This window comes from Streptomyces sp. NPDC050433, from assembly GCF_044458565.1.
Taxonomy (GTDB): Bacteria; Actinomycetota; Actinomycetes; order Streptomycetales; family Streptomycetaceae; genus Streptomyces.
The window spans coordinates 113785-168602 of sequence record NZ_JBITIB010000018.1; the positions used below are offsets into that span (position 1 = coordinate 113785).

The 54818-nt window shown below is 69.1% G+C and carries 57 protein-coding genes and 3 pseudogenes (1 of these 60 running past the window's edge); 29 read left to right on the top strand and 31 right to left on the bottom strand.

The features are described 5' to 3' along the window. Positions 1-165 precede the first annotated feature (165 nt). The 3 genes and pseudogenes from ACIBLA_RS22620 to ACIBLA_RS22630 form a co-directional block, all read left to right on the top strand. The gene (locus tag ACIBLA_RS22620) at positions 166-540 is read left to right on the top strand and encodes an STAS domain-containing protein (RefSeq protein WP_363242775.1); all 375 of its coding nucleotides are present in this window, start codon (positions 166-168) and stop codon (positions 538-540) included. A gap of 66 nt (positions 541-606) precedes the next feature. Continuing rightward, positions 607-1119 (top strand): EF-hand domain-containing protein, encoded by a 513-nt coding sequence (locus tag ACIBLA_RS22625; RefSeq protein ID WP_363242776.1) that lies wholly within the window; start codon positions 607-609, stop codon positions 1117-1119. A gap of 430 nt (positions 1120-1549) precedes the next feature. Then, positions 1550-1999: pseudogene (locus ACIBLA_RS22630) on the top strand (ATP-binding protein); the annotation flags it as partial. Positions 2000-2022: 23 nt separating this feature from the next. On the opposite strand, the gene ACIBLA_RS22635 reads toward ACIBLA_RS22630, so the two are convergent. Next, the gene (locus ACIBLA_RS22635; protein WP_399199606.1) at positions 2023-3183 is read right to left on the bottom strand and encodes a GlxA family transcriptional regulator; all 1161 of its coding nucleotides are present in this window, start codon (positions 3181-3183) and stop codon (positions 2023-2025) included. Between the two features lie 77 nt (positions 3184-3260). Here ACIBLA_RS22635 and ACIBLA_RS22640 point away from each other — a divergent pair, with 77 nt between their 5' ends. Beyond that, a complete protein-coding gene (locus tag ACIBLA_RS22640; protein WP_363242778.1) occupies positions 3261-4577 on the top strand; it encodes an MFS transporter in 1317 nt (438 codons plus the stop codon). 73 nt (positions 4578-4650) lie between these two features. Then, a complete protein-coding gene (locus ACIBLA_RS22645; protein WP_399199607.1) occupies positions 4651-5997 on the top strand; it encodes an MFS transporter in 1347 nt (448 codons plus the stop codon). A 7-nt stretch (positions 5998-6004) separates the two neighbouring features. On the opposite strand, the gene ACIBLA_RS22650 is transcribed toward ACIBLA_RS22645, so the two are convergent. Next, positions 6005-7165, bottom strand: coding sequence for a flavin-containing monooxygenase (locus ACIBLA_RS22650; RefSeq protein WP_399199608.1), 1161 nt, complete (start codon positions 7163-7165; stop codon positions 6005-6007). Between the two features lie 300 nt (positions 7166-7465). On the opposite strand from ACIBLA_RS22650, the gene tnpA (ACIBLA_RS22655) reads away from it, so the two are divergent. The 3 genes from tnpA (ACIBLA_RS22655) (at position 7466) to ACIBLA_RS22665 (ending at position 10171) form a co-directional block, all read left to right on the top strand. Next, entirely contained in the window at positions 7466-7894 is a 429-nt protein-coding gene (gene tnpA / locus ACIBLA_RS22655) for an IS200/IS605 family transposase (protein ID WP_363242781.1), read from the top strand. After that, positions 7891-9099: an RNA-guided endonuclease InsQ/TnpB family protein gene (locus ACIBLA_RS22660; RefSeq protein WP_399199610.1), complete on the top strand. Its 1209-nt coding sequence runs from the start codon at positions 7891-7893 to the stop codon at positions 9097-9099. The genes tnpA (ACIBLA_RS22655) and ACIBLA_RS22660 overlap by 4 nt, the downstream gene beginning before the upstream one ends. A 67-nt stretch (positions 9100-9166) precedes the next feature. Beyond that, positions 9167-10171: an ATP-binding cassette domain-containing protein gene (locus tag ACIBLA_RS22665; protein ID WP_399199611.1), complete on the top strand. Its 1005-nt coding sequence runs from the start codon at positions 9167-9169 to the stop codon at positions 10169-10171. 106 nt (positions 10172-10277) lie between these two features. Here ACIBLA_RS22665 and ACIBLA_RS22670 read toward each other — a convergent pair whose 3' ends face one another. Further along, on the bottom strand, positions 10278-10685 hold the full coding sequence (locus ACIBLA_RS22670; RefSeq protein ID WP_363242784.1) for a RidA family protein: 408 nt from the start codon (positions 10683-10685) through the stop codon (positions 10278-10280). A 98-nt stretch (positions 10686-10783) separates the two neighbouring features. On the opposite strand from ACIBLA_RS22670, the gene ACIBLA_RS22675 reads away from it, so the two are divergent. Beyond that, positions 10784-11164 (top strand): helix-turn-helix domain-containing protein, encoded by a 381-nt coding sequence (locus tag ACIBLA_RS22675; protein ID WP_363242785.1) that lies wholly within the window; start codon positions 10784-10786, stop codon positions 11162-11164. Between the two features lie 21 nt (positions 11165-11185). Here the strand turns inward: ACIBLA_RS22675 and ACIBLA_RS22680 are convergent, their stop codons facing one another. After that, positions 11186-11872 (bottom strand): pyridoxal 5'-phosphate synthase, encoded by a 687-nt coding sequence (locus ACIBLA_RS22680; RefSeq protein ID WP_363242787.1) that lies wholly within the window; start codon positions 11870-11872, stop codon positions 11186-11188. Between the two features lie 35 nt (positions 11873-11907). Here ACIBLA_RS22680 and ACIBLA_RS22685 point away from each other — a divergent pair, with 35 nt between their 5' ends. Both ACIBLA_RS22685 and ACIBLA_RS22690 read left to right on the top strand, forming a co-directional pair. Further along, positions 11908-12060 (top strand): hypothetical protein, encoded by a 153-nt coding sequence (locus ACIBLA_RS22685; RefSeq protein ID WP_363242788.1) that lies wholly within the window; start codon positions 11908-11910, stop codon positions 12058-12060. An 80-nt stretch (positions 12061-12140) separates the two neighbouring features. Beyond that, a complete protein-coding gene (locus ACIBLA_RS22690; protein ID WP_399199613.1) occupies positions 12141-12719 on the top strand; it encodes a TetR/AcrR family transcriptional regulator in 579 nt (192 codons plus the stop codon). Positions 12720-12823: 104 nt separating this feature from the next. Here ACIBLA_RS22690 and ACIBLA_RS22695 read toward each other — a convergent pair whose 3' ends face one another. Next, positions 12824-13471 carry a TetR family transcriptional regulator gene (locus ACIBLA_RS22695; protein WP_363242790.1) on the bottom strand — a complete coding sequence of 216 codons (648 nt, stop codon included), beginning with the start codon at positions 13469-13471 and terminating at the stop codon, positions 12824-12826. A 319-nt stretch (positions 13472-13790) separates the two neighbouring features. Here ACIBLA_RS22695 and ACIBLA_RS22700 point away from each other — a divergent pair, with 319 nt between their 5' ends. After that, the gene (locus ACIBLA_RS22700; protein WP_399199614.1) at positions 13791-14576 is read left to right on the top strand and encodes a VOC family protein; all 786 of its coding nucleotides are present in this window, start codon (positions 13791-13793) and stop codon (positions 14574-14576) included. Positions 14577-14819: 243 nt separating this feature from the next. Further along, positions 14820-17264 carry a PQQ-binding-like beta-propeller repeat protein gene (locus ACIBLA_RS22705; RefSeq protein ID WP_399199615.1) on the top strand — a complete coding sequence of 815 codons (2445 nt, stop codon included), beginning with the start codon at positions 14820-14822 and terminating at the stop codon, positions 17262-17264. Positions 17265-17297: 33 nt separating this feature from the next. Here the strand turns inward: ACIBLA_RS22705 and ACIBLA_RS22710 are convergent, their stop codons facing one another. Further along, the gene (locus ACIBLA_RS22710; protein ID WP_399199616.1) at positions 17298-18014 is read right to left on the bottom strand and encodes a hypothetical protein; all 717 of its coding nucleotides are present in this window, start codon (positions 18012-18014) and stop codon (positions 17298-17300) included. 183 nt (positions 18015-18197) lie between these two features. Here ACIBLA_RS22710 and ACIBLA_RS22715 point away from each other — a divergent pair, with 183 nt between their 5' ends. Further along, entirely contained in the window at positions 18198-18728 is a 531-nt protein-coding gene (locus ACIBLA_RS22715) for a hypothetical protein (protein ID WP_399199617.1), read from the top strand. 181 nt (positions 18729-18909) lie between these two features. Here the strand turns inward: ACIBLA_RS22715 and ACIBLA_RS22720 are convergent, their stop codons facing one another. The 4 genes from ACIBLA_RS22720 to ACIBLA_RS22735 all read right to left on the bottom strand — a co-directional run bounded on the left by ACIBLA_RS22720 (position 18910) and on the right by ACIBLA_RS22735 (position 24936). Continuing rightward, the gene (locus ACIBLA_RS22720) at positions 18910-19083 is read right to left on the bottom strand and encodes a sigma-like protein (protein WP_399199618.1); all 174 of its coding nucleotides are present in this window, start codon (positions 19081-19083) and stop codon (positions 18910-18912) included. A gap of 255 nt (positions 19084-19338) precedes the next feature. After that, entirely contained in the window at positions 19339-22386 is a 3048-nt protein-coding gene (locus ACIBLA_RS22725) for a BTAD domain-containing putative transcriptional regulator (RefSeq protein WP_363242796.1), read from the bottom strand. Between the two features lie 252 nt (positions 22387-22638). After that, complete coding sequence (locus tag ACIBLA_RS22730; protein WP_399199619.1) at positions 22639-24183, bottom strand: CehA/McbA family metallohydrolase; 1545 nt, start codon at positions 24181-24183, stop codon at positions 22639-22641. A gap of 144 nt (positions 24184-24327) precedes the next feature. Beyond that, complete coding sequence (locus ACIBLA_RS22735) at positions 24328-24936, bottom strand: GPP34 family phosphoprotein (RefSeq protein WP_399199620.1); 609 nt, start codon at positions 24934-24936, stop codon at positions 24328-24330. A 154-nt stretch (positions 24937-25090) separates the two neighbouring features. On the opposite strand from ACIBLA_RS22735, the gene ACIBLA_RS22740 reads away from it, so the two are divergent. Continuing rightward, positions 25091-25918, top strand: a complete 828-nt coding sequence (locus tag ACIBLA_RS22740) for an LLM class F420-dependent oxidoreductase (RefSeq protein ID WP_399199621.1) — start codon at positions 25091-25093, stop codon at positions 25916-25918. A gap of 133 nt (positions 25919-26051) precedes the next feature. Here ACIBLA_RS22740 and ACIBLA_RS22745 read toward each other — a convergent pair whose 3' ends face one another. Continuing rightward, positions 26052-26585: a hypothetical protein gene (locus ACIBLA_RS22745; RefSeq protein ID WP_399199622.1), complete on the bottom strand. Its 534-nt coding sequence runs from the start codon at positions 26583-26585 to the stop codon at positions 26052-26054. Beyond that, on the bottom strand, positions 26582-27115 hold the full coding sequence (locus ACIBLA_RS22750; RefSeq protein ID WP_399199623.1) for a hypothetical protein: 534 nt from the start codon (positions 27113-27115) through the stop codon (positions 26582-26584). The genes ACIBLA_RS22745 and ACIBLA_RS22750 overlap by 4 nt, the downstream gene beginning before the upstream one ends. Here ACIBLA_RS22750 and ACIBLA_RS22755 point away from each other — a divergent pair. After that, complete coding sequence (locus ACIBLA_RS22755; RefSeq protein WP_399199624.1) at positions 27114-27623, top strand: N-acetyltransferase; 510 nt, start codon at positions 27114-27116, stop codon at positions 27621-27623. The two genes, ACIBLA_RS22750 and ACIBLA_RS22755, sit on opposite strands and share 2 nt — an antisense overlap. 54 nt (positions 27624-27677) lie before the next feature. On the opposite strand, the pseudogene ACIBLA_RS22760 reads toward ACIBLA_RS22755, so the two are convergent. Beyond that, positions 27678-27752 (bottom strand): annotated as a pseudogene (locus ACIBLA_RS22760) (Mini-circle protein); the annotation flags it as partial. Positions 27753-27804: 52 nt separating this feature from the next. Here ACIBLA_RS22760 and ACIBLA_RS22765 point away from each other — a divergent pair. Then, complete coding sequence (locus ACIBLA_RS22765; protein ID WP_399199665.1) at positions 27805-28374, top strand: hypothetical protein; 570 nt, start codon at positions 27805-27807, stop codon at positions 28372-28374. Positions 28375-28421: 47 nt separating this feature from the next. Here the strand turns inward: ACIBLA_RS22765 and ACIBLA_RS22770 are convergent. From ACIBLA_RS22770 to ACIBLA_RS22785, 4 genes and pseudogenes are all read right to left on the bottom strand, one after another. After that, positions 28422-28532 (bottom strand): annotated as a pseudogene (locus ACIBLA_RS22770) (hypothetical protein); the annotation flags it as partial. Between the two features lie 213 nt (positions 28533-28745). Next, the gene (locus ACIBLA_RS22775) at positions 28746-29273 is read right to left on the bottom strand and encodes a hypothetical protein (protein ID WP_399199625.1); all 528 of its coding nucleotides are present in this window, start codon (positions 29271-29273) and stop codon (positions 28746-28748) included. Between the two features lie 438 nt (positions 29274-29711). Next, positions 29712-30821 (bottom strand): DUF3696 domain-containing protein, encoded by a 1110-nt coding sequence (locus ACIBLA_RS22780; protein WP_399199626.1) that lies wholly within the window; start codon positions 30819-30821, stop codon positions 29712-29714. Further along, the gene (locus ACIBLA_RS22785; RefSeq protein ID WP_399199627.1) at positions 30818-31981 is read right to left on the bottom strand and encodes a DUF262 domain-containing protein; all 1164 of its coding nucleotides are present in this window, start codon (positions 31979-31981) and stop codon (positions 30818-30820) included. Before ACIBLA_RS22785 ends, ACIBLA_RS22780 begins: the two co-directional genes overlap by 4 nt. Positions 31982-32090: 109 nt before the next feature. Between ACIBLA_RS22785 and ACIBLA_RS22790 the strand changes: the two genes are divergently transcribed. Continuing rightward, a complete protein-coding gene (locus tag ACIBLA_RS22790; RefSeq protein WP_399199628.1) occupies positions 32091-32459 on the top strand; it encodes a hypothetical protein in 369 nt (122 codons plus the stop codon). Positions 32460-32708: 249 nt separating this feature from the next. On the opposite strand, the gene ACIBLA_RS22795 is transcribed toward ACIBLA_RS22790, so the two are convergent. Beyond that, the gene (locus ACIBLA_RS22795) at positions 32709-33479 is read right to left on the bottom strand and encodes a hypothetical protein (RefSeq protein ID WP_399199661.1); all 771 of its coding nucleotides are present in this window, start codon (positions 33477-33479) and stop codon (positions 32709-32711) included. Next, positions 33463-34692, bottom strand: a complete 1230-nt coding sequence (locus tag ACIBLA_RS22800) for a hypothetical protein (RefSeq protein WP_399199629.1) — start codon at positions 34690-34692, stop codon at positions 33463-33465. Before ACIBLA_RS22800 ends, ACIBLA_RS22795 begins: the two co-directional genes overlap by 17 nt. Positions 34693-34841: 149 nt before the next feature. On the opposite strand from ACIBLA_RS22800, the gene ACIBLA_RS22805 reads away from it, so the two are divergent. Beyond that, on the top strand, positions 34842-35183 hold the full coding sequence (locus ACIBLA_RS22805) for a contact-dependent growth inhibition system immunity protein (RefSeq protein WP_399199630.1): 342 nt from the start codon (positions 34842-34844) through the stop codon (positions 35181-35183). A gap of 22 nt (positions 35184-35205) precedes the next feature. On the opposite strand, the gene ACIBLA_RS22810 is transcribed toward ACIBLA_RS22805, so the two are convergent. Both ACIBLA_RS22810 and ACIBLA_RS22815 read right to left on the bottom strand, forming a co-directional pair. Next, positions 35206-35724: a DinB family protein gene (locus ACIBLA_RS22810; RefSeq protein ID WP_399199631.1), complete on the bottom strand. Its 519-nt coding sequence runs from the start codon at positions 35722-35724 to the stop codon at positions 35206-35208. A gap of 262 nt (positions 35725-35986) precedes the next feature. Continuing rightward, complete coding sequence (locus tag ACIBLA_RS22815; RefSeq protein WP_399199632.1) at positions 35987-36745, bottom strand: WD40 repeat domain-containing protein; 759 nt, start codon at positions 36743-36745, stop codon at positions 35987-35989. Between ACIBLA_RS22815 and ACIBLA_RS22820 the strand changes: the two genes are divergently transcribed. After that, positions 36737-36967, top strand: a complete 231-nt coding sequence (locus ACIBLA_RS22820) for a hypothetical protein (protein ID WP_399199635.1) — start codon at positions 36737-36739, stop codon at positions 36965-36967. The genes ACIBLA_RS22815 and ACIBLA_RS22820 overlap by 9 nt on opposite strands. A 4-nt stretch (positions 36968-36971) precedes the next feature. On the opposite strand, the gene ACIBLA_RS22825 is transcribed toward ACIBLA_RS22820, so the two are convergent. Beyond that, positions 36972-37607 (bottom strand): NADPH-dependent F420 reductase, encoded by a 636-nt coding sequence (locus ACIBLA_RS22825; RefSeq protein WP_399199636.1) that lies wholly within the window; start codon positions 37605-37607, stop codon positions 36972-36974. A gap of 32 nt (positions 37608-37639) precedes the next feature. Further along, positions 37640-38374, bottom strand: a complete 735-nt coding sequence (locus ACIBLA_RS22830; protein WP_030354521.1) for an SDR family NAD(P)-dependent oxidoreductase — start codon at positions 38372-38374, stop codon at positions 37640-37642. 145 nt (positions 38375-38519) lie between these two features. Here ACIBLA_RS22830 and ACIBLA_RS22835 point away from each other — a divergent pair, with 145 nt between their 5' ends. Continuing rightward, positions 38520-39131, top strand: a complete 612-nt coding sequence (locus tag ACIBLA_RS22835) for a TetR/AcrR family transcriptional regulator (protein ID WP_399199637.1) — start codon at positions 38520-38522, stop codon at positions 39129-39131. Beyond that, positions 39128-39319: a hypothetical protein gene (locus ACIBLA_RS22840; RefSeq protein WP_399199639.1), complete on the top strand. Its 192-nt coding sequence runs from the start codon at positions 39128-39130 to the stop codon at positions 39317-39319. The genes ACIBLA_RS22835 and ACIBLA_RS22840 overlap by 4 nt, the downstream gene beginning before the upstream one ends. 292 nt (positions 39320-39611) lie before the next feature. On the opposite strand, the gene ACIBLA_RS22845 is transcribed toward ACIBLA_RS22840, so the two are convergent. Next, complete coding sequence (locus ACIBLA_RS22845; protein WP_399199641.1) at positions 39612-40523, bottom strand: LysR family transcriptional regulator; 912 nt, start codon at positions 40521-40523, stop codon at positions 39612-39614. A gap of 180 nt (positions 40524-40703) precedes the next feature. On the opposite strand from ACIBLA_RS22845, the gene ACIBLA_RS22850 reads away from it, so the two are divergent. From ACIBLA_RS22850 to ACIBLA_RS22870, 5 genes are all read left to right on the top strand, one after another. After that, the gene (locus ACIBLA_RS22850) at positions 40704-41333 is read left to right on the top strand and encodes an NADPH-dependent F420 reductase (RefSeq protein ID WP_399199642.1); all 630 of its coding nucleotides are present in this window, start codon (positions 40704-40706) and stop codon (positions 41331-41333) included. Positions 41334-41425: 92 nt separating this feature from the next. Beyond that, a complete protein-coding gene (locus ACIBLA_RS22855) occupies positions 41426-42361 on the top strand; it encodes an SDR family oxidoreductase (RefSeq protein WP_399199643.1) in 936 nt (311 codons plus the stop codon). Between the two features lie 78 nt (positions 42362-42439). Beyond that, on the top strand, positions 42440-43099 hold the full coding sequence (locus tag ACIBLA_RS22860) for an NADPH-dependent F420 reductase (protein WP_399199662.1): 660 nt from the start codon (positions 42440-42442) through the stop codon (positions 43097-43099). 629 nt (positions 43100-43728) lie between these two features. Beyond that, positions 43729-44184 carry an IS200/IS605 family transposase gene (tnpA, locus tag ACIBLA_RS22865; RefSeq protein WP_399199644.1) on the top strand — a complete coding sequence of 152 codons (456 nt, stop codon included), beginning with the start codon at positions 43729-43731 and terminating at the stop codon, positions 44182-44184. After that, on the top strand, positions 44181-45389 hold the full coding sequence (locus ACIBLA_RS22870; protein WP_399199645.1) for an RNA-guided endonuclease InsQ/TnpB family protein: 1209 nt from the start codon (positions 44181-44183) through the stop codon (positions 45387-45389). The genes tnpA (ACIBLA_RS22865) and ACIBLA_RS22870 overlap by 4 nt, the downstream gene beginning before the upstream one ends. 78 nt (positions 45390-45467) lie before the next feature. Here the strand turns inward: ACIBLA_RS22870 and ACIBLA_RS22875 are convergent, their stop codons facing one another. Genes ACIBLA_RS22875 through ACIBLA_RS22890 form a run of 4 tightly spaced genes read right to left on the bottom strand, consistent with a single transcriptional unit; the run spans position 45468 to position 47183 of the window. Next, complete coding sequence (locus ACIBLA_RS22875; RefSeq protein WP_399199646.1) at positions 45468-45986, bottom strand: hypothetical protein; 519 nt, start codon at positions 45984-45986, stop codon at positions 45468-45470. Beyond that, on the bottom strand, positions 45983-46084 hold the full coding sequence (locus ACIBLA_RS22880) for a pentapeptide repeat-containing protein (protein WP_399199663.1): 102 nt from the start codon (positions 46082-46084) through the stop codon (positions 45983-45985). Before ACIBLA_RS22880 ends, ACIBLA_RS22875 begins: the two co-directional genes overlap by 4 nt. A 54-nt stretch (positions 46085-46138) precedes the next feature. Continuing rightward, positions 46139-46372, bottom strand: coding sequence for a DUF397 domain-containing protein (locus tag ACIBLA_RS22885; RefSeq protein WP_399199648.1), 234 nt, complete (start codon positions 46370-46372; stop codon positions 46139-46141). Then, positions 46353-47183 (bottom strand): Scr1 family TA system antitoxin-like transcriptional regulator, encoded by an 831-nt coding sequence (locus tag ACIBLA_RS22890; RefSeq protein WP_399199649.1) that lies wholly within the window; start codon positions 47181-47183, stop codon positions 46353-46355. The genes ACIBLA_RS22885 and ACIBLA_RS22890 overlap by 20 nt, the downstream gene beginning before the upstream one ends. A gap of 117 nt (positions 47184-47300) precedes the next feature. Here ACIBLA_RS22890 and ACIBLA_RS22895 point away from each other — a divergent pair, with 117 nt between their 5' ends. Both ACIBLA_RS22895 and ACIBLA_RS22900 read left to right on the top strand, forming a co-directional pair. Beyond that, on the top strand, positions 47301-47525 hold the full coding sequence (locus tag ACIBLA_RS22895; protein ID WP_399199650.1) for a hypothetical protein: 225 nt from the start codon (positions 47301-47303) through the stop codon (positions 47523-47525). Positions 47526-47801: 276 nt separating this feature from the next. Beyond that, on the top strand, positions 47802-48713 hold the full coding sequence (locus ACIBLA_RS22900; protein WP_399199652.1) for a hypothetical protein: 912 nt from the start codon (positions 47802-47804) through the stop codon (positions 48711-48713). A 93-nt stretch (positions 48714-48806) separates the two neighbouring features. Here ACIBLA_RS22900 and ACIBLA_RS22905 read toward each other — a convergent pair whose 3' ends face one another. The 3 genes from ACIBLA_RS22905 to ACIBLA_RS22915 all read right to left on the bottom strand — a co-directional run. After that, complete coding sequence (locus tag ACIBLA_RS22905; protein ID WP_399199653.1) at positions 48807-49151, bottom strand: VOC family protein; 345 nt, start codon at positions 49149-49151, stop codon at positions 48807-48809. Positions 49152-49711: 560 nt separating this feature from the next. Then, positions 49712-50137 carry an SMI1/KNR4 family protein gene (locus tag ACIBLA_RS22910; protein WP_399199654.1) on the bottom strand — a complete coding sequence of 142 codons (426 nt, stop codon included), beginning with the start codon at positions 50135-50137 and terminating at the stop codon, positions 49712-49714. A gap of 28 nt (positions 50138-50165) precedes the next feature. Next, positions 50166-54818 carry the 3' portion of a DUF6531 domain-containing protein gene (locus ACIBLA_RS22915; RefSeq protein WP_399199655.1) on the bottom strand. 549 nt of this gene lie beyond the right edge of the window, so the window shows 4653 of its 5202 coding nt (coding positions 550-5202); its start codon lies off the right edge, out of view; the stop codon is at positions 50166-50168.

The window sequence follows — 54818 nt, forward strand, 5'->3', positions numbered from 1 at the left end:
CCTGAGACCGTCCGACCTGATAAGGAATTTCCCCGGTTCCCGGCCGTTGTGTTTCACGAAGGGCCAGAAGGGCAGCCGCGAAAAAAGGAGGACGATCCCCGGTGAAGGTCCGGAACCCGGAAATCCGCTGGAGGTCGCCGACTCGGTTCGAGGGAAGGTCCAGGTGTGACGCTCAAGGTCGAGAAGGACGAGCACGGTCTGTGGACCGTCCTGCGCATCACCGGGGAGCTGGATCTCGTGACATCCCCCGTGGTGCGCCAGCATGTCCATGACGCGGTCGCCGCCGGCCGCCGCGAACTGGTGCTGGACCTGTCCGAGGTGTTCTTCTGCGATTCCAGCGGCGTCGGCGTCCTGATCGCCTCGCGCAAGCTGATGCGCTCCTGCCAGGGCCGACTGCATCTCATCCTGCCGGCCCACGGCGCGGAGGAGGGCTCACACGTCAATCGCGTCCTCGGGGCTCTCGGCGTGCGGCGCCTCTTCGAGGTCTACTCGGACGTCTCCGACGCCGTCGACGAGGAGGCGCAGCCCCTGTCGGCGTAGGGGCTGTCCGCCGGACAGACCTGAAGCCCACACACGGCGGGCCTCCGGCGTCGTACGCTCCCAGACATGGACAGCGCAGAGTACGAGGGCAAGATCGCCTCCCGGTTCGCAGCCTTCGACCAGGACGGCAACGGCTACATCGACCGCGAGGACTTCAGCGCAGCGGCAGCGGCACTGCTCGCGGAGTTCGGCGTCACCGCACGATCCGAGAAGGGACAGGCCCTCTACAACGGGGCCGAGGCCTTCTGGCAGGGCATGGCGGGCATCGCGGACGTCGACGGTGACCAGCGGGTCACCCGGCAGGAATTCATCACCGGCGCGGCGAAGAGGCTGCGCGACAACCCGAAGCGTTTCGCCGAGATCGCCCGGCCCTTTCTGCACGCGGTGATCGCCATCGCGGACGAGGACGGCGGCGGCGTGACGCCGGCGGCGGCCGAGCGGGTGCTGCTCGTGCTGGGCACGGAGCCGGCCGTGGCGGCACAGGCCGCCGGGGGGCTGGACGGGGACGGCGACGGCCGGATCACCGAGGAGGAGATCCTGACGGCGTTCGCCGCGTACTACGTGACGCCGGAGCCGTAGAACGCAGGCGTACCGGAGAGCATCACTGTGCGTGACAAGACGGCTGCCGCGCATGTCGATACCGGGTTGTGTCCTTAGTGCGACCCGTCACGGGCCGGAGTCGGCGGCGGGCTCCGGTACGCTCGCTCGGGTGCGAGTGGTGGTGAGGCGCGACGGATCCGGTGTGGCCAGTACGGCGACGCCGGACCAGGGAATGCCTGCCGACAGCACCGTTCGAAGGCGCCTTACGCGTCGTTGTTCGACTCCCCGCAGAGCGCGTCGCACAGTATGCCTCACGCGTACTCCTTCGCGATGGAATATGCCCGAAGCGCTTGTTGCGGTGACTGTACGTCAACCATGCTGTCCCACAAGGGAATCACGTTCTGTGACCTTGTCGTGGACCTTGTCGAGGCGCGAGGCGATGTGCCCGCCGGTTCGGATGGTGTGAGCGGTGCAGGTTCTTCAGATGCAGTTGGAGGTCGGGGCCGATCCGGCGGAGGTCGGGCGGGCCCGTCGATGGGCCCGGTCGCGACTCGTCGGCTCCGGGATGAACGACGACGAGCCGCTGGCGGAGACACTGATCCTGCTGATCTCGGAACTGGTCACCAACGCCGTGGTGCACACCGGCTGTCCGGCCGTGCTGCGGATGCTGTTCGGCTCGGGGGCCGCCGAGGCCGGGACGGTACGGGTCGAGGTCGCCGACACCAGCGCACGGCCGCCCTGTCCGCGCCACGCGCAGGGCGAGGACACCAACGGGCGGGGACTGGAGCTGGTCGACGGGCTCGCCGACCGGTGGGGCTGGCAGCCGGAGGGCTCGGGCAAGCGGATCTGGTGCGAGGTGGACCGGAGCGAGCCGGGCGAGGACGCGCAGTACGTGCCGCCGACACCGACACCGGCGCCCGTGCGGCACGGCGGGATGGGGCGCTACGCGGTGGACCTGTCGGTGACGGGCCGGTCCGTGGAGCTGGACCGCGAGCGTGACCGCGACCGCGACGCTGATCGCGACCTGGACCGCCCCGACGGGGCCGCCGGGACCGACGGGTCGCCGAAGGCCGTCGGACGGTCCTGAACGCGGTCGCCGACGCCATCGCCGTCCACCGCGCGGAACGTCCGCCGGTAGACCGTCGGCGAGACACCGAGCGCCGCCTGGAGATGCTGGCGCATGGACTGCGCCGTACCGAACCCCGCGTCCCGCGCGATCTGGCCGACGGAGAGATCCGACGCCTCCAGCAGATACCGCGCCCGCTCGACCCGCTGCTGGACCAGCCACTGTCCGGGGCTGATCCCGGCCTCCTCGCGGAAGCGGCGCGTGAACGTCCGGACGGACATCGACTCCTGTTCCGCCATGTCCCGCAGCTGGATCGGCTCGTGCAGCCGGGCGAGTGCCCAGGCCCTGGCCGTGGTGGTGGTCGCCAACTGGACGTCGGGAACGGGGCGTTGGATGTACTGCGCCTGGCCGCCGTCCCGGTGCGGCGGGACGACCGTACGCCGCGCGACGTCGTTGGCGACCGCCGTCCCGTGGTCGCGGCGCACGATGTGCAGACAGAGATCGATCCCGGCGGCGACCCCGGCCGAGGTCAGGACATCGCCGTCGTCGATGAAGAGCACGTCCGCGTCGACCTTGATCCGCGGGAAGGTCCGCTGGAAGTGCGCGGCCGACGACCAGTGGGTGGAGGCGGGCCGGCCGTCGAGGAAGCCGGCGGCGGCGAGCACGTAACCGCCGGTGCAGATGGAGACCAGACGGACGCCGGGGCGCAGATGGGCGAGGGCGGCGGCGAGTTCGGCGGTGAGCCTGCCCTCCTCGTAGACCGGGCCGAGTTCGTACGAGGCAGGGATCAGCACCGTGTCGGCGGTGGCCAGCGCCTCAGGACCGTTCTCCACGAGGATGTCGAAGTCCGCCTGCGTACGGACCGGGCCCGGCGGGCGGATCGAGCAGGTGATCACGTCGTACAGCCGGGCGCCCTCGGGGCTCTTGGCGCGGCCGAAGATCCGCTGGGGGATGCCCAGTTCGAACGGGAGGACCCCGTCGAGCGCCAGCACCGCGACCCGGTGGCGCGGCCGTCGTCCGGCGCCGCTCACTGACATCCTCCCGCCTTCCCGCGCGTGTCCGTCATACGAATTCCCCTGGTGGTCCAGACCAGTCCCTGGTATCTGTCGACTCTGTGACTGCCAAGCGTCCGAACGACCCCGCTATTCCCGCCACCGGCGACGCGGACGGGACCCAGCTGTGGAACCGTAACTTCCGTCTCTTCTTCCTCGCCAGGACCGTGGCGCGCTTCGGTGACGGCATGGTGCCCGTCGCGCTCGCCGCCGGACTGCTCGACGCGGGCCACGGCGCGTCCTCCGTCAGCTTCGCGCTCGGCGCGTGGATGGTCTGCTTCGCCGGGTTCGTACTCTTCGGCGGTGTGCTCGCGGACCGCTTCACCCCGCGCCGGATGATGGTCCTCGCCGATGTCATGCGCCTGATCGGCACGGCGGGCCTCGTGGCCGTCTTCGCCGGGGAAGCGCCGGCGCTCTGGCTCGTGTACGCGCTGAGCGCCCTCAACGGGCTCGGCGCCGCGCTCTTCCAGCCCGGCGTGGCCAGCATGCTGCCGGTGCTCTCACCCGACGTCCAGCGCGGCAACGCGGTGCTGCGCGTCGCCGAGTCCCTGGCGACGATGGCGGGTCCCGCGGCGGCGGGAGCGCTGGCCGGGTTCGGCGGGCCCGGCACGATCTTCGCGGTCAACGCGGCGACGTTCGGCGTCAGCGGGATCTGTCTCTTCCTGGTCCGGACGCCGACCATGCGGCCGGTGCGCGGCGACTCGATGCTCACCGAACTGGTCGGCGGCTGGCGCGAGTTCCGGGCGCGGTCCTGGCTGTGGGGCGTGATCGCGGTCTGGCTGGTGTACGGCGTCACGGTGCTCGGGCCGCTGGTGCCGCTGGAGGCGGTGGTGGTCACCGAGCGGTACAGCTCCGCCATGTTCGGCCTGATGATGACCGTGCACGGGGCGGGCAACGTCGCGGGCGGGCTGCTGGCGATGCGGCTGCGCCCGGCGAGACCCCTGTTCGCGGGGACGGTCGCGCTGTTCGGAGTCGTGGCGAACCTGCTGGTGCTGGCGTACGACGTCCCGCTGCCGCTGCTCGCCGCCGGGTTCTTCGCGGGCGGTGTGGGCCTCGCGTTCTGGATCGTGATGTGGTCCACGACGGTCCAGACGATGATCCCGCCGGAGGCGCTGAACCGGCTCCACGCGTACGACGTGGCGGGGTCCCTGATCATGCTCGCCGTCGGCCGCGCGCTGGCGGGCCCGGTGGCGGAGGCGGTCGGGATGCGCGAGGTGCTGGTGGGCGGGGCGGTGGTGAACGTGCTGGTGTGCGGGGTGCTGTTCGCGGCGCGGCCGATCCGCGAGCTGCGTCGGGTGGTCCGTCAGCAGTCACCGCAGGGCGAACCGGTCGGCGAAGTGTCCGACAAGGACGAACCGGCCGAGGGGCAGACCCGGTGACCGGCCGGCGCGCTGGCCCGATCCTAGTGGTCGCTGTCCCTCGGGCCACTCGTGCGGCGGGCGCCGGGCACGGATGCTTCTTGACGTGACACAGACAGCCGAGACTCCCGCCGATTCTCCCGCCGGTACGCCCGCAGAAGCCGTCACCCCGACTCCCCGCAGCCGCCGCCCCCGCTTCCACCGGGCCTGGTTCGTCGCCGCCGTCACCTTCGTGACCATCGTCGGCGCCGCCGCCTTCGCCTCGCTGCCCGGACTGCTCATCGAGCCGCTGCACTCGGAGTTCGGCTGGTCGCGCGGCGAGATCGGGTTCGCCGTATCGGTCAATCTCGCGCTGTACGGGCTCACCGCGCCGTTCGCCGCCGCGCTCATGGACCGGTTCGGGATACGCCGCGTCGTCGCCGTCGCGCTGACCGTGATAGCCACCGGCTCCGCGCTCACCGTCGTGATGACCGCCGCCTGGCAGATGGTCCTCTACTGGGGCGTCCTCGTCGGCCTCGGCACCGGCTCGATGGCCCTGGCCTTCGCCGCCACCGTCACCGACCGCTGGTTCGTCGCCCGGCGCGGGCTCGTCACCGGCATCCTCACCGCCGCCGGCGCCTCGGGGCAACTGGTGTTCCTGCCGCTGCTCTCCTGGCTCGTGGCGAACCACGGCTGGCGCCCCGCCTCCATCACCGTCGCGATGTCCGCGCTCGTCGTCGTCCCGTTCGTCTGGCTGCTGCTGCGCGACCACCCGGCGGACGTGGGGCTTCCGGCGTACGGCTCCGAGGAGTTCAAGCCCAAGCCGCCACCCGTCACCGGCGCGGCACGGCGGGCCGTCACCGTCCTGTTCAAGGCCGCCCGCACCGGGCCCTTCTGGCTGCTCGCCGGAACGTTTGCGATCTGTGGCGCCTCCACGAACGGCCTGGTCAAGACCCACTTCATCCCCGCCGCGCACGACCACGGCATGCAGATCACGACCGCCGCTTCGCTCCTCGCCGTGATCGGTGTCTTCGACATCGTCGGCACGATCGCCTCCGGCTGGCTCACCGACCGCTACGACGCGCGCCGGCTGCTCGCCGTCTACTACGCGCTGCGCGGCGTCTCGCTGCTCTTCCTGCCGATGCTGCTCGCCCCGGACGTCCGGCCGCCGATGCTGTTCTTCATCATCTTCTACGGCCTGGACTGGGTCGCGACCGTCCCGCCGACGATCGCCCTGTGCCGCGCGTACTACGGCGCGGACAGCGCCATCGTCTTCGGCTGGGTGCTCGCCTCGCACCAGATCGGCGCCGGGGTCGTCGCGTTCGCGGGCGGCATGGTGCGGGACGTCACCGGCTCGTACAGCATGGTCTGGTACGCCTCCGGCGCGCTGTGCGCGGCGGCGGCGCTGATGGCCCTGATGATCAGGAGCCGCGCCGGAGCGGGAAAGGTCAACGCGGCTTGAGCGCGCGCTACTTGACCGCTTGAGGCCTGACCGCCTTCGCTATCCGCTCCGCGTCCATGGCCAGCTCGCGCAGCATCCCGCTGATCGGATTCGTGAACCCCGTGAAGTACAGCCCCGGCGCCCGCTCCGACGTCCGCCCGCCGCGCACCACCGGACACCCCCGCTCGTCCAGCACACCCAGATGCCCCACCAGGCCCTCCAGACCCCGGCGGTAGCCGGTCGCGGCGATCACCGCGTCGGGCGAGATCCGTGAACCGTCCGCCAGTACCACCTTGTCGTCGTCGAACGACTCGACCGCCGCGACCGGTTCGACCTCACCCTTGCCCACCGCCGCGAGCAGCCCCACGTCCTGCACCGGGATCGCCCCCTCGCGCACCCGCGAGTACAGCCCGGTGTCGGGGCGCGGCAGCCCCCGGTCCGCGAGATCGGGCACCGCGATCCTGCACATGATCTCGCCCGCCCGGTCGACCAGCCGCTCCGGCAGCCGCCGGACCAGGATGCCGGTGCGCTGCGCCGACCAGCCGAGGGTCGAGCGGCGCACGATGTGCGGGACGGTACGGATCGCGAGACGTACCCGCGCCGCGCCGCCCTCCACCAGGTCGACCGCGATCTCCGCGCCCGTGTTGCCGGCGCCGACGACCAGGACGTCCTTGCCCTGGTACGGGCGGGAGTTCCGGTACGCGCCCGCGTGCAGCAACTCCCCGGCGTACGCCTCCGCCCCCGGCCAGTCCGGCAGCCGTGGCGTGTTGCTGTACCCGGTCGCGACGACGACGGCGCTCCCCGTCAGCTCCCGGCCCCCGGTCGCGCGCAGCACCCAGCTCTCGCCGTCCGCCGAACGCTCGATGCCCGTGACCTCGACGCGGGTGACGACCTCCAGGCCGTGGAACTCCGCGTACTTCTCCAGATAGCGGACCATGTTCTTGACCGAGACCCAGCGCCCGAAGGACCGAGGCATCGGGAGACCCGGCAGCGCGGACAGCCTGCGGGTGGTGTGCAGATGGAGCCGGTCGTAGTGGCCGCGCCAGGAAGCCCCGACGGCCTGGGACCTCTCCAGTACGACGGCTCGTACGCCCCGCGCGCCGAGTGCGGCGGCGACGGCGAGACCGCCGGGTCCGCCGCCGATGACGTACACGGGGCGGCCGTTGGTGAGGTCGATGGCGCTGGACATGACAGCTGAGCGTAATCGAGCGGCCACTTGTTGGGTCTCGGTCAAGATGGGAATCGATTGCGAATCGGTTACGTCGGGGTAAGTTCTGCGTGCGGCGGCTGAAACCGCTGTGAAAGCGGCGTGAATCCGACGGCCCGCACGCTGCTCCCATCAAGGCCTAGCCGGGGGACGCCCCGCTTTAGCGGGGTGGGGAGTGGCTTCTCTGGGTTGCTCTGACCTCAACTGGGTGCACGGGTCTGCACTGTTCGCCTGTGTCGCCTCTCTGGCGCATTAGACCTGCGGAGCGTGTATATTTGTCGGATGCCCGTGACCAGGAAGGTTCGCCGATTCTCCGGCGGCGTGTACGACCTCGGGCTCCACGTGGTGTGGTGCCCGAAGTACCGCCGTCCGGTCCTCGGCGGCCGGGTTGCGGAACGCCTGGACGAGCTGATCCGGCAGAAGTCTGACGAACGCGGCTGGGAGATCATCGCCCTTGAGGTGATGCCCGACCACGTCCACCTCTTCGTCAAACACGACCCGAAGTCGTCAGCCTCGTACGTGGCGAACCAGTTCAAGGGCTTCACCTCCCGCGTGCTGCGCGAGGAGTTCCCCCACCTGAAGTCGCGGATGCCCACGCTGTGGTCGTCGTCGTACTTCGCCGCATCGGTCGGTGCCGTATCGGCGGCGACGGTCGAGAAGTACATCAATACCCAGTGGGAACGTCCGTGGAAGAAGGAGGGTGGCTCGTGATCCGTGCGCACAAGTTCCTCCTCCGCCCCACCAAGGGCCAGGCGGTGGCGCTCACCGACATGCTGCGCGACCACTGCTCCCTCTCCAACGGCGCACTACAGGAGCGTCGCGACGCCTACCGGCATGCGTCGAAGACCAGCATCAAGTACGGGCAGCAGTCCGCACAGCTCAAGGACATCCGGGCCTTCGACCCCGAGCGGCAGGGACGGTGGTCGTTCTCCTCTCAGCAGGCCACCCTGCGGCGGCTGGACAAGGCGTTCCAGGCATTCTTCAAGCGGGTCAAGGCTGGTCGGACGCCGGGCTACCCGCGCTTCAGGGGCGTCGGGCACTTCGACACCGTCACCTTCCCGAAGGACGGCGATGGCTGCCGCTGGGACTCCACCCCGCATGACCGTCAGACCCGCGTCCGCCTTCAAGGCGTCGGGCATGTCCGCGTGCATCAGCACCGGCCCGTACGGGGTCGCGTCAAGACGATCTCGGTGAAACGCGAAGGGAGCCGCTGGTACGTCGTCCTCTCCTGCGAGAAGGTCCCCGCCGAGCCACTGCCGTCCACCGGGGCAATCGTCGGTATCGACATGGGCGTAGCCCACTTTCTGACCACCTCGGACGGCGAACACGTCACCAACCCGCGCTTCCTCCGGGCGATGGCCGACGAACTCGCCGAAGCACAGCGACACCTCGCGACGTTCCCCGAGCGGACCCGGCAGCGCACCAAGCGTCACCGTGCCGCCGTCCGGAAGGTCGCCAATCTGTACGGCAGGATCCGGCGGCAGCGCGCCGACTTCCACCACAAGACTGCCCGCACCCTCATCACCGCCCACGACGTGATCGCACACGAGCGGCTGAACACGGCGGGCATGACCAAAAGCCCCACCCCCAAGGCGGACCCCGAGCAGCCCGGCAGCTTTCTGCCGAACGGCACTGCCGCGAAGGCCGGACTCAACCGCAGCATCCTCGACGCGGGTTGGGCGCAGTTCCTCGGAATCCTGGCGAACAAGGCTGAGAGTGCCGGTCGCCTCGTGGTCCCGGTGGACGCGCGCAACACCTCCCGCACGTGTCCCGAATGCGGGCATGTCAGCGCGGAGAACCGCGCCACCCAATCGAAGTTCGAATGCGTCAGATGCGGGTTCGCTGCGAACGCGGACCACGTCGGCGCGACGAACGTCCTCAACAGGGCCGGGCTGGCCCTCTGCGACGTGGCCTAGCCACCGACACAGGAAGCCCGCACGTTTACGCGTGGGTGGAGTCACGACTACGAAACCCACACCGGCCTTGACGCCGCTCGCGATCAGCGCGAACGGGCCGCGCGAGTCGTACGGTGACAAGCTCGTCCTCGACGGCCTCGGCCTCGAAGTCGCCGAGGGCATGGTCTTCGCGCTGCTCGGCCCCAACGGCGCCGGCAAGACGACCGCCGTCCAGATCCTCTCCACGCTCATCCGGGCCGACGCCGGAGAGATGCGCGTCGCCGGGCACGACCTGGCGCGCGAGCCCGACTCCGCACGCCACGCGATCGGCGTCACCGGCCAATTCTCCGCCGTGGACGGGCTGTTGAGCGGCCGGGAGAATCTGCACCTGATGGCCGACCTGCGCCATCTGGGCCGTGCGGCGGGCCGGCGGCGTACGACGGAGCTGCTGGAGCAGTTCGATCTCACCGACGCCGCCGAGAAGATGGCGTCGACCTGCTCCGGCGGGATGCGGCGCCGGCTCGACCTGGCCATGACCCTCGTCGGCGACCCGCGCGTCATCTTCCTGGACGAACCGACCACCGGGCTCGACCCGCGCAGCCGCCGCACCATGTGGGAGATCATCCGCCGCCTTGTCGCGGACCACGGAGTGACCATCTTCCTCACCACCCAGTACCTCGAAGAGGCCGACCAACTCGCCGACCGCATCGCGGTGCTGGACCACGGCAGGCTCGTCGCCGAGGGCACGGCGGAGGAGCTGAAGCGGCTGATTCCCGGCGGCCATGTGCGGTTGGGGTTCGCCGACGCCGACACGTTCGAGGTGGCGGTACGGGCGCTGTCGCGGACGCTCGACGACATGCCGCGCGACGACGACGCGCTCACGCTCCAAGTCCCGAGCGACGGGCGGGTGCGGTCGCTGCGCGCGCTGCTCGACCTGCTGGACGCGGAGTCGATCGAGGCCGGGGAGCCTTCGGTCCTCACCCCCGACCTGGACAACGTGTTCCTCGCCCTGACCGGGCAGCCCCGCACCGCTGTTGACCCCCCTGCCGACCACCCTGTCGACCCTCTGACCGAGAAGGCCGTGGCCCGATGAGTTCTCTCTCTCCTACACCCTGAGCGATTCCGCGACAGGAGGCGGAGCTCGGTGGTCACCCGTTCAGGTTACCGAGCGGGGGCCGTGGTGGGCCGGTGGCGCACGTTCAGTCGATGACCGCGGTGGCCTCGACCTCGACCAGATGCTCGGGTACGTCCAGTGCCGCGACGCCGATCAGTGTGCCCGGCGATACGGGGGTGATCCCCAGCTTCGCGGACGCGCGGGCGACACCGTCCAGGAACTGCGGCATCTTGTCGGGGGTCCAGTCCACGACGTAGACCGTCAGCTTCGCCACGTCCTCGAAGGTGGCGCCGACCCCGGCCAGCGCGGTGCCGACGTTGAGGTAGCACCGCTCGACCTGGGCGGCGAGGTCGCCTTCGCCGACGGTGGCCCCGTCGGGGCCCCAGGCGACCTGCCCCGCGATGAAGACCAGCTTCGAGCCGGTCGCGACGGACACCTGGTGGTAGATGTCGGTCTCGGGCAGTCCGGTCGGGTTCACCAGGTTGACGGCCATGCGTGCGCTCCTTCTTCGGTCTCTTGCGGTTACTCAGGAACCATAGGAGAGTGTGCGCTGACATGGAAGAACGCACTTTTCAGTGACTGGGGAACCTGATGGTGACCAAGCAGCTCAGCGGCACACCCGAGAACGCGGACCTCGCGCGCGCCGACTCCCTGGCGCGGGAGATCTTCTCCGACGTCGCCAACAAGTGGGCGCTGTTGATCATCGAAGCGCTGGGGGAGCGCACCCTGCGCTTCGGCGAGGTACGGAACGAGGTCGAGGGCATCAGCCACAAGATGCTCACCCAGAACCTGCGCATGCTGGAACGCAACGGCCTCGCCGAGCGCACCGTGCACCCGACCGTGCCGCCGAGGGTCGAGTACACCCTCACCGAACCGGGCCTGGCCCTGCGGGAGACGGTCCACCGGATGTGCGACTGGACCCACCAGTACATCGACCACATCGAGACGTCGCGCGACCGCTTCGGCGTCTAGGTCCTGTCCGCCGGACAGGGCCTAAGGCCAGAGGAGTTCCCGCGACCAGCTCCCGTGGGGCACTGCCAGGTCCGTGCGGCGGTAGCGCAGCCGGATGTGGCGGCGCTCGGTGTCGCCCTGGAAGAACTCGACCTCGTCGGCGTCGAGCACGTACCGCGTCCACGTCGGCACCTGCGCGTCCGGCTCGGCCTGTGCCCGCTCCCACGCGGCCCGCGAAGCGCGCGCCAACTCCTCGGCGGAGCCGAGCACTTCGCTCTGATGCCCGGTAAGCGCGGCGGCGAGCGCACCGGTGGACCGTACGGCCAGATCGGCCCGGCTCTCCTCGCCCCCTGCGGCACTCACCGCCCCCCGCACCCGGATCTGCCGCCCCTGCACGGGCCAGTAGAACCCGAGCGCGGCCCACGGTCGGGCGGCCAGTTGGCGCCCCTTCGCGCTGGTGGCGTGCGAGGCGAAGTGCCAGCCGCGCTCGTCGGCGTCGTGCAGCAGGAGTGTGCGTACGTCGGGGCGCCCGTCGCCGTCGACGGTCGCGAGCGTCATGGCATGCGGCTCGACCTGTCCGGCGGCGACGGCCTCCCGGAACCACCGCTGGAACAACGCCAGCGGTTCGTCGGGCGCATCGTCGGCCTCGAAACGGGCCGGCCCGTTCTCCCAGGTCCGCAGATCATGAAGTACGCCCCGGAACGCCTGCTGCTGCTCGTCGCTGCTCATGGACCCATTCAACCGGGCGGCCCGACCGGTACGGCGTGCTCGCCCGCACCACCAGGGGCGCGTACGGCGAGACCGTGATCGTCGGCCGTCTCCCCGTCGCCGGGACCCCGGACAGCCCGGACGTGTCCCTGGTGGCTGTCGCCACCTGGCACCGGCCGACGCGTTCGCCCCGGCGGACTCCGAGGTGATGGCTCAGGCCCGCGACGTGCCACTTAGGGTGTAGTACTACATCTGAAGTGGTGCCAACTGGAAAGGTGCGACCACCCCCATGCGACAGAACCTGGCCCGCCGCTCCGCGCTCGTCGACGCCGCGATCGAAGTGCTCGCCCATGACGGCGCCAGGGGGCTGACCTTCCGGGCCGTCGATGTCGAGGCGGATGTACCCAAGGGCACCGCGTCCAACTACTTCACGAGCCGTGACGAGCTGCTCAACCAGGTGGGGCACCGGATCTACGAGCGGCTGATTCCGGACGAGGCCACCGTCGCGGACATGGTCGGCGGGCCCAACACCCGCGAGCGGACAGCGGAGTTGGTACGGCAGGTGGTGGAGCGGGTCGCCGCGTTCCGGACGGGTTTTCTCGCGTTGCTGGAGCTGCGGCTGGAGGCCACCCGGCGGCCCGAGTTGCGCGCCGTGCTGACCGCGCGTGTCAGTGAGGACGTCGAGCAGAACGTCACGCACCATCTGGCGTCCGGGCTGCCCGGTGACGCCGACGCGATCAAGATGATCTATCTGGCCGCCAACTGGCTGGTGGTGGAACGGCTCACGCTGCCCGGTGTCTTCTCGGAGGAGGAGGCCGCGCGGCTGATCGGCGACCTCGTGGAACGCGTACTGCCGTCCGGCCCGTGAGACGCCCGTGAGGCGTCAGTGATACGGGAGCGCCGGCGGCGGATCAGTTCGCTGATCCGCCGCCGGCGTGACAGGACGGAGAGAGGGCCCGGCTGCTGCGCGGGCTACTTAGCCGGCTTCTTGCCCGTGATGCCCAGGTGGACCAACAGGGTCAGATTCGGCTTCAGTTCGGCCTGCTTCACGCCCCAGGTCTGGAAGCCCTTCTGATGCCCGGCCACCGCCGCGAGCATGACGACCAGTGAGCCGGCCATCGCGGCGGGGTTGACGTCCTTGCCGACCCGGCCTTTGGACTGGAGCTCCTTCACGGAATCCGTAAGGGAGTTGGTGACCGAACTCAGGATCTTCATGCGGATCTTGTAGAACCGCTTGTCGCCCTCGGCGGCACCAAGATCGATCACCCTGAGGATCGCGTCGTTCTTGCGCCAGAAGTCGAGGAATCCCTCTACGAGTTCTTCCGCAGTCTGGCGCCCCGCTTTACCCGCCCAGGAGCGCCCGGAGACCAGTTCCGTCAATCCGGCTCCCTCCTTGGCCATTTCCTCGGCGATCTCAAGGACAGCGCCCTCGACGTCCGGGAAGTACTGATAGAAGGTCGCGGGTGAAGTGCCTGCCTTCCGGGCAACGTCGATGACTTTGACGTCCCGATATGGCGAGGTGCTGAGCATCTCGCTGAGGCAGTCGAGCAGCTTCTGCCGCGTCGCCTGGCCGCGCCGACCGGCCACGCGGCCGTCGACGGTACGTACTTGTCCTGTCATGCCGTCAGCTTACCGAGGGGTGATCGGAGCGCGATTCGGCCGACTGCAAATGGGGAACCGCCCGCTCATCTCGGGGGTCGAGAAGAGGGGCGGAAGAGGAGGGCGGAAGAGGCTGCCCCGGAGCCTGTGACCGGGAATAGTGTTATCAACAGCCTGTGGACAACTCTGGTGGATAACTCAACGCGCACAAGCCCTCACCGGGAGATAATTAGTCAATTGTTCGATTTGCCCCGCCCTGCGCCACGTCGAATGCGCCATTAGCGTGGCCGGAAGGCGCACCCGCTCGGGCGGTACGCACGCGAAGGAAGGATCCGGGCTCATGGCCGCATTCGCGGAAGGTACGCCGTGCTGGGTGGATGTGTCGCTTCCCGACGTCCAGGCGGGCAAGCGTTTCTACGGCGAGCTGTTCGGCTGGACATTCGGCGCGGACGGCGGCGCGCCATACGGGCACTACACGAATGCTTTCAGTGACGGAAAGCGCGTCGCCGCCCTCGCCGCGAAGCAGGACGGGCGTATGCCGACCACCTGGGGCGTCTATTTCGCGACATCGGACGCCACCGCGCTCAGTGTGCGAATCAAGGAGGCCGGGGGCGGAATGGTGATGGATCCGACAGCCGTGGGGCCGTACGGCACGATGGCGCAGGGTGTCGATCCCGGCGGCGCGGTCTTCGGCCTCTGGCAGCCGAGGGCGTACTCCGGCTTCGAAAAGCAGAGTGAGCCCGGATCTTTCTGCTGGACAGAGGTCTATACGAGGGACAAGGAGAGCGTCGACCTCTTCTACGAGTCGGTATTCGGCTTCGTCGGCAAGGACCTGCCGGGCGAACCGGTCGATTTCCGCGCCTGGTCCCCGGCGGGTTCCGAGCCGGGGAGTGACAGCGCGATCGCCGGGCGAAGTGTGATCACCGACGCATTTCCCGCGGAGATGCCGGGGCATTTCCTCGTTTACTTCTCCGTGGCGGACTGCGACGAGACGGTCGCCGATGCCGTACGGCTGGGCGGCCGGGTCCGGGAGTCCGCCGCCGACACCCCGTACGGCCGGATCGCCAGCCTCGTGGACAACCAGGGCGCGGTCTTCGCGGTCCTGGCGGAGCCGGAGGCGGCCTGAGGCGGATGAGGAGGGTGTGGGGGATGAGGGGGCAGGGGCTGAAGCAACCCCTGTTGGGCCGTACGCGTCAGGACTCTTACGGGCGTGATACTCACTCCGTAGGAGGCCGTTCGCACACTTTCTGTCCGAAACAGGGTGAGACACCCCGATCCGCCCCCGGGTTCGCAACCATCGCGCCCGACAGGAAGAATCAGGGGACAGGGGGCCGTACCTTTGTGGCCCGTACGGGGAGGTGGCAGGCAAGTGGAGCAGCTGACGCAGCACGATCCCAGACGTATCGGGCCCTTCGAGGTGCTCGGACGCCTCGGGGCGGGCGGTATGGGGCTCGTCTATCTCGCGCGCTCGGCCTCGGGCCGGCGCGTGGCGATCAAGACGGTGCGGACCGAGCTCGCCGAGGACCAGCTGTTCCGTGTCCGTTTCACACGCGAGGTGGAGGCCGCCCGCGCGGTCAGCGGCTTCTACACGGCCGCCGTCGTGGACGCCGACCCACGGGCCGCCGTGCCCTGGCTCGCCACGGCCTATGTTCCCGCGCCCTCCCTCGAAGAGATGGTCAACCGGTGCGGCCCGCTGCCCGTGCAGGGCGTGCGCTGGCTCGCCGCGGGAATCGCCGAGGCCCTCCAGTCCATCCACGGCGAGGGCCTGGTCCACCGCGACCTCAAGCCGTCGAACGTGCTGGTCGTGGAGGACGGGCCGCGCGTCATCGACTTCGGTATCGCGTCCGGCGTCTCCAACACCCGGCTCACCATGACCAACGTGGCCGTCGGCACCCCGGCATACATGTCGCCCGAGCAGGCGCGCGACTCCCGCAGTGTCACGGGCGCGAGCGATGTCTTCTCGCTCGGCTCCACCCTCGTCTTCGCCGCCACCGGGCACGCACCCTTCCACGGGGCCAACCCGGTCGAGACCGTCTTCATGCTGCTGCGCGAGGGGCCGAATCTGGAAGGGCTGCCGGACGAGCTGCGCCCGCTCATCGAATCGTGCATGCAGATGGACGCCTCCCAGCGCCCCTCGCCCGCCGATCTCCAGTCCCAACTCGCCCCGCATCTCTTCGCCTCGGGCAGTGACGACAGCGGTACGGCTTCGGCCTGGCTGCCCGCGTCCGCCACCGAGATGATCGAGGAGCGTCGCGGCGGCGGACGGGTCAACGCGGCTGCCGCCGCCGCTGCCGCGCGTCCCCCGCTGCCGCCGCCGCCCTCCCACGAACCGCCGCCGCCCCCGCATTCGCCCGACTGGGACGCCGCGTGGCAGCGCGACGGCGAAGGCCAGGGAGGGCAGGGCCGCGGACACGGCGCCCCCGTGCCCGTCGGGGCGGGACCGGCCGCCGGTGGCCCCGGGGGCCCCGTCAGGCTCTCCGGCTCCCCCGTGCCGATCGGCCCCGGCCCCCGCGTCCCCGACGGCCGTGGCGCTGCCGCTGTCGACGCCGGACCGGCCACCGGCTGGATCCGGCCCCCCGCCGGGCCGAACGGCGGGGAGCTGCCCACCAGCGCTGTCGCGCCCCCCGCCGTACCGCCGGTGCCCGCACCCGCGCCCGCCCCCGACGGCGGCGCCGCACCGGGCCGCTGGCGGCCCTGGCGCTTCCGGATGTCGAACGACGTCTGGGGCACCCCCGTCGTCGACGGCGATCTGCTCTACGTCACGTCGTTCGAGGTGCACGCGCTTGACGTGGGCAGCGGGCGCCGGCAGTTCAAGACCCGCGACGTCGCGTGGGCGATGGCCGTCGCCGGGGGCCGTATCCACGCCTCCGACGGCCCCACCCTCTACGCGCTCGACGGCTCGGACGGCACGGAGCGCTGGCGGCTCCAGACCGACGCCTGGGTGTATTCGCTCAAGACGGACCGGGGCACCGTCGTCACCGGTACGCGCGGCGGCGGCGTCCAGGCGTGGGAGGCGTCCAACGGCGAGAAGCTGTGGGAAGTCAGCGGCGCCCAGACCGACTTCGAGACACCGGAGGCGGGGCCCGCGATCTTCGACGGCACGGTGTACGTATGGCAGAACGCCCGCCTCCGGGCGCTCGACGCGCGCACCGGCGGCGAGCGCTGGTCGTATCCCATCGGCGACGGCGCGTCCTGCGGCGGTGTGCCGATCCGCCTGGTGCCCGCGTCGGACGGTTATGTGTACGTCGCCGCGGGCACTCGCGTGCTGTCGATCGACATCGCGAGCGGGCATGTGCGCTGGCACTTCGAGGCGCCCGCCGTCTTCCTCTCGCCCCCCGCCTTCGCGCCCGGCCCGGCCGTGACCGGCGGCGGTGTGTATCTGGCCGACTATCTCGGCACGGTGTACGCGCTGGACGCCACCACCGGCAAGGACCGCTGGCGCATCGCCACCGAGGCCCGCCAGTCCCTCGAACCGGTCCTGGTCACCGCCGGGAACGTGCACGTGGGCAGCGGCAGCGCGCTCTACACGCTGGACGCGGTGGCCGGTACGCCCAAGTGGCGCTTCGCCGCCGGCGGCGAGGTCGTCGGCGCGCCCGTCGTGGCCGACGGCAGGCTGCACTTCGGTTCGGCGGACCATGTCCTCTACACACTGGACGCCGGCGGTGGACAGCTCCGCTGGAAGCTGGCGACGGGCGGGGAGATCACGGGCTCACCGGTGGCGCGCGGGGGAGTGGTGTACGCGTGCAGCAAGGACCGCTGCGTCTACGCGCTGGACGCGATCAAGGGCACGGCCACGGGCCGCGGTGCCCGCTGACTCGGGTACGAGGGGGATCAACGTGCGAGGGGATCAGCTCCGGTCCGGACGGCGGCTGATGTCGTCCGGCGGTGGCGGCGTCCGTGGCTGCTCCCTGGTGTCCCCCCAGCTGTCCCAGGCGTGCTCCGCCGTACTTCCCGCGGACGGTGGCCTGGCCGGCCGCTCATCGTCGTAGGGGTCGTACGGCTCGTACGGCTCGTACGGGTAAACGGTCTGCCCGGTCTGCCCGACCGGCCCCGTCTCCCCGTACCACTCGCCCCCGTACGGCTCCAGGTCCCGGTCCCGGTCCCGGTCGCCCCCGACGTACCGATGATGGCCGCCGCCCCCTCTGCGCCACGTCCGGCGCCCGCTCATCACCGCCGCCGCGATCAGCAGCAGCACCCCGCCACCGAAGGCGGCGAGCACGCCGAGGCCCAGCCCCGTGCCGTCACTGTTCAGCGTGAGGCCGTCGGCGCGCTGCCCCTGGCGCACCATCCACAGGATGGTGAATCCGAGCACGATCAGCCCGGACAGCGCCACCAGCAGCCGCGAGCGCAGGACCAGCCCGATCAGGGTGACCAGAGCGGCGAAGGCGAGCGGCAGCAGGAGTGAGACCCACAGGTCGGAGCTGGCGCCGGTGATCCCGTTGAACAGGTCCTCGACGCGGTAGTCCCGGCCGTGCCGGCCGTCGTACCAGGCCTGGAACGGGCTCGCGACCGCCCCGGCGGCCCCGATGACGGCGAGGACCGACCCGATGACGTTGCGGACCATCGACGGCCTCCTTGGACGAGTGCGCGGAGCGCAGCTTCCAGAATCCGACGCTACGCCCGGGAACCACGGGCCGCCAGATTTGGTCCCTGCACCGAGCACCGCGCACGCCCTGCTAGGGTGACATGCGCCCGACAAAAGGTCATCAACAGTGCCCAACCGCACCATTTTTCAACGGGGGTTGAAGTGAAAATTCGCCATGTCCGTGCCATAGCCGTCTTCGGTATCGCCGTCTTCGCGCTGACCGGCGCCCGCGGCTCCAGCGGCGGCGGCTGCTCCAGCTCCAGCAGCAGTTCCAGCAGCAGCGGCGGCAGCAACTCGGACAGTGACTACGACGACGACTACGACGACGACTACGACAGCGACTACGGCAGCTCGTCCGGCTCCTCCACCAGCACCGGGGGCTCCGTGACGGGCGGCAGCTCGGCCGACGCCGGCCGCGATCTGACCATCGACACCTGCAAGTACGACACCACCCGCGGCTTCGTCGCAGAGGTCACCGCCACCAACAGCGACTCGGTGGCCAACTCGTACTCGTTCACGGTCGACTTCACCGACTCGGCGGGTGCGACCGTCGGCAACACCGTCGGCAGCATCCCCGACGTTCCGGCGGGCGGCACCCAGACCGCCGAGTTCACCGCGGTGGACGTGTCCGGCGACAACGGCGCGTCCGGCGGCGAGTGCAAGATCGACAACGTCGTCCGCCTGGCCGCCTGACCCCAGTCAGCGGAAAAGACAGAAGAACGGCGGTCGGCGGGGCCCCCTGAACGGTCCCGACTTCCGTCGTTCTTCTGCCTCGCTCCCCCTGGCCCCCTGGCCCCCCTTGGCTCCCCGCGGCCGCGGCAGCTCCCCTCCGCGCCGCCGCGACCGCCGCCCGCTCCTGCCCGGTTCCCCCGTGTTACTTGGGCGGCGCGGGCGCGTGGTGATCGCCCAGCGGCTTGACGGTGGTGTCCTCCGACGGCGCCGGCGCGTGGTGGTCGCCCTGCGTCGTCGCCCCGCTCTTCGGCGGCGCGGGCGCGTGGTGGTCGCCCTGAGTGGTGATGTCGTCCGTGTTCTTCTCGGTGTCGCTCATCTCGTCCCCCTTGGGATTTCCCTGTGCCTCTTACGGAAGCGGCCTTCTGCCCGGATACTCCCCCGAGGTCGCCGGGCAGAAGGCCTGGAAGACCGCCCGCCTCCATGGGAGATGGTGGTCCCAAGTGACCCGTCTGCCCCCCGAGGCGACGGATCCAATGTGCACTGGAGCATGCCGAAAGAGCATAAACATTCGATGAACGCCCAGGCCGGGCGCCCGTGGGACATCGGGAACATCGGGCGTCTCTCGGACCACTCACGCCGCGCTGAGCGGGGCGTCCAGCAGTTCCCGTACCTCCTCGGCCTCCGCCGCTCCCGACTCCTCGTGCAGTGACAGCGCCTCGCGCCAGCACACCCGCGCGCGGTCCGCCTGCCCCAGAGTCTCCAGCGCCTTGCCCAGTGTGATCAAGACGTTGGCCCGTGTCCGGTCGCCGCCGATGCAGCCGATCGCGAGCGCCTGTTCGGCGTGCTGTGCCGCCGACGCGGCACGGCGGGCCGCGAGATGGGCCTGGGCGATACGGAAGTGGGTGGTGCCTTCCCAGAGCCGCTGCCGGTTCGCCTCGAACCCCTCAAGCGCCTCGACGAGTTGCTCCAGGGCCTCCTTGTGCCGCCCGGCGTTGGTGAGCGCGATGCCGAGCGCGAAGCGGGCGTTGGAGAGCCGCAGGGTGTGTCCGATGCTGTCGTAGACCTGGACGCCCTGTTCGGCCAGTGCGATGGCCCGTGACGTACGGCCCAGGGAGTGCTGGATGCGCGAGAGGTTGCACAGGGCGCTCGCCTCGCCGGGGCGGTTGCCGTCGGCGCGGGAACCCTCCATGGCCTTGAGCAGATGCGCCTCGGCGTCCTTGAACCGGCCCTGGCCCAGAGCGATGATGCCGCGGTCGTTGTCCGACCAGTAGACCGGCGCCGGGTCCCCCACGGACTGGGCCAGCGCCGCCGCCTGCCGGGCCTCCTCGTCCGCCTCCTCGTAACGGCCCGCCACCAGATGGACGTTGGTCATCGAGGTCCGCGCACGCCCCTCCGTACGGGCGTCGCCCGCCTCGCGCGCCGCCACGAGCGCCGAACGGGCCGCCGCCTCGTACGACTTGGAGTTGGCACCCGACTCCGCCAGGTCCTGCGCGGCCCACAGCAGGTCCACGGCGACCCGCAGCCGGGTCGTCCCACCCGCCGCCTGCCGGGCGCACGCCAGCAGGCAGTCGGCCTCCGCGTACAGCCAGTCCTGCGCCTCCTGCCGGTCGGTGAAGACCAGGCCCCCGTACTCCGTCGGCTCCAGATGGTTTTCGAGCCGGTCGCCCGGCCGCTCGATCGTGTACACCCGCGCCGCCGTCGCCAGATAGAAGTCCAGCAGCCGGTGGAGCGCCAAGTCCTTGCCGGTGGGCGGCTGTTCGTCGCGGTCGGCGCAGGCACGTGCGTAGAGCCGGACCAGATCGTGGTAGCGGTAGCGGCCGGGTGCCGCCGACTCGACCAGGGAGGTGTCCACCAGGGACTCCAGCAGAACCTCGGTCTTGTGCGGCGGCAGATCCAGTACGGCGGCGGCTGCCGCCAGCGAGATGTCCGGGCCGTCGGCCAGCCCGAGCAGCCGGAACGCGCGGGCCTGGGCGGGCTCCAACTGGCCGTAGCCCAGTTCGAAGGTCGCCTTCACCGCCAGGTCGCCCGCCTGGAGTTCGTCGAGCCGCCGGCGCTCGTCGGCGAGCTTCGCCGCCAGCACGGAGACCGTCCACGTGCGGCGCGAGGCCAGCCGGGAGGCGGCGATACGGATGGCGAGCGGCAGGAAGCCGCAGGCCGCGACCACGTCCAGCGCCGCATCCCGCTCGGAGCTGACGCGCTCCTCACCGACGATGCGGGTGAAGAGCTGAAGCGCCTCCTCCGGCGACATCACGTCCAGGTCGACCAGATGGGCGCCCTCCAGGTCGACCATCCGGACCCGGCTGGTGACGAGCGCGGCGCAGCCCTCCGTACCGGGCAGCAGCGGGCGTACCTGCGCGGCGTCGCGCGCGTTGTCGAGCAGGATCAGGACCTGGCGGCCGTCGAGCGCCGAGCGGTACAGCGCGGAGCGCTCGTCCAGCGAGTCCGGGATCGCCGAGTCGGGCGTGCCGAGGGCCCGCAGGAACGAGCCGAGCACCGCCTCCGGTTCGGTGAACCGCGCGTCGGCGCCCTGGAGGTCCACGTACAACTGGCCGTCGGGGAAGCTCGGTCGGGCCGCGTGCGCGACATGCACCGCGAGCGTCGTCTTGCCCACGCCGCCGATACCGGCGAGCGCGGAGACCGCCATCACCGATCCCTCGGCGCTCGCCAGGCGCCTGCCGAGCTCCCGTACGAACAGGTCCCGGCCGGTGAAGTCCGGTACCGTCGCCGGGAGTTGGGCGGGCCGGGTGAAGGTGGCGACCGGCACGGTCTCCTCCACCGGGCGGGCCAGTTCGGCGTCCGCCCGGAGGATGCGCTGCTGGAGTCTGGCGAGTTCGGGGCGCGGGTCCACGCCCAGCTCGTCGGCGAGGAGGCGGCGCGTGTCCGCGTACACGGCCAGCGCCTCGGCCTGCCGGCCGCTGCGGTAGAGGGCCAGCATCAGCAGTTCGCGCAGGCGCTCGCGCAGCGGGTGCGCGGCGGTCAGGGCGGTGAGTTCGGAGACGGCCTCCGCGTGCCGGCCCAGCTCCAGGTCGATGTCCAGCCGGGCCTCGACGAGTTGGAGGCGCCACTCGTCGAGCCGGGCGCGCTCGGTGTCGGCGTACGGACCGGGCACGGACGCCAGGGGCTCGCCGTCCCAGAGCCCCAGCGCCTTGTTGATCAGCAGCCGGGCCTGCTGGCGGTTGCCGGACGCCCGCTCCTTCTCGGCGGCGGTGGACAACTTCCGCGCCATGCTGAGGTCCAGGGCGTCGGCCCTGGTGCGCAGGGCGTAGCCGCCGGACTCGCTGACCAGGACGCCGGGGGAGAGGACCTTGCGCAGCCGGGAGGCGTACGTCCGTACGGCGGCGAGCGCCTGGGAGGGCGCGGCCTCGCCCCAGATGGCGTCGATCAGTTCGCCGGCGGTGGCGGTACGCCCTTCCCGCAGGAGCAGGGCGGCGAGGAGCGCACGCTGCTGGGGCGAACCGGGCGGCAGCAACTCACCGCCGCGCCAGGCACGTACGGGCCCGAGCACGCCGAAACGCAGCTCGCCGAGGGAGGTTGGGGCGGCCGGGGCAGCTCTCGCTGCCGGGTTCGAGGCGGCCTTGTGCCCGGCCTCGGCCTGCGCCTTGTGTGCCACGTTCTGCCCGCTGATCGGTGTGGCCGGAGACCGCTGCTCCGGTACGCGTGGCCCGCTGTCACGGTCCATAGCTCCCCCTGCCCCCGAACTGCCGGTATCGCCCCCGACAGTCTGCCTTGTCCGGAGTGGCGGCGTCAGCCTTGGGCGGGGGTCTGCACAAGCCCTCGACACGGTAAAGGACGCAGCCCCTCCGGGTAAATCCTGAACATCTGAACAAGGGGGTGACGGGGGCCGACGTCACCCGGCGGAGCCCCGGCCGCTCCTCGCCTCGGAGGAGGAGCAGCCGGGTGGGACATGCCCGCGGGCGTGGAGCGGTGTGCGTCAGTCCCGCCCCAGGAACACCGGGTTGGTGATCGCGACGAAGCTGCCGGGGAGGGGCGGGGTCGTCGCGGGGCGGCGGACCTCGGCGCGTACGTACGTCGCGTACTCGGCCGTCGTACGCCACTCCACCGTCCCCGTGCCCGACTCCGGCAGCGTGACGGTGTGCAGCGTCCCCTGGTCGGTGACGATGCGCGCCGAGCTGCCCGCCGGGGCGCCGGTGACCTCCAGGCGTACCGTCACCGGGTCGTCGTCGGCGACCCGCAGCCGCTCGCCGATGCCCGCGTGCAGGCCGCGACCGCCCGAGGCGCCGAAGGTGACGGACACCGCCGCCGACTCCGCGATGTAGCTGCGGCCCGCGCGGATGCCGGCCAGGATCGCCTCGCGGGAGAGTTCGTCGGCGAGGACGACCGTCTGCGGGGTGCCGATCGGCTCGGGGTCGCGGTGCGCGTCGCTGCTGCCCATCGCCGGGGTCCACGGCTGCCCCGAACGGGCCGATGACACAAGGGTGTTGTCCCAGGAGGCGAGGGCCACCTCGTCCTCCGGGGTGAAGGGACCGTTCCACACCTCGACCGCGTCGGCGTCGTTGAAGCCGAACTTCCAGTTGCAGCCGATGCAGGTGGCGTGCGGATGCGCGGGCACGACCAGACCGCCCGCGCGCCGGATCTCGCGCGCGTAGTGTCCGAAGCGGTTGTCGCGGGCCCGGTAGCGCCAGTCGACGAAGGTGCCCGGGTCCGTGCCGATGGCCACGACATGGCCGTTACGGGTGGTGATCTCCTCGCCTGTGAGGATGAGCAGGTCGTCGCCCCACAGCCCCGCCCAAGCGGCGTGCGCGGACGAGGTGTTGTGCTCGCTGGTGTTGATGAAGTCCAGCCCGGCGGCCCGCGCGCCCGCCGCGATCTCGGCGGGGGTGCGCCTGCCGTCCGAGTGCACGGAGTGCAGATGGCAGTCGCCCCGGTACCACGCGCGCCCGCGCCCCTTGGCCCGCTCCGGCGGGTGGACCGGGCGGGGGGTGCTGCCGGGGGCGCCGTACGTGAGGGTGATCGTGACCTCGTACGGCAGGCCTTCGGGCGCGACGGTGTACGGGCCGAGCGCGATGTGCCACGTCCCGGACCGCACCGGGCCCGGCAGATAGCCGGGGGTCGCCTCGTCGGCGCGGATGAAGAACTCCGTACGCGCACCGCCCGACCAGCCGCGGAAACCGTCCCCGCCGAGGTCGGTGCCGCGCTCGTCGAAGATGCCGATGTCGAGTGCGTTGCCCTGCGTGCCTGCGGGGACGGTCGGGCGCTGGTAGCTGTACGAGACGCGGATCTCGCGTACGCCGCGCGGGACGTCGACCGGGAGGTACACGAAGTCGGGGGAGCCGGTGGGGAGGGTGCCGCGTACGGTCTTGGTCTCGGTACGGCCGGCGCTGCCGCTGTTGTCGCTGCTGCCGTTGCCGGGTGCCGCGTTCGCGAAGCTCACGCTGCCCAACGTAAGGGCCGCGGCGGCCCCGGTGACGAGCAGACCGCGTCTGCCCATCGCGTGTTCCGTGTGGTCGTTGCACATGCCGACGGCTCCCCAGGGTGTCGAGCGGGACAGGAGTGGTGCGTGGAACCCTGGTATTGAGCCGTGAACAGCCGCTCAAGGGAAGGGGTTGGGAAGGTGGTTGGCACATTGCCAATAACTACGGCGCGTGCCGCGGCCCGGCCGTCACAGGCCTCGCCACACGTTGTCGAAGGCCGCGTCCTCGATGGATCGCCGCTGCCGCTCGGCCTCCAAGTCCCTCAACGCGTTCTGGACGGCGTCCAGTACGGTCGCCACCGCGTCGTCGCCCACATCAGGCGGACCCTCGGACTGCTGGTCGCGGATCCCGACGGCCGTACCGAGCACGGCGAGGACCGGCTCGTCCGATGCCCAGCGTTCGAGCGCCGAGCGGCGGGCAGGGGTGTCGGCCGGCACGATCCGGGAGGCCCCGAAGGGCAACCAACGTGAGCGGCGCTGCCGGGTGATCTGCCCTTCCGACGCGAGGGCTGTGAGATAGACGGCCGCCAGACCGCGGCCTCTGCGCCACAGCCATTCCTCGACCGTCTCGTACGGTTCTTGCCGGGGGAGCGACGACAACGCCTCGTCCAACAACCGGTCATCGAGCGCCGGGTTCTCCCCCGGCACGATGCGATCGTCCTCCAGCCTCGCGGCCCGCGCGTCAAGGAGGTCGATCAGCTCGGCGCCGGCGAGCGCGAGTGACAGATCGCCCTGGCCCGGGGGGCGGCTGGCCGCCACCTCCAGGGTCGTGATCACCAGGTCCCGTGGCTGAGTCATCACCGGCTCCATGTGGGCGCTGCCTCACTCCAGCCTACGGACCGAAAGCGACGGCTGCACCCCGCGCCGGAGATCCGGCATCGGCGCGGACGGTACGGGCACAATTCTGACTGCCGCCCGCCCGCCCTTCCGCCCGAGCCGAAAAGAGACCCCCATGCGGATCGCGACCACCATGTTCCTCACCGACGAGACGATCACACCCGTGCGGCTCGCAAGGGAACTGGAGGAACGTGGCTTCGCCGGGCTCTATCTGCCCGAGCACACCCACATCCCGGTCGAGCGGGCCACCCCGTACCCGGCGGGCGGCGACCTGCCGCGTGAGTACGGCCGTACGCTCGACCCCTTCGTGGCCCTCGCCCAGGCGGCGGCGGTCACCGACCGCCTCGGCCTCGCCACCGGCATCACGCTCATCGCCCAGCACGACCCGATCGACCTCGCCAAGCAGATCGCGACGCTCGACCATCTGTCGGGCGGCCGGTTCACGCTCGGACTCGGCTTCGGCTGGAACAAGGAGGAGGCGGCCGACCACGGCGTCGAGTGGACGTCCCGGCGCGCTCTCGGCTGGGACCGGCTGGCCCTGATGCGCGCGCTGTGGGCGCCCGAACCGACTCCGTACGAGGGCGAGTTCGCCTCGGTACGCCCGAGCGAGGCCCACCCGAAGCCGCCGAACGGCACCCCGCGCACCCTGGTCGGCGGCGCGGCGGGCCCCAAACTCTTCGCCCGCATCGCCGAACAGACGGACGGCTGGCTGCCGATCGGCGGCAGCGGCCTCACGGATTCCATCCCGGCCCTCCGCAAGGCCTGGGCATCGGCGGGCCGTTCCCCTGAAGCCCTCCACATCGTCCCGTACGCGGTCCGCCCCTCCGCCGGCAAGCTGACGTACTTCGCGGACCTGGGACTGGAGGAGGCGGTACTGCAACTGCCGCCGGGGGACGAGTCGGAGGTGCTGCGGGCACTGGACGAGTTCGCGCGGTACGTCTGACGGGACAGGCGTACGCGCTGCTGCCCCACGGAACTCGCGGGGTGTTCAAACTGGACCTGGGCTACAGCGAGTATTGACGCGCTGCTGGTCACCAAGGGAACTCACGGCGGGCAGGACGAGCGGCCGGCGTAGATCAAAAGTCGGATGTGAACAGGGGAAGGTCAAGGTCATCGGGCAGGGTGACGCCGAACGGGTAGCCCTCGGTGAGGAAGTCGTACAGGAATTCCGAGAGGGTCGTGCCGTGATCGCTGAATTCGGGATCCCGCCCCTTGTTGAGCATGATGGTCCAGCTATCAGGGTCGTCCCTGGCGGCAAGCCAGTAACCCGTGTCGCCGTTATCGGTGATGAGGCAGGGATAAAGCATGCCGGGAAGCGCGGCATCGTCCAGGTGCTCATGTCCGTGCTCCCACACGGTGATGTCGGCCACCTCGCGCACCGTGGCGATCAACTCGGCCTCCCTGCCGAGCAGGCTGCCGCCGAGGGCGCCGAGCGGGTGTTGCAACCAGAGGAAGTCACGGAAGCGGCCCGGCGGCAGGTGGTCGCACAGGCGCTTGTAGTCGGTGGGCAGGCGGTGGCCCAGTTCGGCCTCGATCGCGCTCCAGTCGATGTTCCAGAACGAAGGGCGCGGCAAGCCAGGGGCCAGGAGTGTGAGGACCTCTTCGATCACGCCGACCGACAGTACAGGGCGCAGGACGGGTCCTGGCGGGAGCCGACCGGCATGACGAGCAGCCGCTCGCCCTGAGCAACTTCCCCCGGCGTTCCCCACCAGCAGCTGTCGGCGCCCACGTCCCCACCCGCACCCGCGCCCCTGGCCAAGTCCAGCGCCCTCATGGCCGCCGGCACCATCGTCTCGCGCATCACCGGCTTCGCCCGCACCCTGGTCATGGCGGCAGCCATCGGTGTCGGCACCGCCCAGGTGCGTTCGTCGAGGGCGAAGATCTGCTTGCCGAACTCGGTGTCGCCGACGGACTCCTCGGCCACCCCGCCTTCCACCGGCCGTGGCCCCTCCGGTAAGCGGAGGAAGGTGAAGTCGCCCACCGGCTCGGCGGTCCTGGTCGGCGACGAACCGGACCCGGACGTCGCCGACCAGGACCAGGGTGTCGTCCGCGCCCCAGTGCAGAGCGCGTCGAAACCCTCCGCGGGCACGGACCGCAGCCGCCGGGCGTCTTCGGCACCGGTTGTAGCCTCGATCCTCATGAGCTGGCTGCCTGACGACTTCGTCCACCCCGTCCACGTGCCCGTACCCATCGCCATGCCCGGTACCCCGCTGCACCTGCGGCCGATCCGGGAGGCGGACACCGCGCTGGACTATCCCGCCGTGATGGGCTCCCGAGAGCGCCTGTGGGAGATCTTCGGGCCGGCCTGGGCCTGGCCCAAGGAGACGATGACCTACGAGGAGGACCGCGTCGACCTGCTGCGGCACGAGAAGGAGATAGCCGCGCACGAGTCCTTCAACTACGCGCTGCTGGACGAGGAGGAGACGGCGATCCTCGGCTGCGTCTACATCGACCCGCCCGAGCGCACCGGTGCCGACGGCGAGATCGCCTGGTGGGTGGTGGACGACCTCGTCGGCGGCGAGGTGGAGCGCGCGCTCGACGCGCTGGTGCCGCGGGGGATCGCCGCCGACTGGCCGTTCCGGCAGCCCCGTTTTCTGGGCCGCGACATCTCCTGGCAGGACTGGCTGACGCTGCCGCGCGTCCCGTGACGCGTGTCGTGAAGCGCCTTTTGACGCGCCTCGTGACGCGTCCGAGTCGGCCGACTACGCCCCCACCGTCCCGTCGACCCCCTCCCGCAGCAGGTCCGCGTGGCCGTTGTGGCGGCCGTACTCCAGCAGCCGGCGAGGATAGCGGGCGTCGTGACTTCGCCGGATCGACGAGGGTAAGGCGATGGAGCGGGAGAACCCTGTCCGCCGGGAGCCGAGCCAGGAGCGGGGCCGGGAGCCGACCGGCGCCATGACTCAGATGCGGCATCTGACGGGAGAGGTCGAGCGGATCGCAGTCGAAGCGGGCATCGGTGCGCGACGGGCGCAGCGGCGGGGCAAGTTCTGGAATGCCACGCACCTGATGTTGGGTTTTCCCGCCGCCGTACTCGCCGCGGTGTCCGGAGCTGCGGGCTTCTCCTCGGGGTCGGCCTTTCTGCGGGCCGAGGCACGGCAGTTGGCCAATCTGCGCCGACGATACGCCTGGCAGGAGGTTGAGGTCCGGGCCCGCCTGGTGCTGGCGCGCGAGGCGTACATGACGGAGGAGGATCTGTACGCCGCCCTCTCCCGATTACTCGAACAGCGGCGGGCTGTGCCTTCCAGCCGCGATCGTCCTGTCCGAACTACCGGCCCCGCCACCGCAGTCGGAGCCGCCTCAGAACGGCTGACGTGGCTTGCGCAACCGTTCGTGCTGGAACCGGAATCCAGGGCAGGAGCCGCGATCCGGAGTGTCAGTGGGGGAACGCGTCGGACTTGACGGCGGTGATGATAGGGAGTCCAGGCGAGGGCGGCGAAGAGGAGGGCGGGACCGTGGGGGACCTTGCTGTCACGGACGGGGACGCAGGCGGGGGCATGCGTCGCTGACCAGGCAGTTGCCGCTGTTGCCGCCGCTGTACCTGGACTTGCGCCAGCCAGGCAGTACGGAGGCGTCGCATGAGGCGCACGAGACGGGAGGAGAAGCTATTCCGCTTGAGGCAGCAAGTAGGCCACCGGCAGCATCGATGAACCCGTCAGCTTCCACGGCATCTCCTTCCGGCCGGGCGACCTCCTCCACGCGGACGACGACCGGGCTTTCCCACGGCCGGAACTGTTCCCCGTTCCGCCGGCATCAAGCCGGTGGAACCGGGATCAGACAGGCAGATGCTCGGTGAAGATCCCGATCAGAATCCGGTCGTCATGTCTCTTGATCGGGAGTGAGAAGTGCACGCGGTCCCGGTCCCACAGTCGCTTTCCGTGCCACTCGCAGCGATATGACTCGCCTTCGTAGGAGACCAGGCGCTGTTCCCATGCCTTCGCGTTCTTCTTCGTGTTGGGGCTCTCAGGAGAGATGTCGACGCCCAGGGCACTGAACCGAGCCTGAACCTTCTTCTGGTCTCCACCGCAGACGAGCAGTGTCTCGGTGAAATGATCGCTCAGTAGACCGAGCAACTTCACCAACCAGGGCAGGACGTCCGCGTAAGAGCCGTCGAAATGGTGGAAGCGAAGGGAGTCCGAGAGGAGCAGCCGGGGAAAAGAACGATCGGACAGCGTAAAGAAATGATCTTCTGGAACGGGTTCGCGGGTGAGGACTCCACGCCAGAAACCGGCCTCGTCCTCGGACACGCGCAGCAGGTGCAGGGCCACGCGGTCGCGGCCCGCGTCCCCGTCGTGAGCCATCCCGACGGCCAGTCGAGGCTTGTCGTCCCCCGGGGATTGGCGATTGAACCGACGAGACAGGACATCGCTCTGCCCTCAGCGGCCCGGGCCAGCGCATGGGCCATGCCCCAGGACGGCTCGCTCCATGTCCCGTTGTCTTGTCTCACCGGCTGGGGAACGTCGTCGTCCTCCGGTTCTACGCTCCGGCACTTGTCCAGCAGCACTTGCAGACGGCGCCGCTCACTGTGCGGCAGCCCGCCGTCGGGCGAGTACAGGGCGTCGACCAGACTGATCGACGGCAGGCACTCGGTGTCGTAGGCGGAGGTCATCAACGCGACCTTCCGGCCGTCGGCCAGCGGCTCCAACAAGTCCGCGAGCGTATCGAGCGCTCGGCGCAGGTCCGCATCCGTCAGCCCGCGCCAGTCGAGTGCCTCCTCGCCCAGGACCATGCGGTAGTCGTCATCGGGCGCGCCTGGCACGGGCCAGCCTCCCCAGGTCGCTCTCGATCTGATCGAAGAAGCCGGCAGGCCAGTGGCTGAGTTCTCCCCGTGGGTCGGTCTGGATCGGCACCGTCCGGTCGTGGTCGAAGTAGTGCACGATCATGTCCGCCGCCGTGAGTGAGCGATCCTGAGCGACCGCCAGTCGTGCTCCGTTGAGGACGTGGTCACTGTGGGTCTCCACGATGACCTGTACGCCGCTGGCGGCCACGCGGGCCAGGAACCGGCCGAGCTTGGACTGACCCGCGGGGTGCAGATGGGCCTCGGGATTCTCGACGAGCAGGAGGTCACCGGGCTCGGTCAGCAACCCCGCGACAACGATCGGCAGAGCATACGAGACACCGAACCCTGTGTTCGCCGGGCGTACTTGTTCGGCCCCTTGTGTCAGCTCCATGAAGCGGACCGTGCTCGCCATGATTCCCACGGCCAGTTGCGCCGTGATGCGGATCGGACGAATGATGTCCGATGCCCACGCCTCGGCCTGGAGGCGGGGCTGTGGACTGTCGACGTCCGGGTGACGGAGCTTGGGTCGTACCTCGCTTCGGGTCTTGACCGCCCGTGTCTCACGCAGCGCCAGAACCTGGGCGGTGAACTCGCCCTGAATGCCTACACCGATACGGTCGGGTTCATCCGCGGAGACGGACAGCGTGTCACGGGGGCCAAGACGCTCGGCGCACAGATAAGTGAAGCCGGGCCCCTGCCGATCCACGCCCAGGGAGGCAGGTAACTCGGTGCGCTCTGCGTGCAGATACAACGCGTGCTCGTCCTGTGGCAGGCTGAACTCGCACGCCCACGCATCCGCACCATCCCGGCCACGCAGTCCAACCTCGAGTGTGAGCTCCGAGGCGTCCCAGCGCAGTACGTCGCGGGCCTCTCCCAGGGCGAGCCCGCTGGGTGTGTTCAGCGGAACCGCCTGTCCGGGGGATGCGGCGGCGGCCCTGGCCAGCAGCAGGGACTGAATCAGCGTGCTCTTGCCTCCGCCGTTGACGCCGGTCAGGACGGTGAGCGGGCGCATGGCGAACGACGCCGACCGGAAGCATTTGAAGTTCTTGATCTCCAGGGAATCGATCAACGTCCTGCCCCCGCGTCCTCGGCCGCAGCGGTGAACCGATAGTCGACCCTGCGCCGGTCCGCGGTGGACGAGGTGATCGATTCCAGGTAAGCGATGTCCTCGGTCATCCGGTCCCGGGCGCTGCGCACGATCTCTGTACGCCGACGGGACAAATCGTCAGCATCGTGTCCAGCCAACGCGATGGACCAGGTCTCGAAGAGTGCGCGGTTGATCGGACTGCGCCACTCGGCTCCCCGCGGCCACTTACGGAAGGCATGCTCCTCGAAGACAAGGCGCGCATTGATCATCGCCTGTTCGAAGGCGGCCTCCAACTCCGCGACGCGCTCGTCGGACACCTGCTTGGGATCGTCCAGCAACTCGGTGGTCTCCATCAGGAAGGCCTCCATCACCGGATGTGCGTCATAGTCGTCCAGGCCCCGCAGCCAGAATGCCGAGAAGCGCAACGCCATCTCGCGGTCGTTCATCCTGATGTGTCCCTTCAAGCGGCCGCCAGTGGCCATGTCGAAGGCCTCCGTATGGGTCATGCGCTTGAGGATGTCGCGGCTGCGCGGCCGACTCATGCAGTGCCTGATCTCCTGCGCGTTGAGCGGCGTACCTCCAGTGTTGATCCGCTTGAAGATCTCGTACGTCACCTCGCGGGGCGTGGACGGATCGATCACGTTCACGATCAGCTGCGTGTTGTTGATCCGGCGCTGAAACGGAACAGGGAGGTCGGCGAAACGGGCTCCTTGCAGGTCGTGCAGATGATCAAGGCCGGTCAGCGTGAACCCATTGCTTGCTCCGCGGACGAAGGCATGCAGCGTGGACAGCCGCTGGAGGCCGTCCACGACTCGGAAGGCGCTGTCGCTGTCCTCGGCGAAGTAGAACGCCGGGAGCGGAATCTGCAACAAGAGGGACTCGACGAGCAACGACTTCTGGTCCGGCCGCCAGACCAGGCCGCGCTGAAAGTCGGGCGCGAGCTCCAGTGACTTCTCGTCGATCAGGTCAAGGATGTTGCGCAGGGAGAAGGACCTCGTCGACACCCGGATCTGCTCGGGATTCCACGGCCGCTGGATCAGGTTCTCCCCTTGCCCCGGATCCTCGACCTCGACGCCGGTGGCCCGGCCCTCGTACACGTCCTCCACCACATCCGGAACCGTCTGTACATCCTCCACGCTCATTCCGCCATCCTATGGGCGGACGTTTGGGCCGACAGGTCGGGCCGCCGGTCGTCCTCCAGAAAAACCCCCGAAGGGGAACACCTCCAACCATCCTCGTCCGGAGGCCGAGTTGGCTCCGACGCCCGAGCATGTGCCGGACGAGGCGCGCGAAGCCGTCGCCGACCTGCAGCTCCTCGACCCCCGCCTGCGCGTCTCACGCGGCATGCTCCCGCAACTGGCCGCACTGGCGGTCCAACGGCTCTCGTGCGGCCACACGCCCGAAGAGGTACGCGTAGAGATCGCCCGAGGCCTGCCCGCCGCGGACACGCACATCCACAGCCCCGGCGGCCTGATCCACTACATCCTGCGCGACCCGCAGGCCGTACAAGCACCTCCACCCGCCCCCGAACCGCGGGTCGCCCGCAAGCGCGAGTGCAAGGGCGAACGCCACATCCGCCCCTGCTGTTCCGCCCACTGGCGGACGAGGACCTGTGCATGACCTGCCGCCAGGAGAGGGCGGAGAGGCCTCCTGCTCCGGAGAGGGCCGCTATGCGTACGCCGGCTCCACGACATGTCCGCGGAACTTCAGTCGTCGTACGTGTCGGCGAGGTCGGGGAAATCTGGCCAGAGTCAGTATGGAGGACTGTCCCGTACCTCCGTCGGCGATAAGTGCCGCGAGAAAGTCGGTGAAAGTCTCCGCGATCACGGGGCTCTCGCCCACGGTGCCGTGTGTCTCGTGGAAGCTGTGTCAGACGGGTGGCATCAGATCGCTCTCGCTGATGGTGTACGTCAGCAGGGGGTAGATGAAGTCAATTTCATTGTTCTCGCGGCGCCGTAGTTGGCAAAACTCGCGCCTCTGCTCATCGTTGGCCGACAAAAGGCGCGCACCCTGCGGGAGGTATGCATGTCCGTCGCGAAACCGAACGAAGGTCTTTGACGTTCGAAAGGTGACACCCAGCCATTGATTGTCCGCCGTCTGGACGGGCGTGTTCAATACGATTTTGTGCCTGAGCTGCCGATTCGAGTCGACAGAAAACGCGACGATACTGTTGTGGGCGAGGGGGATCTCGAACTTCTCACCACCGGACCCCTTTGATTCGAAGATCAGCTTCCTCGGCGGGCTCGCTTCGGGATGTTGGTAGCAGGAGAAGACGGCGATAAACGACTCGTTGGCCAGATCGAGGGCTTGGTCGGTATGGCTGCCCATGGTTGTGTAAGCGTTCGTGTAGCTCTCGATGAGAGCGTTGTTGAAGCCGACCGAAAGCGCCGCACGTTCTTGAATCTGTTGCGCCAGCCGTTCGTGCACCGCCCGGAAACGCTGCGTCGGGCTGCTGTATCGAGTGGTAGTACGTACGAGAGGCACACCACCCGCCTCGTCGATCTTGGTAAGCGCGGCGCCTCGCCGGCCTTTTCCTACGTCTTCCAAACGAGCCGACGCGGACAGCTCCGCAAAGAGATTCTCCTCGGTTGGCAAAGCGCACGAGAGGATCTCATCCGAGATCCTAGACTCGGGGGGCAACATAGTCTCCCGTGTTCATGCTGAAGAGAAATTCGTCGCCGTATTCAATGAAGGACGAGGTTCTGTTCTCATCGGCGTACAGCCTGCGCAGCTCGTTCATGCCGGTCGGTGTGGGTGGTCCCAGCTTCACCAAATCTCCGGCCACTTTGAGGAACGTGTGGCCGTTCTTGTGAACGGCTTCGGCGCTCGAACAGCGCACCACGTATCCCAGGCGGGTCGGGAGCAACTCGGCGTCCAACGTTGAGGGCCGGATTTCGTGCGTATACAGGCGGTTGGTGGACAGCGGCATGAAGAACACGGAGCCGGGGTAGAGAGTCACGGTGAACTGCGGGGGGAGGGCGGCCCCGTCACGTTCTCCGTTCGGTTCCTTGAGGCGAAATTGGAGTTTGGTCAGCCCGCTGGCACCCTTCACGCCATAGTCGAAGGCGTCTTCGGCCAGGCGCTGCAGCTTGTCGAGCCGGTCATAGAAGGTGCAGAAGGCCATGATGCCATTTGCGGGCATGTCTTTGGTCTTGTCGGCATGGGCCGAGATCTTGGCCTTGGACTGCTTGCGCTCGGCCGTGGCACGGGTGTTGTGGTAGATCTGAGCGAGGATGTGATTCAGCGGCGCCTGGTTCCGGAAGACGCCGGCGGCCTCGCGGTTCAGAGCCTCGACGATGTGAGCGTCGGTCGGGCGAAAGTTCTCGGTCGGCCCCGAGAGATTCGTGGAGCACCGGAGCAGGCGGAAATGTAGTTCGTCACCGTTTCGTGTGACGGGCGTCAGATAGATTCCGCTGCGATGGGCCGTTCCAGGTTTACTGGACTCCGTCAGGGACTGGAACGCGTGCTCCGCACGGATCCGTCCGAAGTGATCGGCACCGAGTCCGAAAAATCGGCGGTAGTACACGCCGACGCCGTGTACGCGGATGGGAACTCGGCCGATGCCGACGAGGGTCCAAGCTTTGCCGACTTCCTCGTGGTAACCGTGTGACAGCTCCCGGACAACGAATACCCGGGCAGCCGCATGCAGTTGACGAACGCTGATCCCGGATATGTCGCCACACAGGTATACGGTCTTCTGTGCGAGGTTGGGCGAACCAGAAGCAAGGTCCTCCAGCGTGATTGTGGACCCGAAGAAGTCCCTGATCAAGTCATGGTCTTGCAACATCGAAGGCGCAACCAAGGTGTTGCTCGTATCCTCGATGCAGGCTTCTGTCAGCTCTGTTGTGTACATCAAACAGTACCTGTCATTCGCAGATCTTGGTGGATTGCGCAAACCCTGGACATGGCAACGGCCTGCACTCTTTCATCTGCGCTGCGAAGCGTAAAGAAAGGAGACGGACCGTTGAACCTTGATGCTCTCACGGGGCTCGACAGCGGCCCGTGGTGTGTCCAGGAACTCGACACGCGCGTTTTCCCGAGCTTGCTCAGCTGCTCGGCGGCTGGTTCTCGCAGGACATTCCGGACGAGTTCGCGGATTACGACGCCGCCCTCCGTGACCACGAGACGGCGGTGGAGCGTGTGCTCGTCGCCCGTGTCGTAGGCGAACTGCGGGAACTTCACTCCCTTGGCTTCGACGAGTCCGACTACGCCCTCACGGCAGGGGAGTTGGGCAGGGAGATCGACCCCCGGTGTCGTACACACCGGGGGGAATGGCTCACCGTGGTAGCCGACCGGCTCGGCGGTTTCCGGGCGGAATACGGGCAGCCGGGTGATGAGGGCTGAGCGGACCCCAACTCCCTCCCCCCTACGCCCCCACCGTCCCGTCGACCCCTTCGCGCAGCAGGTCGGCGTGCCCGTTGTGGCGGCCGTACTCCAGCAGGACGTGCACCATCACCATCCGCAGCGAGACGTCCTCGCCCCAGCGTGGCTGATGACCCGTCAGGTCCAGCGACTCCGCCGCGCGCTCGATGCGACGTGACGTCTCGACCTCGGCCTCCCAGGCGGTGAAGGCCTCGGACCGGGACGAGGCGCTTGCGTCGTACGCCGCCTGGAAATCGATCTCGCCCGGTGGTGACCACAGCATCGGCGCCGCGTTGTCCTGGAAGACCCGGCGGAACCAGGCGCGTTCGACCTCGGCCAGGTGTCGTACGAGCCCGAGCAGGGACAGCGTCGAAGGCGCCATCGATTGCTGCCGCAGCTGGTCGTCGGTCAGGCCGGCGCACTTCAGGGCGAGCGTGGCGCGGTGGTAGTCGAGGAAGGCGCGCAGGGTTTCGCGTTCGCCGCCGCGGTGGGGCGGGCCCACGCGGTCGTCGGTGCTGGTCACGAGTGGGCTCCCAGGACGTGGCGGAGGAAGGGCGGGGCGCCGCGAGCCTACGTCGCACGCGGCCCCCGTCGCCGACGTGCGGTCGGCGACGGGGCCCGCTCAGGCGTTGTCGGTCACCACGGCGGGCGGCTGAACCCGGTGAGGGCGAGCCACAGGCCGTCGAACGCCGCGCTCGGGCGGCCGTTGAAATCGCCATTCTCCGGGAGCAGTTGGAGCAGATCGAGTACGGCTGAGAGGTGGCCGCACTCGGCGGCCCGCTGGATCAGCAGCTCGATGGGGCGTTCCCGGTGGGCGTGGGGTGTGCGCTGGCCGCGTCGCGGAGGAAGAGACCGCGGTGGGTGACGGTGGCGACGCGGTCACCGCTCGGGCTGAACCGGGCGAACTCGGCGGGCGCGTACCAGAGCACCCGGCGGGTCTCGGCGTCCACGGCGAGGGCATTGGTGCCGTGCAGACGTGTGCCGTCGGGTGACCAGGCCGGGCCGTCGATCCACTGCCCGACGCTGAAGCCGTCCTCCGATTCGGCCGGTTCGAACTCCCCGCGCACCGCCTCGGGGATTTGCCTGGCCGTGGTGTACGGATGGTCGGTCTTCACGTAGTTGGGCAACCAGCTCAACTCGCCGCGGTCCAGCGGGACAAGGCACCCCTGAAGTCCGCCGTCGCCGTTCGTGCCGCAGTGGAAATAGACGCTCAGGCCATCGAGGGAGAGGGCGAAGGTCGACGGGCGGGAATTGCCGTCCGACACGCTGATCGAGGCGATCGGCTCCCCCTGCTCCGCGGTGGGGCTCCACACCCCCACCGAGTTGGTGCGGTAGGCCATGGCGAGGCGGGTGGAATCGGCGGACCACTGGATCGTGCCGTCGTAGTCGGGCCAGCCGATGCCGCCGTCGATCCACGGGACGGTGTTGACGCACCGTCCGGTCGCGACCTCCCAGATCTGGAGGACACCTCCCGCGTCGTAGTCGTCGGTCACCCGGCTGCCGGTGGCGAGATACCGGCCGTCCGGACTCAGGGCGTGGCCCACGATCTCCCCGTCGTGGCCGTACGGATGCAGCAGCGTCGACGCGTCCGAGTCCCGTATGCGCCGTGTGGCCAGGCGGTGTGCGTCGGTGACGCCCTCGGCCCGCTCCAGCTCGGTGAGACGGGTGCGCAGGGGCGGCAGATCGCGATCCGGTGCGAAGGCGGACCAGTCGGCGTCGTCCAGAAGGGCGCGCAGGGCGGACGAGCCGGCCGCGCCGGCGAGTGATCCGTCAACCGTTTGCTCGGACGGGAAGTTCGGTGATGCTGAGGGCGAAGTCCAAGTTCCCCACCCCGTGGTTGGCGAGGCCCACCGTGACCACGCCCGCTCCTTCCAGCCAGTGCGCCATTTTCAGGCCGCCGACGTCCAGCGGGCGTAGCCCGAGGCTCTCGATGAACGCCTCCACACTTGCCTTGGCCTGCGCATTGTCGCCAGCGATGAAGACGTCGGGCCGACCCTTCTCCAGGACATGGCGGAAGACGGTGTTGAACGCCTTCACCACGCTGGCGCCGGCCGGGGCCACCTTGGCGACTTCCTGCGCGATCGAGGTCTCCTCGCGGTGGGCCAGTCCGTCGAACGTGGAGTTGAAGGGATTGCTGATGTCGACGATGACCTTGCCCGCGAGAGCGTCTCCGTACTGGGCGACGGCCGGCACGACGCCGTCGTACAACAGGGCCACGATGACGATGTCCCCGGCCGGGGCGGTGCCCCATTCTCCCGTCGTGGCGCCGCCACCGAGAGCCTTGGCCAGGTCGGCCGACTTGGACTGATCGCGGCCCATGACCTCGACGGTGTTGCCGCCCGCTACCGCCCGCGCTCCGATGGTGCGGGCCATGTTCCCGGTGCCGATGATGCTGATGTTGCTCATGAGATGTCCTGCCCTGGTTGTGGTTGTTCGGTTCAGATGGCGGTGGTGCCGCCGTCGGCGACGAGTTCCATGCCGTTGACGTAGCTGGAGTCGTCGGAGGCGAGGAAGAGGGCGGCGGTGGCGATTTCGTCGGGGCGGCCCATCTGGCCGCGGGGGATGAGGGACTCGAACTGGCGCTTGGTGGCCTCGTCGAAGAGTTCTTCCTGCTTGGCGGTGGCGACCTGGCCGGGGGTCAGGACGTTGACGCGGATGCGGCGGTCCTTGAGTTCGTTGAGCCAGACGCGGGCCCATGCCTGCTGGACGGCCTTACTGCCGGCGTAGACGCTCCAGCCGGGGAAGGCGCCGAGGGAGGCGTTGGAGCCGGTCATGAGGATGGAGCCGCCGTCGTTGAAGAGCGGAAGGGCCTTCTGGACGGTGAACAGGGTGCCGCGGGCGTTGAGGTAGAACGCGGCGTCGAAGTGGGCCTCGGTGATCTCGCCGAGCGGGGCGGGCTCGCCCCCGCCTGCGCTGGCCCACAGCACGTCGAGGCTTCCCTTCTCCCGCTTGACGGTGTCGTACAGGCGGTCCAGGTCGTCCAGGTCGGCGGCGTCGCCCTGGACGCCGGTGACGTTGCGGCCGATCTGCTTCACGGCCTCGTCCAGGGCGTCCTGGCGGCGGCCGGTGATGAAGACGTGCGCTCCCTCGTCGACGAACAGCTTCGCGCCTGCCAGCGCCATGCCGGTGGTGCCGCCGGTGATGACCGCGACCTTGCCGTCAAGCTTTCCCATAGTCATTCCCTTGGGTCGGTGGTGCCGTGTGTACCTGGGGAGACGGCGTTATGTACACCGTCCTGTGTGCTTACGGTACGGGGTGGGGCGGCCGGGACGCAAACTATGTACACCGGTCGTTACCCAGCTGGGGTACGCTGGAGCCATGACGGAGTTGGAGAAGGGCCCCACGGGCCGCCGCCGCGGCCGGGGCGCCCGCGAGCGCATCATCAGCGCGTCCCAGCAACTGTTCCGCGAGCAGGGCATCAACCGCACCGGCATGGACCAGCTCTGCGCGGCGGCCCAGGTGTCCAAGCGCACGGCCTACCAGCACTTCACCGGCAAGGACGAACTCGTCGCCGAATACCTGCGCCGGTTCGACCCCTCCGTTCTGTCCGGCGTGTTCGACCGCACCGACCTCACGCCCCGCGAACGGCTCCTCGCCGCCTTCGACATCCCCCCCACCACCCCCCTGTGCCCCTACATCGGCGCTGCCGTCGAACTCCACGACCCCCAGCACCCCGCAACCCAGTACGCACGCGACTACAAGAAGGCCGTCGCAGCGCGGCTCGCCGACACCGCCCGCGAAGCCGGCGCCACCGACCCTGAACAGCTCGGCGAGCAGCTCGCGTTGCTCATCGACGGCGCCGCGGCCCGCACCCGGGTCCTGAACGCCGACGCCTTCCCCACCGCCGCCGCCATCGCCGCCGTCCTCATCGACAACGCCATCCCCGCCACAGTCGGCGATGACCGGCGACGCGAGGAACTGTCGAGTTGACTCGGCACTCCGCGGCCGGGCTGGACGCGCTGCCGGTCACGCGACTGCACCCGCTGGTACGCGACACGGGCCGCCCGGCACCCGGCCCGGACCTGCTGGCTTTTACGGAACTGGCCACCCGCCCGCTGAAGGCCGCAGCAGAAGCCGCCGGGGAGACCGGCGACCCGCGAAGGCTTCAGGAGTTCTAGGCCGTCATCCCGGCCCAGGGCGCTGACCCGCCGTCGGGTTCTGGATCCCAGGGACTGACTCCCGACGCTACGAACGGCAGACCGTCGGTGAACGGCTCCGCTCCGACGACAGGGCGATCAGCGACTTGCGCCGCGTCCGCAGCACGTACTTCCAGTCGGTCTCAGGTGCTTCGGGCCCTCAGACAACTGCTGGCCGAAGAACGGAACCGGCTCAGAGGTCAGCCGCAACAGCACCACTCCATCAGGCCACTTCAATCCCCAGCGCATGGTGAACGCGGGTCAGTCGAACTACTCAAGCGTGCCTTGAGACGACATCGCCTCCACGCTGCCACATCTCATAGTTCCCACATTCTGCCGTGATCTCGGCCGTCGACTGAGCCGCAGCGACGAAGCCATCCACTACCGGCGAGGTGTGCGATGCCGCCACCGCGAGGCACACCTGGTCGGGCGCCAGATCCGGGATGGGCACATAGACGACGTCCGGATGCGAGTAGAACACGGACGCCGAACGGGCCAGGAAGGAGATGCCCCGACCGGCCGCGACATGCTCGAGCGTCTCGTCCACCCCGCGCACCGGGTACCCGGCATTGGGGAGCGGGCGCTTGGTGGGCTGCGTGCTCGGGTCACCGTGCCAGACCAGCGGTTCGCCGGCCAGGTCGGCCTCGGTGACCTCCTCCTTGCCGGCCAACCGGTGTCCGGCGGGCAGCACCGCTACCCGCGGCTCGGTGTACAGCGGGGTGACGCGCAGGCCGGCCTCGTCGATGGGCAGCCGCACATAGCCGACGTCGATGCGGCCGTCGAGCAGCATCGCTGCCTGGTCGTCCCCTTCGATCCGCTGCACGTCCACGGCCACGTCCGGGTGCCGGTCCTCGAACGCACGGGCCGCCGGGATGACTGCAACGCCGGCCCGGAAACCGACCATCAGCCGCCGCTTGCCGCTGGCGGCCGCGGACACCCGGCGGCGGACCGCGTGTGTTGAGGCGAGCAGCGGACCGGCGTCGGCCAGCAGTTGCCGGCCGGCGTCTGTCAGCTCTACGCCGTGGCGATCCCTGGTGAACAGCGAGGCGCCGAGATCCTGCTCGAGCGCGCGGATCTGCCGGCTGAGCACCGGCTGTGCGATGTGAAGCTCATCGGCGGCGCGGCCGAAATGCAGCCGGTCGGCCACGGCGACGAAGTAACGCAGTTTGCGCAGATCCAGATCCATGGAACCCCCAGCCCGGTGATACCTCCAGGGTATCACTACGGCTTCAATAGGTCTTGGACGCCAATCAGAACCGATGGCAGCATGAAAAACAGGCACTTAAGGGCGTCGAAGTGAATTCGGCACAAGAATTCGACGCTGAAATTTGACGACAGGGTCAAAGCCCGGAAAGCAGGAGCACCGATGAGCAGCATCAGCATTATCGGACTGGGAAACATGGCCCGTGCTTTGGCCGGCCGGGCGCTCGCCGGCGGTAACGCCGTCGAGATCATCGGCCGCGACCAGGCCAGGGCCAAGGAATTGGCCGCCACGCTCGGCGGCGCCACGGTCGGGACGGCCGGGGCCGCCCCGACCGGGGACATCGTGATCCTCGCAGCGCCGTACGTCGGCGCGGCGGCGGTGGTGAGGGAGTACGGGGACGCACTGCGCGGCAAGATCCTCGTCGACCTCACCAACCCCGTAGCCCCCGACCTGCAGGGCTTCGTCGTCCCCGACGACAGTTCCGGCGCACAGGAGATCGCCAAGGCGGCTCCCGACGACGCGCATGTCGTCAAGGCGTTCAACACTGTGTTCTCCCACGTTCTGGCGGCCGTCCCGGCCGAGGACCGCCCTCTGGACGTGTTCATCGCCGGCGACGACGCGCAGGCGAAGGCACGCGTGTCGGCGTTCGTCGAGAGCCTGGGGCTGCGCCCCTGGGACACCGGGGAACTGTTCATGGCGCGAGCACTGGAGAACGTCGGCCTGCTGGAGTTGGGCCTCATGAACCACTCCGTCAAGCACGCCAATTTCTCCCTCGGCATCACCCTCGGCTGAGCGCACCCCTACCACTACCTCTCGTGCCGCATTACGCCAGTTCACTTACGGCACGGGAAGACCCTGCACCTACCCTCACAAGGAATGTTCAGATGCGCGTATTCGTCGCTGGGGGGACCGGCCATTCCGGTTCGTACATCATCCCCGAACTCATAGCCGCCGGGCACGAGGTCACCGGCCTGGCCCGGTCGGACGCTTCCGCGGCGGCCCTGTCCGCGTTCGGCGCGAAGGTGCGTCGCGGCGACCTCCAGGATCTCGACGGGCTCAAGGAGGCAGCCGCGGACTCCGACGGCGTCGTCCACGTCGCGCACAGGCAGGATCTGCTGCCCTCCGGCGGGCTCGACGCCGTGGCCGCTGCGGAGCTCCCGATCATGCTCGCGTACGGCGAGGCACTCGCGGGAACCGGAAAGCCGCTGGTCACGGCGGGAAGCATAGGCTCGCCCGGGAACCTGGAGCGGCCGGCCACCGAGGAGGACCCGGCCCTCCCCGCCGGCGAGGAGCACAAGGGCACCCTGCGGGTCCGCAACGTCGTGGAAAGGGCCGTTGTCGACCTCGCCGAGCAGGGGGTCCGGTCTTCGGTCGTGCGGATCGCCAACATCGCCCACAGCACGACCGATCGTGCCGGCTTCCTCCCCACGCTGATCGCGCTCGCGAAGGAAAAGGGGTTCGCCGGCTACCACTCCGACGGCGCGAACCTGTGGAACGCCGTGCACATCCGCGATGCCGCCACCTTGTTCCGCCTGGCGCTGGAGAAGGGGCCGGCCGGCAAGTACTGGCACGCGGTCGAGGACGGGGGCATCACGTTCCGCGACATCGCCGAGGCCATCGCCGGCCGCCTGGGCCTGCCCGCCGTGAGCGTTCCCAGCGATGCCCTGATGACGCCGGGGTACTTCGGGTTCCTCACGAATATCGTCACGCAGAGCTACCCGGCGTCCAACCTCATCACCCGCCGGACCCTCGGCTGGGAACCCGCCCGGCCCGGCCTGCTCGCCGATCTGGACAACGGCCACTATTTCCCCGCCGGCTGACGGCGGGAACCCGGATCGTAACGAGCCCGGCAACCGGCAAGTTCGGCTCTTCAGAAGGACGTTGAGATTATGACAACTGTGGGAATCATCGGAAGCGGAAGTATCGGCAGGACTCTCGCGCGACTCGCTGTCGGGGCCGGGCACCAGGTGGTGCTCAGCAACTCGCGCGGTCCCGAAACGCTCGTGGACACGGCCGAGGAACTGGGGCCGCAGGCGTCCGCGGCGACGAGCGAAGAGGCCGCGGCGGCCGGTGACATTGTCGTGGTCACGGTGCCGGTCAGCGCCTTCCCTCACGTGCCCGCCGCGCCACTGGCCGGGAAGACGGTCATCGACACCTGCAACTACGGCCCCGAGCGTGACGGGCACATCCCCGAGCTCGACAGCAAGTCCCTCACCTCAAGCGAGCTGCTTCTGCGGTACGTCCCGGACGCCCTGCTCGTAAAGGCGTTCAACAACATCTTCTTCAAGCACCTGCTGTCACTCGCCCGCCCGGTAGGGGCGGCCGACCGCTCCTACCTGCCGATCGCCGGCGACTCCGCACCGGCGAAGGCGGCGGTGACGGAATTCATCGACTCCATCGGCTACAGCGTGGTGGACGCGGGAACGCTGGCCGACAGCTGGCGGCAGGCGACGGCCACGCCGGTGTGGGGAACACCGTACGGGCCGTACTCGAACGAGAAGGGCCAGCCGGCCGGCAGGGACGCCATCCGCGCGGCACTGGCCACCGCAACGCGGTAACCGTCAATTAACGCCGACCGTGATGTGGTCCGGCCGTGCCATGCCCCCGCCCGGTGGATACCGGGCGGGGGGCATGTTTCGCACGCAAAGGCGTCGAACTCCAGGACCTGGACGATCCGGGCCAAGAGCTGCGCCTGGCTACGCAGATCGTCGCGTTCGGCACGGACCCGGGTCAGGTCCTGCTGCTGCTTGGCCGCGCGGGGCTGTTCCGTTCGAGCTGACGGCCCGTTTCCCGCCCTGCGCGTGACCGAGGTGTGATCGCACGAAGTGACTGTGCGTGTACGTGTGTTGCTGTTCCGTGAGCACAAAGCGGCCCCCATCGCCGGTTCGCAGCCAGCGACGAGGGCCTACACCGCGAGTGCTTAGTTAGGAGCACCCGGAATGCTTCGGCATGTTATCCCGCCTGCCCGTTTCTTCTCGCAGGTGTGCGGGGCCTGCCGCCAGGAACGTGCGGCGATGCGCGGCGCCGTTGTCCAGGATCACTGCCCCGCGCCTGCGGCGGCTCCATCGGATAGCTAGCGAGGGGACCCGTGCCTTTAGGCATGGGGGGGATCGTTTCTCAGGACTGCTCTGACCTCAACTGCGCCTACGGATATGCACTGTTGACCCTAGCCGACTAGATGTGTGTCATGTGTATAGTGATCGTCGTGACCGTGACCAGGAAGGTTCGCCGGTACTCCGGCGGCGTGTATGACTTGGGGCTCCACGTGGTGTGGTGCCCCAAGTACCGCCGTCGCGTGCTCGGTGGGCGCGTCGCGGTCCGGCTGCGTGAGCTGATCGAGCAGAAGGCGGCCGAGAAGGGCTGGGAGATCATCGCCCTTGAGGTGATGCCCGATCACGTGCACCTGTTCGTCAAGCACGAGCCGAAGGCTTCCGCCTCCTACGTGGCGAACCAGTTCAAGGGCTTCACCTCCCGCGTGCTCCGATCGGAGTTCCCGCACCTCAAGAGCCAGATGCCCACGCTGTGGTCCTCGTCGTTCTTCGTCGCCTCGGTCGGCGCCGTCTCGGCGGACACGGTGGAGAAATACATCAACACCCAGTGGGAACGCCCCTGGACGAAGAAGCAGAAGGAGGAGCAGGCGTGATACGTGCGTACAAATTCCTCCTTCGCCCCACCGTCCGGCAGCGCCAGGCGCTCGGGGAGATGCTGGGGGATCACTGCGGCCTCTACAACGGCGCCCTGCAAGAACGCCGCGGTGCTTACCGGCACAGCTCGAAGACCTCGATCAAGTACGGGCAGCAGTCCGCACAGCTCAAAGAGATCCGGGCGTTCGACCCCGAGCGGCACGGCCGGTGGTCGTTCTCCAGCCAGCAGGCGACCTTGCGCCGCCTGGACAAGGCATTCCAAGCCTTCTTCAGGCGCGTCAAGGCCGGTGAGAAGCCCGGCTATCCCAGGTTCCGGGGCGTCAACTGGTTCGACACCGTCGAGTTCCCCAAGGACGGCGACGGCTGCCGCTGGGACTCCACCCCGCACGACCCCGTCACCCGTGTCCGCTTGCAAGGCGTCGGACACGTCCGCGTGCACCAGCACCGGCCCGTGAAGGGCCGCGTCAAGACCGTCTCGATCAAGCGCGAGGGGCGACAGTGGTACGTCGTCCTCGCCTGCGACAACGTCCCCGCCGAACCGCTTCCCGCCACGGGTGCGGTGACCGGCATCGACATGGGCATAGCCCACTTCCTCACCACCTCCGAGGGCGAACACCACCCGAATCCGAGGCACGGAAAGCGCAACGCCGAAGCCCTCGCCGACGCTCAGCGCTCACTCAAGGCCTTCCCACGCCGGAAGCGGGAGAACCGCACCGCCAAGCACCGCCGAGCGGTGGAGAAGGTCGCAGGGCTGCACCGCAAGGTGCGCCGTCAGCGCACCGACCACGCACACAAGACCGCGCTTACTCTGGTCCACACCTACGACCAGATCGCGCACGAGCGGCTGAGCATCGCGAACATGGTCCGCGCACCCAAGCCGAAGCCCGACCCTGAGGCACCCGGCGCGTTCCTGCCGAACGGCGCCGCCTCGAAGGCAGGGCTCAACCGGAGCATTCTTGACGCGGGTTGGGGGGTGTTCCTGGGAATCCTCGCGCAGAAGGCTGAAAGCGCCGCTCGCGTCTTGATCCCGGTGGACCCCCGCAACACCTCCCGCACCTGCCCCGAATGCGGGCACGTGGACGGCGAGAACCGCGACGGCGAAAAGTTCCAGTGCACCGCCTGTGACCACCGCGACCACGCGGACCGGGTAGGCGCCTGGAACGTTGCACTCAGGGCCGGGCTGGTCCTTCCCGACGTGGCCTGAGTCACCGACAGGAGAAGCCCTCCGGATTCATCCAAGGGGAGGAGTCACCACTGCGGAACGCATGACAGGAACGGCCTGTCACGCAGGTTCCGGGTCGGGGTCGGTGAACATTTCGTAGGGCTGGCCGGACATCTCTCCTTCCACCCACACCTGCATCCCGTAGCTGACGGGATTGTCCGGGTAGAGGTTGAACAGCTCACTGTTGGTGTGCTGGAAGTCCGCCCGCACATCTCGCAACTGGAGTTCTTCACCATGCCGGAGGGGTGCCCCGGCCAGAGCAGTCGGGACGGCGACGTCGAACGCGGTCCAGTCGATAACAACGCCGCCCCCCTCCGTCCAATGGATGAAGGGGCGCAGGTCGACGTGGCCCGTGCGACGGCCGTGCTCGATCAGCCACAGATCGGCGCTCTCACCACCCAGATGACTTTCGAACTGGCCGTCGATCACGTCCGGATCGGGATTGTCCAGGAATATGTCCCGTAGCAGTGCCCTGATGTGCTCACGCTGCGAGTAGACGAAGAACAGGCTCCAGTCCATCTGGCCGGTGTAGGTCTTCTCCAGGACGTAGGCGCTCTCGCCTTGCGGATCATCACTCATGAACCGCACCCTGCCAGGACCCTACGACAGCCACGCACGTCGGCGCCGCTGAGACAAGCGCCCTGCAGGTCCGCTGCCGTGAGGCCTGCACCTGCCAGGTGGGCATGGCTGACCGGCTCCGCGAACGCCCATGAGGACGGGCTCCACGAGCCTCAGCGGTTGAACCCGTCGGACTTGACTGCGGTGATGAAGGGAGCCCAGACGCGGGCGGCGAAGAGGAGGGCGGGACCGTGGGGAACCTTGCTGTCACGGACGGGGACACAGGCGGCGAATGCGTCGCTGACCTCCAGGCACTCGCCACTACTGCCGCCGCTGTGGCTGGACTTGCGCCAGACGGGAAGTACCGAAGCGTCCGAGATGCTGTGCTTACTGCTGCTGCGCGTCATGCTCGTAATCCTCCGCGACGGACCTGATCAGGGCCAACGACTTACGGTGCGACAACGCGTCGCCCAGGGCGTGATCGTAGACCTCCTGGCACTGGCGCACCACGGATGGCAACTCCCAGACCCGTCCGCTCTTCAAGCCCTCCACATAAGCGATGGGCGGCAGGTCGTCGAACCACATCAGCGAGACGAAGCCCTCCAGCAGTGCGTGCGCGCCAACCTCGAACGGCAGCACATGCACCCGGATACGCCGGCTCTCACCCAGCATCACGATGTGACGGAGCTGTTCGCACATCGTGGCCGGACCACCGATCGGCCGGCGCAACACGGCCTCGTCCAGCATCGTCCACACCACGGGCGAGTCGAAGGTGTCCAGTATGCGAGCGCGTGACAGCCGTGTGACAAGGAGCTTGTCACGCTCCTCGGCGCTCTTCGGCGGGGAACCCGAGCCCAGAACCTCGCGCGCGTACTCCTCTGTCTGAAGAATGCCGGGGACGAGCTTCGGCGCGTACTCCCGGATCACCGACGCCTGTTGCTCGAACTCCAGCGCTTCCTCGAAGTGCTCGGCGACCTTCTTGCCGTCCAGCGTCGGCAGGAATCTTTCGAACAGCCCGCCCGTCTTGAGCACTTGGTCCAGCCGCCGAGCGTCGGCGATGTCCGGCCGTCGTCGGCCCGCTTCGATGTGCGCGATGTGCGTGCGCGACATGACCGCCCGTTGACTCAGCGCCTCTTGCGTGAGGCCGGCTGCCTCGCGCCGCTCTCTCAGTTCCTCGCCGTACTTCGTGCGCGACTCGGGGTTGTCCTCGATGGCCATGAGCGACTCCCGTATGTGCTGACTCCGTTGTCACGGGCAAACCCCTACCGAGCGTAGCCGCGACAGCGCCACGCTGTGAGCGTTTCGAGACACAGAGCGAGAGCGGGAGGCGCCGCGATGGCAATCCGGTACGACGAGGGCGCGTACGTCGCCCACACGGGGACGGACGTGTACGGCCCCGGCAAGGTGATCGGTGTGGACGGGGAGTGGCGGCGGGTGAGGTTCGTGTACTTCGTCGCCACCGTGGGCGCGGCCGACCTGCGCGCCGCATCGCCGCATGAGATTGCGCAGGTCGTGGAGTGGCTGCGGGAGAAGGCGGCGCGCCACGGGGGCAGTTGGTGAACCGCGCGGACCGTACGTACCTCACCCTGCGCGTGTCGCGGGACGGCGGGCGTACGTGGGGTCAGCGACTGATCCACGACCCACCACGTGGGGCTGTTCCGTTCGAGTTGACGGCCCGTTTCCCGCCGTGTGCGTGCCCGAGGTGTGATCGCACGAAGTGACCGTGTGTGTACGCGGGTTGCTGTACCGTGAGCACAAAGCGGCCCCCATCGCCGGTTCGCAGCCAGCGACGAGGGCCTACACCACGAGTGCCATCCGCTGGAAGGGGCACCCACGATGCTTCGGCATGTTATCCCGCCTGCCCGTTTCTTCTCGCAGGTATCGAACGACATCATTCGCCATCCGCGTCTGTCCTCCGACGCCGTACGGCTGTTGACCTGGCAGCTCTCGCTCCCGCTTGACGCCGAGGAATCGCTCTCGCGGACCGCGACACGCGCCGGGATCAAGAAGGGTGCCTTCCTGCGTGCCAAGGGGCAGTTGAAGGAGGAGGGGTACGTCCACGAGTGGCGCCAGCAGGGCGTTCGTGGTCTGTGGTCCACCGTCCAACTCGTATCGAGCGTCCCGCTGTCGGCGGCCGACGCGGTGGTACTGCGGGGCGGGGGAGTCCCGGTCGTGGCTCCGGCGGTCACTTCTCCGGCCGCCGGTCGGCCGACGGGTCGGGCCGCCGGTCGTCATCCAGAAAAACCCCCGAAGGGGAACACCTCCAACCATCGGGTGGGACCGCCCGAGCCGGCGCCGGAAGAGGCGCGCAAGGCTGTCACCGACCTTCAACTCCTCGACCCCCGCCTGCGCGTCCCACGCGGCATGGTCCCGCAACTGGCCGCCCTCGCCGCCCAATGGCTCGCGTGCGGCCACACGCCGGAGGGCGTACGCACGGAGATCCGCCGGAACCTGCCCGCCGCGGACACGTACATCCACAGCCCCGGCGGCCTGATCCGCTACATCCTGCGCGACCCGCAGCCCGTACACGTACCCCCGCCACCTCCGCCGGCCCCCGAACCCCGGGTCGCCCGCATGCGCGAGTGCGAGGGCGAACGCCACATCCAGCCCCTGCTGTTCCGCCCGCTGGCGGACGAGGACCTGTGCAGGACCTGCCGCCGGGAGAGGTCGGAGGCTTCGCCTCAGCCACCGTCCCGGCGGCCGATGGTCGACCTGATCGCGTTGGGTGCGAGCACGCCTGGTGGCTGAGCAGGCTGTGGTGTGTGCGGAGAAGGCGAGCGTTTCCAACCTCAATTTGAGCAGGTCAGGTGCAGTGCAGCACACGGCACAGGTCGGAAAGGCTCACTGGGTGGGCCCCTCGGCGAGCGACAGGCTGTTCCCGTCGGGGTCCAGCACGACGACGTGGCGTACGCCGTTGCTGTAGGTCTCGACCGGCTCGTGATCGATCCCGTGTGCGGCGAGTCGGGCCAGGATGTCGTCGAGGCCGTTCACGCCGAGCGTGATCATGGCTCCGCCTACTCGCTCGGCGCGCACGTCCCGTGCGTCAACGACGACCCACGCGTTCTCACCGACCTGCCACAGGTACTCCTCGCCAATGATCTCGTCCGCTGGGCGCCCGAAGAGCACCTCGAACCACTCCAGTGCCTTGATCCGGTCCCTCACGCACATGACGCTGTACAAGTCCACTCGGATCACCCTTCACAGTCGTTTCGGAAGTTGGACCACTCCCGTGACCAAAACTCATCGGAGAAGGTGGCCCGGCTCTCCACAAGGAGGGTGAGGACAGGCGCCCCGCGAGGACGGCCTGTTCCTCTGGTGTAGGCCCTGGCGGTACACCGTCATCGGGCTCACGGCTCCATGCGGCAGCCAAGATCTTGCGCTCCAGCCGGATATCGCTGAGCCGCTCCCCGAAGCGGCGCTTGTGCGGCTCACGGCACACGGGCCATGCTTCGTCGGCCGGCCAGAGCAATGGGTCCACCGATCGATCTGTCGCCGCGGCCAGGGGTTCCCGGTCGGGGGTGCAGTCGAGTGCTCGTCCCCCGAAAATCGGAGAGCTGGGGGATCAGCGTCTCCACGTCGACAGGACGCGGAGGTGTGTGCCGAGCCATATTGTCCTTCGTTGAACCCTGTCTTGACCGTGCCAGCCCCGAGACGACGTCGAACCGGATTACACCCTTGTGTTGAGTATTTCTCGTCGAAGGCGTCGTGGAATTCCAGTTCGTCCCGAGGATTAAGTGGATGAATGGCTATTCTTTGTGCCAATCGCCGCCTTGAGATTCCAGGCAGTTGACCACGTACTCACGCAAGGAACTGGTGACGGGATTTCTGTCGTCCGTTTCGTGATCCCAGGCAACAACAGTGTCAGAGCGCGTAAAGGCGAACTGGTCTCCTCCCCCGTTGTCGCCGAAGAAGAGGAGCGAATCAAATGGAGCGTAAAGGGTCGCGAAATCCCTGTCGGCTCTGAAATTTACGTTTTCATCCGCGATTCTTTGGGCGGTCCAAATGAAGTCTGTCCCATATTCGTCGCTCGCTCCGTTGAACTCCATCAGGAGTTCTCGAAGGCTCTGCGGAAAGTTTCCGATGCGGCCTTCCGCCGTTTGCACCTCATCTTCCGATGCGGGCTCTCCGATATCTAGCGTTTCCATCCAAGGGGCAATGATTTCCCGCCACACAGTGTCCTCCAGAGGTGAGTTATCGCTCTTACCTTATGCGTGGAGCGAACCAGTTGCCGAGCATATCATCGATGATTGTCGCTTGATCTAGAACCTGCTGCCTGGTGGGTGATGGGTGGGCTCGGTAAAAGCTGTTCCAGTGCTTTCTGATTTCACTGAGGTGAACGGCGTTGTTTATCAGTCCCTTGGGTATTCCGCGCAAGTTCTCCAGTGAATGGATTTCGTCGGCACTGAAGAGGCCCGGATGCCGCTTCAGCATTTGCTGTTCTATTGCATGGTGTACAACGACTTTCCCCTTCAAGGCTGGATAGGCGTCAAAGAACGTCTTCTTGTAACTGTGGGAAGCGGCTGCACCAACTGATGCGCCCTGCCTGGCCGGAATCTGAGTCCCCAGGGGAGGCGGTACCACACCACATCGCGGTGCCAGCCCCAGTGGGTCGCACCACGTCAGTGGATTGTGGACGTACGCCGTCGGGTTCGGGGACGGGGCCAGGCCCAGCGGGTCCGGGGTCAGGTAGTGGGCCGATTCCGGGTCGTAGTGGCGGTGGAGGTTGTAGTGGTGGCCCGTTTCCAGGTCGTGGTACTGGCCCGGGAAGCGCAGGGGGGTGTACGCCGTGGCGTCGGGGGGCCAGGTGGTGGTCCCCCAGAGCGTGCGGCGGGACTGCCAGGACGTGGTGCCCGATTCGTCGATCAGGTGGGTCGGGGTGCCGATCAGGTCCGTGATGATCGCGTGGAAGCGGGTGTCGATCTCGGACTGCGGGGCGTCCGCCGCCGGGCGGTAGCGGGTTGTCTGGGCCAGGGGGGTCAGGGTCGACTCGTCGTGGTCCCAGGTGAGCGTCTGGGTGCCCGGCCAGTCCGTGGATGTCGACGTTTCCTCGATCAAGGTGGGGCCGTGGTAGGTGAAGTGCGTTTCCTCGGCGACGGAAGTGTCGGGCGCCAAACGGCGTTTGGACACCCGGCGGCCCAGCGCGTCGTACGTGTAGCGCCACGTCGTGCCGTCCGGTGTCGTCACGGCCGCGAGCTGGTTCCGCGCGTTCCACGTGTAGCGCCAGTTGGCCGGCTTCCGGGAGAGGCGGGGCTTCTGGCGCAGGGTGGTGCGGCCCGCCGCGTCGTACTCGTAGCGGACCGTGCCCGCCGACCCCACGCGCGTGCCCGTGTAGGTGCGGGGGCCCCTCGACTCGGGGTACGCGAGGTCGGCCGGCCAGGCGGCGTGGGTCGGGTTGCCGGCCGTGTCGTAGGCGTACGACTCCGACCAGTCCGCCGCCGCCCGGACCTCGGTGACCCGGCCCGCCGGGTCGAGGGTGTAGCGCGCGTCGCCCGCGGCGAGGAGGTGGCCGTCCGGGCGCCAGGTGTACTCGCGCGCAGGGACGGCCGCGCCGGTGTACGAGCGGGAGCGCGGGCGGCCCGCCGGGTCCCACGTCTGCGTCAGGGAGAGCGCGTCGCCCCAGCGGAACCCGGTCTCGCGGCCGGCCGCATCCCGCGAAACCGTCAACGACCGGCCCGACGCGGTGAGTTCGGTGCGGTTGCTTGCGGCGTCGTACGCGTACGTCGTGACCGCGCCCGCCGGGGTCTCGCGGCCGGACAGCCGGCCCGCCGCGTCGTACGACAGGCGCAGCACGTGTCCGTCCACCGATTCCGTCAGCAGGCGCCCCGCCGGGTCGTACGTACGCAGCAGTTCGGCGTCGGGGCCCGTCGCACGCGCCAGGTCGTCGCCCGCCGTCCAGTCGAACGTGCTGACCTCACCGCCCGCGTCCTGCGCGACGAGGCGGCCCAGCAGGTCGTAGCTGTGGTCGGTTCGGATGCCCAACGGGTCCACCTGCGTGAGCAGTTGCCCCGCCGCGTCCAGCGAGTACGTCACCGTACGGCCGTCGAAGTCCGTCTCCGACACCAGGCGGCCCGCCGCGTCGTACGCGTAACTCCACGTCAGGCCCTGCGGGTTGGTCACCCCCGTCAGGCGCGTCGCCGCGTCGTGCGTGAAGGTGTGTCGGGTGCCGTCCGGGTCGGTGCGGGACGTCAGCAGGTCGAAGTGGGTGTACTCGTGGTGCGTGACACCGCCTTTGGCGTCGGTGTGCGTGACGCGGTTGCCCTCGCCGTCGTACGTCCACGACTCCGTCGCGCCGTCCGGGGCCGTGCGGCGCAGCAGCAGGCCCTCGACGGACCACTCGAAGTGGGAGACCGCGCCCAGCGGGTCGGTGACGGACACGACCCGGCCGAAGGCGTCGCGCGCCAGCCGCGTCGTCGCGCCCAGCGGGTCCGTCGTCTCGACCGGCAGGCCCGCCGCGTCGCACCGTAGGCGCGTGGTCGCGCCCAGCGGGTCCGTGATCGCCAGCGGGGCGCCCCTGCCGTCGTACAGGAAGCGGTTCGTGGCGCCCGTCGGGTCCGTCAGCGACGTCGGGTTGCCGGCCGCATCGAACGTCTGGTGCCACACCTGGCCGGCCGGGTCGGTGATCCGTACCGGCCTGCCCTCGGCGTCGAGGTCCGCCGCGATCGTGCTGCCGTCCGCGCGGACGACACCGGTGAGGTGACCGTGCCCGTCGTACGTGAACCGCGTGGTGCGGCCCAGCGCGTCCGTCTCGGCGGTCACGCGGCCGGCCGCGTCGTACGCCGTACGCGTCACCGCGCCGTTCGCGTCGATCTCACCGACCACCAGCCGGCGTTCGTCGATCAGATAGCGGGTGGTGGCGCCGTCGGGAGCGGTGAGGGTGGTGACCGCGAGGCCGGGGAAGGCCGGTTCGGGCCCGTCGTACGCGAACCGGAAGCTGTAGTGGCCGCCCTCGCCGCCCTCAGCCACCACCCGGTCGTCGTCGGGGCCGCCGTACTCGTAGGCGTACGAACGGTTGTTGGTATCCGTCCACGACGTCACCCGGCCCGCCTCGTCGTACGCGAAACGCAGCGGCAGGCCCGACGAGTTGTAGGTCTCGGTGAGCCGGCCGTCGGCGTCGTAGCCGTACGCCATCACGCGCATCTCACCCAGCCACAGGCCGCTGATCCGCTCGCCCGCCGTCGTCAGGCGCAGTACGTAACCACCGCTGTGCGCGATCTCGACCGGCGCGCCCTCGGCGTCGTACGTGAACGCGATCCGGTTGCCGTGCCGGTCGGTGACCGTGCGCAGCAGTGCCGTGCCGCTGTCGCCGTGCGCGGTGAACGTGCGCACCTGCCCGGCCTCCGGGTCGGTGACCGTGTACGAGCCGTCGGCCGTCCGCGCCAGCGGCCACCGCGCGCGCCCGGCGGTCTCCTCCGGCAGCACCGCGGCCCCGCCCGGCACCGGGTGCGGATACGCCAGCAGCAGGCCGTCCTCCGTGAAGAACACCGCGCCGTGCTCGTCGAACTCCAGCCGCTGGTCCGCCGTCGACGCCCAGGCCGGGCCGAACCAACGGCCGCCCCGGTAACCGGAGTCCACCCGCCGCGAGAACACCAGCGGCAGCACACCCGGCAGTTCGACGTCCGTCAGCGGCAGGAACATCCTGCCCGTCGCCATGTCCACCGGGTCCGTCGGACCGCGCCTGATCTCGTCCGGGCGCCGGGTGAACCGGCCCCGGCCGGACCGCAGCGCGTTCCGCGCCCACGCCAGCGCTCCCCGGCCCGCCAGCCGCGCGCCGACCTGGACCGCGGCCCGCGCGGCCACGGGGGCCAGCACCCGGCCCGCCGCCATCGCCAGCAACTCCGGAAGCAGGAAGCCGAGTCCGCCGGTGGCCACGCCGAGCGGCAGCGCGGCGAACGGCAGGGCGAACATCAGCAGGGTGAGGATGAGCGCGGGATCCACGTCCAGGAACTTGTCCAGGACGAACGAGACGATCAGGCTGTCGGGCACGACCTTGCCGTACTCGGCGATGGAGCCCGCCCGCGACAGCAGCAGCCCGCCCGCGCACAGACTCCCCGCGACCAGCCCCACCCGCAGCAGCGCGGCGGCGTACGGCTCGGCCGGGGGCAGGGCGCGCAGGCGGGGGAGGGAGCGCCACGTCAGTACGAGGCGGAACGCGGCCAGCAGCAGGGCCGCCAGACCGCAGCCGATGAGGAGTTGCCACCCCTGGCCCTCGGTGAAGTACTCCTCAAGGTTCTCCGTCCCCTCGAAGGCGAACGTCGCGGCGAGGAGGGCGGACGGGATCAGGAGCAGGAGTCCGAGGACGAGGAGGGTCTTCTCCCACCACGGGAGGCGTCCGCCGCCGCGGGCGCGGACCCGTCGCCAGGCCTCGCGCAGGGTTGTGCCGCGCCATGCCTCGGGATCCGAGGTGGCGTCCAACTCGGCTGTACGGGTGGTGAGTTCGTCCCGCAGCGCGGTGACGTGCTCCGGGCGGGCGCGGGGGTGGGTGGCGACGTGGAACAGGGCCCGGCGCCCGCGTGCGTACCGGAGCGCGATCAGCGTGGTCCACGGGGCCCGCAGCAGCGCGTAGTTCAGCAGCGGGACGCTGCCGCCCTCCCGCTCCGCCCTCAGCCACACCCCCGGCTCACGGGACCGTCCCGCCCGCCGTGTACGTATGTCCCACACCACGGCCGCCACCAGGCAGCCCAGCAGCAGCCAGAGCCCGCTCGCGACGATCCGGTCGTACCACGCGCGCGGCTCTCCGTGGGTGTTGGGGAGTGCCGCGATGTAGTTGACCGCCGTGTGCAGACCGATGGCCGCGAGCAGCGGCAGCAGCCCCGCCGCCCGGACCCACCAGCGGTGTCCGCACACGATCAGCCC

Bases quoted from the DNA above. Each gene is read 5' to 3' on its own strand.
- ACIBLA_RS22625 (WP_363242776.1), top strand. From the start codon at position 607: ATGGACAGCGCAGAGTACGAGGGCAAGATCGCCTCCCGGTTCGCAGCC.
- ACIBLA_RS22635 (WP_399199606.1), bottom strand. From the start codon at position 3,183: ATGTCAGTGAGCGGCGCCGGACGACGGCCGCGCCACCGGGTCGCGGTG.
- ACIBLA_RS22645 (WP_399199607.1), top strand. From the start codon at position 4,651: ATGCTTCTTGACGTGACACAGACAGCCGAGACTCCCGCCGATTCTCCC.
- ACIBLA_RS22650 (WP_399199608.1), bottom strand. From the start codon at position 7,165: ATGTCCAGCGCCATCGACCTCACCAACGGCCGCCCCGTGTACGTCATC.
- tnpA (WP_363242781.1), top strand. From the start codon at position 7,466: ATGCCCGTGACCAGGAAGGTTCGCCGATTCTCCGGCGGCGTGTACGAC.
- ACIBLA_RS22670 (WP_363242784.1), bottom strand. From the start codon at position 10,685: ATGGCCGTCAACCTGGTGAACCCGACCGGACTGCCCGAGACCGACATC.
- ACIBLA_RS22675 (WP_363242785.1), top strand. From the start codon at position 10,784: ATGGTGACCAAGCAGCTCAGCGGCACACCCGAGAACGCGGACCTCGCG.
- ACIBLA_RS22680 (WP_363242787.1), bottom strand. From the start codon at position 11,872: ATGAGCAGCGACGAGCAGCAGCAGGCGTTCCGGGGCGTACTTCATGAT.
- ACIBLA_RS22690 (WP_399199613.1), top strand. From the start codon at position 12,141: ATGCGACAGAACCTGGCCCGCCGCTCCGCGCTCGTCGACGCCGCGATC.
- ACIBLA_RS22695 (WP_363242790.1), bottom strand. From the start codon at position 13,471: ATGACAGGACAAGTACGTACCGTCGACGGCCGCGTGGCCGGTCGGCGC.
- ACIBLA_RS22700 (WP_399199614.1), top strand. From the start codon at position 13,791: ATGGCCGCATTCGCGGAAGGTACGCCGTGCTGGGTGGATGTGTCGCTT.
- ACIBLA_RS22710 (WP_399199616.1), bottom strand. From the start codon at position 18,014: ATGGTCCGCAACGTCATCGGGTCGGTCCTCGCCGTCATCGGGGCCGCC.
- ACIBLA_RS22720 (WP_399199618.1), bottom strand. From the start codon at position 19,083: ATGAGCGACACCGAGAAGAACACGGACGACATCACCACTCAGGGCGAC.
- ACIBLA_RS22725 (WP_363242796.1), bottom strand. From the start codon at position 22,386: ATGGACCGTGACAGCGGGCCACGCGTACCGGAGCAGCGGTCTCCGGCC.
- ACIBLA_RS22730 (WP_399199619.1), bottom strand. From the start codon at position 24,183: ATGTGCAACGACCACACGGAACACGCGATGGGCAGACGCGGTCTGCTC.
- ACIBLA_RS22735 (WP_399199620.1), bottom strand. From the start codon at position 24,936: ATGACTCAGCCACGGGACCTGGTGATCACGACCCTGGAGGTGGCGGCC.
- ACIBLA_RS22740 (WP_399199621.1), top strand. From the start codon at position 25,091: ATGCGGATCGCGACCACCATGTTCCTCACCGACGAGACGATCACACCC.
- ACIBLA_RS22755 (WP_399199624.1), top strand. From the start codon at position 27,114: ATGAGCTGGCTGCCTGACGACTTCGTCCACCCCGTCCACGTGCCCGTA.
- ACIBLA_RS22750 (WP_399199623.1), bottom strand. From the start codon at position 27,115: ATGAGGATCGAGGCTACAACCGGTGCCGAAGACGCCCGGCGGCTGCGG.
- ACIBLA_RS22765 (WP_399199665.1), top strand. From the start codon at position 27,805: ATGGAGCGGGAGAACCCTGTCCGCCGGGAGCCGAGCCAGGAGCGGGGC.
- ACIBLA_RS22775 (WP_399199625.1), bottom strand. From the start codon at position 29,273: ATGGCTCACGACGGGGACGCGGGCCGCGACCGCGTGGCCCTGCACCTG.
- ACIBLA_RS22785 (WP_399199627.1), bottom strand. From the start codon at position 31,981: ATGAGCGTGGAGGATGTACAGACGGTTCCGGATGTGGTGGAGGACGTG.
- ACIBLA_RS22800 (WP_399199629.1), bottom strand. From the start codon at position 34,692: ATGTACACAACAGAGCTGACAGAAGCCTGCATCGAGGATACGAGCAAC.
- ACIBLA_RS22825 (WP_399199636.1), bottom strand. From the start codon at position 37,607: ATGAGCAACATCAGCATCATCGGCACCGGGAACATGGCCCGCACCATC.
- ACIBLA_RS22830 (WP_030354521.1), bottom strand. From the start codon at position 38,374: ATGGGAAAGCTTGACGGCAAGGTCGCGGTCATCACCGGCGGCACCACC.
- ACIBLA_RS22835 (WP_399199637.1), top strand. From the start codon at position 38,520: ATGACGGAGTTGGAGAAGGGCCCCACGGGCCGCCGCCGCGGCCGGGGC.
- ACIBLA_RS22845 (WP_399199641.1), bottom strand. From the start codon at position 40,523: ATGGATCTGGATCTGCGCAAACTGCGTTACTTCGTCGCCGTGGCCGAC.
- ACIBLA_RS22850 (WP_399199642.1), top strand. From the start codon at position 40,704: ATGAGCAGCATCAGCATTATCGGACTGGGAAACATGGCCCGTGCTTTG.
- ACIBLA_RS22855 (WP_399199643.1), top strand. From the start codon at position 41,426: ATGCGCGTATTCGTCGCTGGGGGGACCGGCCATTCCGGTTCGTACATC.
- tnpA (WP_399199644.1), top strand. From the start codon at position 43,729: ATGTGTATAGTGATCGTCGTGACCGTGACCAGGAAGGTTCGCCGGTAC.
- ACIBLA_RS22875 (WP_399199646.1), bottom strand. From the start codon at position 45,986: ATGAGTGATGATCCGCAAGGCGAGAGCGCCTACGTCCTGGAGAAGACC.
- ACIBLA_RS22885 (WP_399199648.1), bottom strand. From the start codon at position 46,372: ATGACGCGCAGCAGCAGTAAGCACAGCATCTCGGACGCTTCGGTACTT.
- ACIBLA_RS22890 (WP_399199649.1), bottom strand. From the start codon at position 47,183: ATGGCCATCGAGGACAACCCCGAGTCGCGCACGAAGTACGGCGAGGAA.
- ACIBLA_RS22895 (WP_399199650.1), top strand. From the start codon at position 47,301: ATGGCAATCCGGTACGACGAGGGCGCGTACGTCGCCCACACGGGGACG.
- ACIBLA_RS22900 (WP_399199652.1), top strand. From the start codon at position 47,802: ATGCTTCGGCATGTTATCCCGCCTGCCCGTTTCTTCTCGCAGGTATCG.